At 71.3% G+C, this 57,671-nt stretch carries 44 protein-coding genes and 2 pseudogenes (1 of these 46 only partly in view); 24 read left to right on the top strand and 22 right to left on the bottom strand.

Annotated features, from left to right (window positions below):
• A protein-coding gene (locus BKI49_RS02670; protein WP_179332304.1) for a glycosyltransferase crosses the window boundary here: on the bottom strand, positions 1–1,147 show its 5' portion. 29 nt of this gene lie to the left of the window's left edge; the window shows 1,147 of its 1,176 coding nt (coding positions 1–1,147); its start codon is at positions 1,145–1,147; the stop codon falls past the left edge of the window.
• Positions 1,148–1,201: 54 nt separating this feature from the next.
• Between BKI49_RS02670 and BKI49_RS02665 the strand changes: the two genes are divergently transcribed.
• Positions 1,202–2,011: a glutamate racemase gene (locus tag BKI49_RS02665; protein WP_179332303.1), complete on the top strand. Its 810-nt coding sequence runs from the start codon at positions 1,202–1,204 to the stop codon at positions 2,009–2,011.
• 170 nt (positions 2,012–2,181) lie between these two features.
• Positions 2,182–2,727, top strand: coding sequence for a hypothetical protein (locus BKI49_RS02660; protein WP_095932614.1), 546 nt, complete (start codon positions 2,182–2,184; stop codon positions 2,725–2,727).
• 46 nt (positions 2,728–2,773) lie between these two features.
• Here BKI49_RS02660 and BKI49_RS02655 read toward each other — a convergent pair whose 3' ends face one another.
• Entirely contained in the window at positions 2,774–3,808 is a 1,035-nt protein-coding gene (locus BKI49_RS02655; protein ID WP_095932539.1) for an O-antigen ligase family protein, read from the bottom strand.
• Positions 3,809–4,047: 239 nt separating this feature from the next.
• Between BKI49_RS02655 and lnt the strand changes: the two genes are divergently transcribed.
• The 4 genes from lnt to BKI49_RS02635 all read left to right on the top strand — a co-directional run bounded on the left by lnt (position 4,048) and on the right by BKI49_RS02635 (position 9,206).
• The gene (gene lnt / locus BKI49_RS02650) at positions 4,048–5,661 is read left to right on the top strand and encodes an apolipoprotein N-acyltransferase (protein ID WP_095932538.1); all 1,614 of its coding nucleotides are present in this window, start codon (positions 4,048–4,050) and stop codon (positions 5,659–5,661) included.
• Between the two features lie 36 nt (positions 5,662–5,697).
• Positions 5,698–6,171 carry an NUDIX hydrolase gene (locus BKI49_RS02645; RefSeq protein ID WP_095932537.1) on the top strand — a complete coding sequence of 158 codons (474 nt, stop codon included), beginning with the start codon at positions 5,698–5,700 and terminating at the stop codon, positions 6,169–6,171.
• 60 nt (positions 6,172–6,231) lie between these two features.
• Positions 6,232–7,032, top strand: coding sequence for a 3-hydroxybutyrate dehydrogenase (locus tag BKI49_RS02640; RefSeq protein ID WP_095932536.1), 801 nt, complete (start codon positions 6,232–6,234; stop codon positions 7,030–7,032).
• A 248-nt stretch (positions 7,033–7,280) separates the two neighbouring features.
• Positions 7,281–9,206 (top strand): helix-turn-helix domain-containing protein, encoded by a 1,926-nt coding sequence (locus BKI49_RS02635; protein WP_095932613.1) that lies wholly within the window; start codon positions 7,281–7,283, stop codon positions 9,204–9,206.
• A 75-nt stretch (positions 9,207–9,281) separates the two neighbouring features.
• On the opposite strand, the gene BKI49_RS02630 is transcribed toward BKI49_RS02635, so the two are convergent.
• The 8 genes and pseudogenes from BKI49_RS02630 to BKI49_RS02600 all read right to left on the bottom strand — a co-directional run bounded on the left by BKI49_RS02630 (position 9,282) and on the right by BKI49_RS02600 (position 19,882).
• Entirely contained in the window at positions 9,282–10,682 is a 1,401-nt protein-coding gene (locus BKI49_RS02630; protein WP_095932535.1) for an MFS transporter, read from the bottom strand.
• A gap of 192 nt (positions 10,683–10,874) precedes the next feature.
• Positions 10,875–13,910, bottom strand: coding sequence for a SpoIIE family protein phosphatase (locus tag BKI49_RS02625; protein ID WP_257004587.1), 3,036 nt, complete (start codon positions 13,908–13,910; stop codon positions 10,875–10,877).
• A 375-nt stretch (positions 13,911–14,285) separates the two neighbouring features.
• A complete protein-coding gene (locus tag BKI49_RS02620) occupies positions 14,286–15,176 on the bottom strand; it encodes an MBL fold metallo-hydrolase (RefSeq protein WP_095932534.1) in 891 nt (296 codons plus the stop codon).
• 164 nt (positions 15,177–15,340) lie between these two features.
• Complete coding sequence (locus tag BKI49_RS02615; RefSeq protein WP_095932533.1) at positions 15,341–16,699, bottom strand: diacylglycerol/lipid kinase family protein; 1,359 nt, start codon at positions 16,697–16,699, stop codon at positions 15,341–15,343.
• A 211-nt stretch (positions 16,700–16,910) separates the two neighbouring features.
• Positions 16,911–17,000, bottom strand: a pseudogene (locus tag BKI49_RS36265) (DUF1345 domain-containing protein); the annotation flags it as partial.
• 144 nt (positions 17,001–17,144) lie between these two features.
• Entirely contained in the window at positions 17,145–17,678 is a 534-nt protein-coding gene (locus BKI49_RS02610; RefSeq protein WP_257004586.1) for a hypothetical protein, read from the bottom strand.
• A 154-nt stretch (positions 17,679–17,832) separates the two neighbouring features.
• The gene (locus tag BKI49_RS02605; RefSeq protein ID WP_095932532.1) at positions 17,833–19,410 is read right to left on the bottom strand and encodes a GMC family oxidoreductase; all 1,578 of its coding nucleotides are present in this window, start codon (positions 19,408–19,410) and stop codon (positions 17,833–17,835) included.
• Between the two features lie 28 nt (positions 19,411–19,438).
• A complete protein-coding gene (locus BKI49_RS02600; RefSeq protein WP_179332302.1) occupies positions 19,439–19,882 on the bottom strand; it encodes an alpha/beta fold hydrolase in 444 nt (147 codons plus the stop codon).
• Between the two features lie 430 nt (positions 19,883–20,312).
• Between BKI49_RS02600 and BKI49_RS02595 the strand changes: the two genes are divergently transcribed.
• Positions 20,313–21,962 carry a sigma-70 family RNA polymerase sigma factor gene (locus BKI49_RS02595; protein WP_095932531.1) on the top strand — a complete coding sequence of 550 codons (1,650 nt, stop codon included), beginning with the start codon at positions 20,313–20,315 and terminating at the stop codon, positions 21,960–21,962.
• 73 nt (positions 21,963–22,035) lie between these two features.
• On the opposite strand, the gene BKI49_RS02590 is transcribed toward BKI49_RS02595, so the two are convergent.
• From BKI49_RS02590 to BKI49_RS02560, 7 genes are all read right to left on the bottom strand, one after another.
• Complete coding sequence (locus BKI49_RS02590) at positions 22,036–23,457, bottom strand: aminobutyraldehyde dehydrogenase (RefSeq protein WP_095932530.1); 1,422 nt, start codon at positions 23,455–23,457, stop codon at positions 22,036–22,038.
• A complete protein-coding gene (locus BKI49_RS02585; protein ID WP_095932529.1) occupies positions 23,450–24,769 on the bottom strand; it encodes a flavin monoamine oxidase family protein in 1,320 nt (439 codons plus the stop codon). The genes BKI49_RS02590 and BKI49_RS02585 overlap by 8 nt, the downstream gene beginning before the upstream one ends.
• 44 nt (positions 24,770–24,813) lie before the next feature.
• Positions 24,814–25,884 (bottom strand): ABC transporter ATP-binding protein, encoded by a 1,071-nt coding sequence (locus BKI49_RS02580; RefSeq protein ID WP_095932528.1) that lies wholly within the window; start codon positions 25,882–25,884, stop codon positions 24,814–24,816.
• 4 nt (positions 25,885–25,888) lie between these two features.
• Complete coding sequence (locus tag BKI49_RS02575) at positions 25,889–26,770, bottom strand: ABC transporter permease (protein WP_095932527.1); 882 nt, start codon at positions 26,768–26,770, stop codon at positions 25,889–25,891.
• On the bottom strand, positions 26,767–27,666 hold the full coding sequence (locus tag BKI49_RS02570) for an ABC transporter permease (protein WP_095932526.1): 900 nt from the start codon (positions 27,664–27,666) through the stop codon (positions 26,767–26,769). Before BKI49_RS02570 ends, BKI49_RS02575 begins: the two co-directional genes overlap by 4 nt.
• 1 nt (position 27,667) lies before the next feature.
• Positions 27,668–28,792, bottom strand: coding sequence for a polyamine ABC transporter substrate-binding protein (locus tag BKI49_RS02565; RefSeq protein ID WP_095932525.1), 1,125 nt, complete (start codon positions 28,790–28,792; stop codon positions 27,668–27,670).
• A gap of 188 nt (positions 28,793–28,980) precedes the next feature.
• Positions 28,981–30,237 carry an aromatic ring-hydroxylating oxygenase subunit alpha gene (locus tag BKI49_RS02560; RefSeq protein WP_095932524.1) on the bottom strand — a complete coding sequence of 419 codons (1,257 nt, stop codon included), beginning with the start codon at positions 30,235–30,237 and terminating at the stop codon, positions 28,981–28,983.
• A 522-nt stretch (positions 30,238–30,759) separates the two neighbouring features.
• Here BKI49_RS02560 and BKI49_RS02555 point away from each other — a divergent pair.
• From BKI49_RS02555 to BKI49_RS02515, 9 genes and pseudogenes are all read left to right on the top strand, one after another.
• A complete protein-coding gene (locus BKI49_RS02555; RefSeq protein ID WP_095932523.1) occupies positions 30,760–31,167 on the top strand; it encodes a hypothetical protein in 408 nt (135 codons plus the stop codon).
• Positions 31,164–32,570: an NADH-ubiquinone oxidoreductase-F iron-sulfur binding region domain-containing protein gene (locus BKI49_RS02550; RefSeq protein WP_095932522.1), complete on the top strand. Its 1,407-nt coding sequence runs from the start codon at positions 31,164–31,166 to the stop codon at positions 32,568–32,570. Before BKI49_RS02555 ends, BKI49_RS02550 begins: the two co-directional genes overlap by 4 nt.
• A gap of 72 nt (positions 32,571–32,642) precedes the next feature.
• Complete coding sequence (locus BKI49_RS02545) at positions 32,643–32,834, top strand: ferredoxin (protein ID WP_095932521.1); 192 nt, start codon at positions 32,643–32,645, stop codon at positions 32,832–32,834.
• A gap of 1 nt (position 32,835) precedes the next feature.
• Entirely contained in the window at positions 32,836–34,890 is a 2,055-nt protein-coding gene (locus BKI49_RS02540) for an acetate--CoA ligase family protein (RefSeq protein WP_095932520.1), read from the top strand.
• Positions 34,891–34,948: 58 nt separating this feature from the next.
• Entirely contained in the window at positions 34,949–36,121 is a 1,173-nt protein-coding gene (locus BKI49_RS02535) for an acyl-CoA dehydrogenase family protein (RefSeq protein ID WP_095932519.1), read from the top strand.
• Positions 36,122–36,173: 52 nt separating this feature from the next.
• Positions 36,174–37,346 (top strand): acyl-CoA dehydrogenase family protein, encoded by a 1,173-nt coding sequence (locus tag BKI49_RS02530; protein WP_095932518.1) that lies wholly within the window; start codon positions 36,174–36,176, stop codon positions 37,344–37,346.
• A 137-nt stretch (positions 37,347–37,483) separates the two neighbouring features.
• Positions 37,484–38,383 (top strand): 3-hydroxybutyryl-CoA dehydrogenase, encoded by a 900-nt coding sequence (locus tag BKI49_RS02525; protein WP_095932517.1) that lies wholly within the window; start codon positions 37,484–37,486, stop codon positions 38,381–38,383.
• 47 nt (positions 38,384–38,430) lie between these two features.
• Complete coding sequence (locus tag BKI49_RS02520; protein WP_095932516.1) at positions 38,431–39,042, top strand: TetR/AcrR family transcriptional regulator; 612 nt, start codon at positions 38,431–38,433, stop codon at positions 39,040–39,042.
• A gap of 470 nt (positions 39,043–39,512) precedes the next feature.
• A pseudogene (locus tag BKI49_RS02515) lies at positions 39,513–39,665 on the top strand (steroid C27-monooxygenase); the annotation flags it as partial.
• 4 nt (positions 39,666–39,669) lie between these two features.
• Here BKI49_RS02515 and BKI49_RS02510 read toward each other — a convergent pair.
• Positions 39,670–40,926 carry a hypothetical protein gene (locus BKI49_RS02510; RefSeq protein ID WP_143658360.1) on the bottom strand — a complete coding sequence of 419 codons (1,257 nt, stop codon included), beginning with the start codon at positions 40,924–40,926 and terminating at the stop codon, positions 39,670–39,672.
• A gap of 200 nt (positions 40,927–41,126) precedes the next feature.
• Between BKI49_RS02510 and BKI49_RS02505 the strand changes: the two genes are divergently transcribed.
• The 4 genes from BKI49_RS02505 to BKI49_RS02490 all read left to right on the top strand — a co-directional run bounded on the left by BKI49_RS02505 (position 41,127) and on the right by BKI49_RS02490 (position 44,588).
• Positions 41,127–41,510 (top strand): hypothetical protein, encoded by a 384-nt coding sequence (locus BKI49_RS02505; RefSeq protein ID WP_095932514.1) that lies wholly within the window; start codon positions 41,127–41,129, stop codon positions 41,508–41,510.
• Positions 41,511–42,132: 622 nt separating this feature from the next.
• Positions 42,133–42,408, top strand: a complete 276-nt coding sequence (locus BKI49_RS02500) for a hypothetical protein (protein WP_095932513.1) — start codon at positions 42,133–42,135, stop codon at positions 42,406–42,408.
• 167 nt (positions 42,409–42,575) lie between these two features.
• Positions 42,576–42,959, top strand: coding sequence for a hypothetical protein (locus BKI49_RS02495; protein WP_257004585.1), 384 nt, complete (start codon positions 42,576–42,578; stop codon positions 42,957–42,959).
• A 306-nt stretch (positions 42,960–43,265) separates the two neighbouring features.
• The gene (locus tag BKI49_RS02490) at positions 43,266–44,588 is read left to right on the top strand and encodes a lanthionine synthetase LanC family protein (RefSeq protein ID WP_095932512.1); all 1,323 of its coding nucleotides are present in this window, start codon (positions 43,266–43,268) and stop codon (positions 44,586–44,588) included.
• Between the two features lie 241 nt (positions 44,589–44,829).
• Here the strand turns inward: BKI49_RS02490 and BKI49_RS02485 are convergent, their stop codons facing one another.
• Both BKI49_RS02485 and BKI49_RS02480 read right to left on the bottom strand, forming a co-directional pair.
• Positions 44,830–46,911 (bottom strand): NPCBM/NEW2 domain-containing protein, encoded by a 2,082-nt coding sequence (locus BKI49_RS02485; RefSeq protein WP_095932511.1) that lies wholly within the window; start codon positions 46,909–46,911, stop codon positions 44,830–44,832.
• Between the two features lie 416 nt (positions 46,912–47,327).
• Entirely contained in the window at positions 47,328–48,524 is a 1,197-nt protein-coding gene (locus BKI49_RS02480) for an epoxide hydrolase family protein (protein WP_095932510.1), read from the bottom strand.
• A gap of 356 nt (positions 48,525–48,880) precedes the next feature.
• Between BKI49_RS02480 and BKI49_RS02475 the strand changes: the two genes are divergently transcribed.
• Positions 48,881–51,679, top strand: coding sequence for a helix-turn-helix transcriptional regulator (locus BKI49_RS02475; RefSeq protein ID WP_095932509.1), 2,799 nt, complete (start codon positions 48,881–48,883; stop codon positions 51,677–51,679).
• 207 nt (positions 51,680–51,886) lie between these two features.
• Here the strand turns inward: BKI49_RS02475 and BKI49_RS02470 are convergent, their stop codons facing one another.
• Together BKI49_RS02470 and BKI49_RS02465 are read right to left on the bottom strand one after the other, a co-directional pair.
• Positions 51,887–53,005 carry a fatty acid desaturase family protein gene (locus BKI49_RS02470; RefSeq protein ID WP_095932508.1) on the bottom strand — a complete coding sequence of 373 codons (1,119 nt, stop codon included), beginning with the start codon at positions 53,003–53,005 and terminating at the stop codon, positions 51,887–51,889.
• A gap of 7 nt (positions 53,006–53,012) precedes the next feature.
• The gene (locus BKI49_RS02465; RefSeq protein ID WP_095932507.1) at positions 53,013–54,068 is read right to left on the bottom strand and encodes a ferredoxin reductase; all 1,056 of its coding nucleotides are present in this window, start codon (positions 54,066–54,068) and stop codon (positions 53,013–53,015) included.
• An 87-nt stretch (positions 54,069–54,155) separates the two neighbouring features.
• On the opposite strand from BKI49_RS02465, the gene BKI49_RS02460 reads away from it, so the two are divergent.
• From BKI49_RS02460 to BKI49_RS02450, 3 genes are all read left to right on the top strand, one after another.
• Positions 54,156–55,295: a PucR family transcriptional regulator gene (locus BKI49_RS02460; protein ID WP_095932506.1), complete on the top strand. Its 1,140-nt coding sequence runs from the start codon at positions 54,156–54,158 to the stop codon at positions 55,293–55,295.
• Positions 55,296–55,660: 365 nt separating this feature from the next.
• Positions 55,661–55,999: a thioredoxin family protein gene (locus BKI49_RS02455; protein WP_095932505.1), complete on the top strand. Its 339-nt coding sequence runs from the start codon at positions 55,661–55,663 to the stop codon at positions 55,997–55,999.
• A 178-nt stretch (positions 56,000–56,177) separates the two neighbouring features.
• Positions 56,178–56,903 (top strand): dienelactone hydrolase family protein, encoded by a 726-nt coding sequence (locus BKI49_RS02450; RefSeq protein WP_095932504.1) that lies wholly within the window; start codon positions 56,178–56,180, stop codon positions 56,901–56,903.
• Positions 56,904–57,671: the final 768 nt, after the last annotated feature.

The following is a 57,671-nucleotide window of genomic DNA, read 5'->3' as shown; positions in this document are numbered from 1 at the left end:
GGGCGTAGGTGCGGCCCTTCCAGGCGGCACCGCGCCCCCTGTAGTGCTGCACCGCCGAATCGACCGTCATGAGGAGGTACAGGAAAGCGGTGACCGGCAGCAGCGGGGCCTGCCACGCGGGCTGCCGGTAGTAACGGAGCATCGGTACGTACGTCGCGCCCATCACGATCCACGCGAGCCCCCCGGCCACCGCCGCCCACACGCTCCCGGCGGCGAGGCCGGCCACGAAGGCGATCGGCGGCACCAGGTACACGACGGCGAGGCCCAGGACCGTCCCGGCCAGCAGCAGCGGGCTGTGCCGCAGCTGCGCGTAGGCGCTGCGCGAGACCATGCGCCACAGGTCGTGCAGTCGCGGATAGGGGCGCACACTGTCCACCCGGTCGGCGAGCCCCAGCCAGATGTGACCCCCGCTCCGCTTGACCGCCCGCGCGAGCGCGACGTCGTCGATCACGGCGTGCCGGATGGCGTCCGGGACCTGTGCCCGCTCGGCGGCGTCGGCGCGCAGCAGGACACAGCCGCCCGCCGCGGCCGCCGTGCGCGCCCTCCACACGGAGATCCAGCGGAAGGGATAGAGCTGGGCGAAGAAGTAGACGAACGCGGGCACGACGAGTCGCTCCCAGGTGCTCTCCACGCGCAGGCGCGCCATCTGCGAGACGAGGTCGTACCCCCCGGTGCGGGCCGCCGCCACCAGCTCCCGCAGGCTGTCGGGAGCGTGCGCGATGTCCGCGTCCGTCAGCAGCAGGTACTCGGGTTCACGCGCGCGTGCCAGGGTGATTCCGTGCCGCACGGCCCAGAGCTTGCCCGTCCAGCCCGCGGGCGGCTCCCCGGGAGAGTCCACGGTGAGCGGCAGCCCGCCGTGGCGTTCCGCCAGCTCCCGGGCCAGCTTCCCGGTGCCGTCCGAACTGCCGTCGTCGACGAGGAAGACCTCGGCGCGCCCCGGATAGTCCTGGGCGAGGAGGGACGGCAGGCTCTGGGGGAGGACGGTGGCCTCGTCGCGCGCGGGCACGACGACACAGACGCTCGGCCATTCGTCCGGGTCCCGGCGTGACGGCAGTCGTACATCCGTACGCCAGAAATAGCCCTGGCCGAGCAGCAGCCAGAGCCACGCGATCAGCGATATCACAGCGACAAACACCACGGCGCTCACCCACCGCAGTCTGCCCCACGACGGGTGACGAGGCGGATCGTCTATGGTGACCGGGTGAAGATCGCGCTGATGGACTCCGGAATCGGACTGCTCGCTGCTGCCGCCGCGGTACGCCGACTGCGGCCCGACGCCGATCTCGTGCTCTCCTCGGACCCCGGCTCCATGCCCTGGGGACCCCGCACACCGGAGGACGTCACCGCGCGCGCCCTCGCCGTCGCCGAGGCCGCCGCGCGACACCGTCCCGACGCCCTGATCGTGGCCTGCAACACGGCCTCCGTACGCGCCCTGCCCGCACTGCGGGCGCGCCTGGAGCCGGAGGTGCCCGTCATCGGCACCGTGCCCGCGATCAAGCCGGCCGCCGCCGGCGGCGGCCCCGTCGCGATCTGGGCCACGCCCGCCACGACCGGAAGCCCCTACCAGCGCGGACTCATCGCCGAGTTCGCGGACGGGGTGAGCGTCACCGAGGTGGCCTGCCCGGGGCTCGCCGACGCGGTGGAGCACGCGGACCAGGACGCCATCGACGCCGCGATCGCGGCGGCCGCCGCGCACACTCCCGAGGACGTAAGGGCCGTCGTCCTGGGCTGCACCCATTACGAACTGGTCGCCGAGCGCATCCGCGCCGCCGTGCAGCGGCCCGGACGCCCGCCGCTCGTCCTGCACGGCTCGGCCGGTGCGGTCGCGGCGCAGGCACTGCGCAGGATCGGTGAGGCGCCGAGGCCGCAGGCCCCCGCCGACTCCGTCGTGACGGTGCTCCTCGGCGGCGAAGAAGGGTCGCTGCTCGCGACCGCGCTCAGCTACGAGGAAGGCCGGGTGCTCTCGGCCGTCGGTCCCGCGCTGACCGAAGGTCACCGTCCGACACGCTGAGCAGGGCCGGCCCCGCGACCACTTCCGGTGACGGGCCGGACGCGCTGCGTGCGACGTCCGAGCACTGCCGGTCACGGTGTGAACCCCCTCCGTACGGGGATCGTCCGCCGGGGCCAGTGACGCTCCGCAAGCCCGTGCCCGCGCAGCGGAAGCTGAGTACCCTCGTAGACATGAGGGACCACCCCCACGGCGAAGGCACCCCGCATCCGGAGGTCTGGACCGGGCGTGCGACGAACCGCGTCCAGTGGCTGCCCGCCCTCGGCGGAGCCGCCTGCCTGGCGCTCGGTATCGAGCTGGCCGTCGACTCCGCGTGGACGTCGGGATCGGCCCCGCTCATCATGTCCGTCGTCGGCTGCATCGCCGCCGGACTGCTGATCATCTTCGGCACGCTCGCCTTCCTGCACGTCGCCGTGAAGGTGGACAAGGACTGCCTCGAAGTGCGCTGCGGTCACATCGGACTGCCGCGCCGTCGTATTCCGCTGTCCAGCGTCGTCGGCGCCGAATTCGCGCCCAAGGTCACCCCACGCCAGTGGGGCGGCTTCGGCTACCGCTGGCGGCCCGAGAAGGGGACCGCGGTGATCGTCCGGCGCGGTGAGGGCGTGGTGCTGCGCCTCGGCGACGGACACACCTTCACGATCACGGTGGACAACGCCGAAGCGGCGGTGCGCATCATCCGTGACCACCTGCGGCCCGGCACGCCCGGCACGGTGCACTGACGGTCCCGCCGGTCGGCGCGGCCCTCATCGGCCAAAGGCCGCCGGATCAGCGGATGGTGTCGGGGAGGTCGTCCGGCCCCTCGGCGGCCAGCGGCCGTGCCGTGGCCAGGCCCGCCAGCAGACCCGCACCCGCCGTCACCGTCGTGAAGCTCAGCGCGTTGCCGATCGAGGCGATGGCCGCCAGCGCGGTGAGTGACGCACCGGCCGTCAGCGCGACCGGAGTGGAGCGCGGAGTGCGCCACAGCGCGTACAGCATCCAGCAGAACGCCGCCGCGAGCAGCGCCACGCCGATCACGCCCTGCTCGGCCGCCTGCTGCAGGGGAGCGGAGTGGGGCTTGCCGTCGGGGAGCAGCGACTGCGTGACCGTCGGGCTGAGCTCTCCGTAACGTCCGGGTCCCACGCCCAGGACCAGTTCCTGGTGGGCCAGCCGGAGCGCGTCGTGCCAGAGCAGGACCCGGTGCCGGGTCAGCTGTCCCTCCAGGGAGGCCGTCGGGCCGTCGGGCAGGGCGTCCTCGGCGATCGCCCAGGTCAGTCCCGTCACCAGCGCCGCCGCGCCGGCGAGACCCGCGAGTCCCAGAGCCCGGTGGTGCATCCGGGCGGCGGCGAGCGAGCAGAGCAGGACCCCGGCACAGGTGGCGAAACCGGTGGTCGACCCCAGCACCGCCGCGGCCACGGTGATCCCGGCGGCGAGCAGACGCAGGGCGAGGCGAGGTCCCGGAGTCTGCGCCGCCCAGGCCGCGCAGCAGGCCGCGCCCGTGGCGAGTGTCAGCAGTGCCGCGGTGGCGCCCGAGTGTCCGAGCTGGAGGGTGATCTGCGGGCCGGGAGTGGCGATCGCGAGCCCGAGTCCGGCGAGCGCACCCGCGCACGGGGCGGCGACCGGAAGAAGCACCCCGAAGATCCGCCCCGCCGCGTAACCGGCGGCCACGGCGAGCACCGCCAGCAGGACGCCCTCGGGCCGGCCGCCGTGCGCGGTCGCCGTGACCAGTGACCAGGCGGCGCAGGCCGCGAGCACGACGACGCCCAGGCCGTCCGAAGCGCTGCGTCTTTCGCCCGCGGCGGCGGGATCGGCCGCGGACGCCATCCCGGTGGACCCCACTCCGTCGACCCCCCGACTCTGCCGGGCCCCGGCCGTCGTGACCACATCCGGCCGCACGTCAGAGGCTCGGGCACACCGTAACGGGTGATGCGCAGGTTTGTGGACATGTTGCGCAGAAACGTTGCAGCGCGTGTATGAGGAGAGCCCCGGCGGCCGGCCGGACTCCCGCAGAGCGGACGAGACCGTGCTGTCGGCGCCCTGGTCACGCGCCGTACACTCCCCGAGTGACCGCCACCGCAACCACCGTAGACGAGCCGGATCAGCTCGAACCCCAGGCCGCGCCCGCCTCGCGCGGGGCCGCATGGGTGCGACGCCTCGTCCCGGCCGCCGTAGCGGCGCTCTCCGGAGTGCTGCTGTACGTCAGCTTCCCGCCCCGCACGCTGTGGTGGCTCGCCCTTCCTGCCTTCGCGCTCTTCGCCTGGGTCCTGCGCGGTCGCACCTGGAAGGCGGCACTGGGCCTCGGCTATCTGTTCGGCCTCGGATTCCTGCTGCCGCTGCTCGTCTGGACCGGCGTCGAGGTCGGCCCCGGTCCGTGGCTGGCGCTCGTCGCCGTCGAAGCCGTGTACGTCGCACTCGTCGGCGCGGGCATCACGCTCGTGTCCCGGCTGCCCGCCTGGCCGCTGTGGGCGGCCGCCGTGTGGATCGCGGGAGAGGCGGCACGCGCGCGTGCCCCCTTCGGAGGCTTCCCCTGGGGCAAGATCGCCTTCGGCCAGGCCGACGGAGTCTTCCTGCCGCTCGCGGCGGTGGGCGGTACTCCGGTGCTGAGCTTCGCGGTCGTCCTCTGCGGATTCGGGCTGTACGAGATCGTGCGTCTGGCCGTCGAGGGCCGGCGTACCGGAGCGGTCCGCAAGGGTGCCGCGGCGGTGGCGCTGCTCGGCGTGGCCGTGCCCGTCGTCGGTGCGCTCGCCGCGCGGACGCTCGTCAGCGACAAGGCGGAGAAGGGCACGACGACCGTCGCGGTCATCCAGGGCAACGTGCCGCGCGCGGGACTGGACTTCAACTCCCAGCGGCGTGCCGTTCTCGACCACCACGCGCGGGAGACGGAACGACTCGCCGCCGAGGTCAGGGCCGGCAAGGTCGCGAAGCCCGACATCGTGCTGTGGCCGGAGAACTCCTCCGACATCGACCCGTTCACCAACGCCGACGCGCGCGCCGTGATCGACGGTGCCGCCCGGGCGATCGGTGCCCCCATCTCGGTGGGCGGCGTCGTCGAACGGGACGGCAAGCTCTACAACGAGCAGATCCTGTGGGGCCCCGAGAAGGGCGCCGTCGACACGTACGACAAGCGGCAGGTGCAGCCCTTCGGCGAGTACCTCCCGCTGCGCTCGCTCCTCGGTGCCATCAACAAGAACTGGACGACCATGGTGCGCCAGGACTTCAGCCGCGGCACCGAGCCGGGCGTGTTCACCATGGACGGCGCGAAGGTCGGTCTCGCGACCTGCTACGAGGCGGCCTTCGACTGGGCCGTGCGCGACACCGTCACGGACGGCGCGCAGATGATCTCGGTCCCCAGCAACAACGCGACCTTCGACCGCAGCGAGATGACCTATCAGCAACTCGCCATGTCCCGCATCCGCGCCGTCGAGCACAGCCGCACGGTCACGGTGCCGGTGACGAGCGGCGTCAGCGCCGTGATCATGCCGGACGGCAGGATCACCCAGAGGACCGGGATGTTCGTGGCCGACTCGCTCGTCCAGAAGGTGCCCCTGCGCACCTCCGAGACCCCGGCGACGAAGCTCGGCATCCTTCCCGAGATGGTCCTGGTCGTGCTCGCCGTGGGCGGGCTCGGCTGGGGCGCGGCCACGGCCGTCCGCGGGCGGCGCGGCTCCGACGCCTGACGGGAGGCGGCCGAGCCGGGCCGTTAGGGTCGGGGCATGGCTACTCCCGACTTCATCCGCACGATCCGGGCCTCCGCGGGGCACCAGTTGCTCTGGCTCCCCGGCGTCAGCGCCGTGGTCTTCGACGACGACGGCAGAGTGCTGCTCGGGCAGCGTTCGGACAACCACGAGTGGGCGCTGATCTCCGGGATCCCGGACCCGGGGGAGCAGCCGGCGGCCTGCGCCGTACGCGAGGTCTACGAGGAGACCGCCGTACGCTGCGTGGTCGAGCGCGTCGTCCTGGTCCGGGCCGGGAAGCAGGTCACCTTCGACAACGGCGACATCTGCCAGTTCATGGACACCACGTTCCGGTGCCGTGCGGTCGGCGGTGAGGCCCGGGTCAACGACGACGAATCGCTGGAGGTCGGCTGGTTCGACGTGGATGCCCTGCCGGAGCTCCGGGACACCGCGCTCTTCCGGATCAAGCAGGCCCTGTCCGACGGACCCACATGGTTCGACCCTACGACCTGACACCGAACTGTGTGTGGTGACCACATCGGTCGGCGCGTGGGTGCTGCCTAGGGTCAAGTCATGACCGCGCCCAGCGCCCACCAGGGCCCCCACGCCCCCGCACTCGATCTCGGCGGCCGCACCGCGCTCGTCACCGGCGCCGCGGGCGGCATCGGCCGCGCCTGCGCGCTGCGGCTGGCCGCCGCCGGAGCCAAGGTCAGAGCGGTGGACCGGGACTCCGCGGGCCTGGATGTGCTCGCCGAGCACGCACACGGCCTCGCCGGAACCGTCGAGCCGCACGTCCTCGACCTCACCGACCTCGACGCGGCGGAACAGGCCGCGGCGGGCACCGACGTCCTGGTCAACAACGCCGGACTGCAACTGGTGCGCCCGATCGAGGAGTTTCCGCCCGACGTCTTCCACACCGTGCTCACCGTGATGCTGGAGGCGCCGTTCCGGCTCATCCGCGGCGCCCTGCCCCACATGTACGGGCAGGGCTGGGGCCGCGTCGTCAACGTCTCCTCGGTCCACGGGCTGCGCGCCTCGGCGTTCAAGTCGGCCTATGTGGCCGCGAAGCACGGACTCGAAGGGCTCTCCAAGACCACCGCGCTCGAGGGCGCGCCTCACGGGGTCACCTCGAACTGCGTGAACCCCGCTTACGTGCGGACCCCCTTGGTGGAGAAGCAGCTCGCCGATCAGGCGCGGGCGCACGGGATCCCGCGCGAGCAGGTCCTCAGCGAGGTGCTGCTCCAGGACAGCGCGGTCAAGCGGCTGATCGAACCGGAGGAGGTCGCCGAGGCGGTGGCCTATCTGTGCAGCCCGCAGGCGGCTTTCATCACCGGTACGTCCCTGGTGCTGGACGGGGGCTGGACCGCCCACTGAACCGTGATTCCCGCTCCCGCACGCCGGCCGCACCGCCACCCGTGCCGTCCGACGCAGGCCGGAGCACCGTCCGCACCGCTGTCCGCGCTGCCGGCCGCCTGCCGTAGCGCCCCGCGCGCCGCCGGCCGCCGGTCGCGGGCAGCGACCCGAGCCGAGCCGTGCCGGTCGCGACCGGCCGGTGTCCGGTGCGGGCCGGGAGTTGTCCACAGGCCGGTGGCACCGGCCCCGAGATGCGCAATCCTGTGACCATGTCCCGCGATCACGTCCCCTCCGTCGAGTCCTTCGCCGACAGCGCCGAGGCGCCGTTCCTGGAGCTCCTGGCTCGCGGCGCGTCCGCCGACGCGTACGAGCAGCCGGTGCTGCTCGCCCGCGCCGAGGGCCGGTCCGCCGAGCGCGTCGCCGCGCTCGACCGGGCCCGGCTGCTCGCCCTGCGCGTGCGCTCGGACATGGAGGGCCGGCGCCGACGGGAGGCCGAGCTCTCGGCGCTGTTCGAGACGGCGCACGACCTGGCGGGCCTGCGCGACCTCGATGCCGTGCTGCAGGCGATCGTCCAGCGGGCCCGCTCACTGCTGAGCACCGACGTCGCCTACCTCAGCCTGAACGACTCGGACCGCGGCGACACCTATATGAGAGTCACCGAGGGCTCGGTCGCCGCGCGCTTCCAGCAGCTGCGCCTCGGCATGGGTGAGGGCCTCGGCGGGCTCGTCGCGCAGACCGCCCGTCCCTATGTCACCGACGACTACTTCAAGGACGCGCGCTTCCAGCACACCCACACCATCGACGCGGGCGTGCGGGACGAAGGACTCGTCGCGATCCTCGGTGTGCCGCTGATGATCGGTTCCCAGGTCATCGGCGTCCTGTTCGCCGCGGACCGCCGTGCGCGGGTGTTCGAGCGCGAGCAGATCGCCCTGCTCGGCTCGTTCGCGGCCCTGGCCGCCGCCGCCATCGACACGGCGAACCGGCTCGCGGAGACCCGTTCCGCACTGGACCGCCTCGGCCGCGCCCACGAGATCATCAGGGACCGCAGCGGAGTGATCGAGCGGGCGTCGGACATCCACGACCGGCTCGCCGAGCTCGTGCTGCGCGGTGGCGGAGTGCACGACGTGGCCGCCGCCGTGTCGGAGGTCCTCGACGGTGCCGTCGAGTTCGCCGAGGCGGACGAGGCACCGGCCGCCGCGGTGGAGGCGTCCCGCGCCGACGGCCACGCCGTGCGGCACAAGGACGACTGGGTCGCCGCGGTCGCCGCCGGTGGCGAGCTGCTCGGCGCGCTGGTGCTGCACGGGCATCCGGGCCTGGACCCGGTCGACCAGCGCACCCTGGAGCGCGCGGCGATGGTCACCTCGCTCCTTCTGCTCGCCCGGCGCTCGGCGTCCGACGCCGAGCAGCGCGTCAGGGGCGAGCTGCTGGACGACCTGCTGGACGCGCGTGACCGCGATCCGCGTCTGCTGCGCGAGCGGGCCGCCCGACTCCAGGCCGATCTCGACCGGCCCCATGTCGTGCTGGCCGCCCGGCTGGACACCGCCGCCCTGGACGCCGACCGCGAGGCGGCCGGACGCAGACGCCTGTGGGCGGCCGCCTCCCATCTCGCCACCACCCGGCACGGACTGGCCGCCGCCCGGGACGGCGGCACCGTACTGCTGCTTCCCCTGGAGACCGGTGACACCGCGACGGACCTGGCCCGGCGTACGGCGCGGCACCTCGGCGGCGCGGTGAGCGAAGGGGTCACCGTGGGCGCCTCCGCGCCCGTCGAGCAACTCGCCGCCCGCCCCGAAGCGGTGGCGTCGGCGTACGCGGAGGGGCAGCGCTGTCTGGAGGCCCTGCGGCTGCTCGGCCGCACCGGGGACGGCGCGGCCGCCGAGGACTTCGGCTTCCTGGGACTGCTTCTGGCCGGGGACCGGGACATCTCGGGATTCGTCGAGCGCACCATCGGAAGCGTCGTGGACTACGACGAACGCCGCGGGACCGATCTGCTGCGCACCATGGACGCCTATTTCGCGTGCGGCATGAGCCCGGCCCGCACGAAGGACGACCTGCATGTGCATGTGAACACGGTGGCGCAGCGGCTGGAGCGGGTCGGACGGCTGCTGGGGGACGACTGGCAGAGCCCCGCGCGCGCCCTGGAGATCCAACTCGCCCTGCGGCTGCACCGGTTGTCGACCACCGCACGGCGCTGACCCCCGTGCGCGTCGCGCGCACGGGGGTCAGCGAAGGGTTTCCCTTCGGCGCGGTGCGAGGACCGGGCCGGAGGCTCAGGCGGTGCGGGCGTCCGCCTTCTCCGCCGCGGCGGGACGGTTCTCGACCGGCGCGTCCACATCGGCCAGATCGCGGTGCCTGGTCTCCTTGGCACAGCCCACCGCGACCAGCGTCAGGACGGCCGCCGCGATCACGTACAGGGAGATCATGGTGGAGCCGCCGGTGGAGTCGAGCAGCGCGGTGGCGATGAGGGGCGCGGGCGCACCGGCGGCGACCGAGGCGAACTGCGCGCCGATGGAGGCGCCGGAGTAGCGCATCCGCGTCGCGAACATCTCGGAGAAGAAGGCCGCCTGCGGCGCGTACATCGCGCCGTGCAGCACCAGGCCGACCGTGATGGCGAGGATCAGGTTCCCGAAGCTGCCGGTGTCCACGAGCGAGAAGAAGGGGAAGGCCCACAGCCCGACGCCGGCGGCGCCCAGCAGATAGACGGGCCTGCGGCCGATCCGGTCCGAGAGCGCGCCCCAGGCCGGAATCACCGCGAAGTGCACGGCGGACGCGATGAGTACGGCGTTCAGTGCCGTCTGCTTGGAGACGTCCGCGGCGGTCGTCGCGTACACGAGGACGAAGGCGGTGATCACGTAGTAGCTGATGTTCTCCGCCATCCGGGCGCCCATCGCGATGATCACGTCCCGCCAGTGGTGCCGCAGTACCGCGACCAGCGGCAGCTTCTCCACCTCCGAGTCGTCCGAGGTGGCCGCCTTGCGGGCCTCGGCCTGCGCCAACGCCTGCTTGAACACCGGGGATTCATCGACCGAAAGACGTATCCACAAACCGACCATCACCAGGAGGCCTGAGAGCAGGAACGGGACGCGCCAGCCCCAGGAGCCGAACGCGTCGTCGGACAGGGTGGCGGTGAGCAGCGACAGCACACCGGTGGCCAGGAGCTGCCCCGCCGGCGCGCCGGTCTGCGGCCACGAGGCCCAGAAGCCGCGGCGCTTGGCGTCTCCGTGCTCGGACACCAGCAGGACGGCGCCGCCCCATTCGCCGCCCAGCGCGAATCCCTGCACCAGGCGCAGCGTGGTCAGCAGCACCGGTGCGGCCGAGCCGACCGTGGCGTGCGTGGGCAGCAGTCCGATCGCGAACGTCGCTCCGCCCATCATCAACAGGCTGATCACCAGCAGCTTCTTGCGCCCGAGCCGGTCGCCGTAGTGCCCGAAGACGAGCGCGCCGATGGGCCGGGCCGCGAACCCCACCGCGTACGTCAGGAACGAGAGCAGCGTGCCGACGAGCGGGTCGGAGTCAGGGAAGAAGAGCTTGTTGAACACCAGGGCGGCGGCGGAGCCGTAGAGGAAGAAGTCGTACCACTCGATGGTCGTGCCGATGAGGCTCGCGGCGACGATGCGCTTGAGATTGGCGGGAGTGCCCGGGGATGGGGGAGCGGTTGCTGCGGAGGCCATGTGCGCCACTTCCTCGTGTGCGGTGGGGACGGGTACGTGTCGGCACACGGTAGGAACACGCAGGTCGGGCGCACATGTGGTGGGACAACATACTTCGGGGGCGGTCTGTGCGTGCAACCCCCATGCCGTCTCAGGGAAGGGCGGTTCAGGGCCTCGAAGGTCGACGAAAGGAGCGCCGCCTCGGCGCAATGATCAGGCCGAGGCGCTGGGGAGGGGCTGTTCGGTCCAGATGGACTTGCCGGTGCGGGTGTGGCGGGTGCCCCAGCGCTGGCAGAGCGCGGAGATGAGCTGCAGGCCGCGGCCGCCCTCGTCGGTGGCGGAGGAGTGGCGGATGTGCGGTGTGGTCAGACTGGCGTCGGAGACCTCGCAGATCAGTGCGCGGCTGCGGAGCATACGCAGCCGGATGGGCCCATAGGCGTGCCGGACGACGTTCCCGACCAGCTCGCTGACCAGGAGTTCGGTGGTCATGATCAGGTCCTCGTCGGCGAGGTCCCAGTCGGAGAGCTGGGCGCGGGCCAGGGTGCGGGCCTGGCCCGCAGCGACCGGGTCCTCGGGCAACGTCCACTCGGCGACGTTCTCCGCGTCCAGCGAGTGGGTGCGGACCAGCAGCAGGGCGGCGTCGTCGATCAACGCGCCGTGGGCGGGGAGGAGCGCGGAGGTGAGGGCGGCACACAGGACGTCCAGGTCGGACGCGTCCGCCGTCGAGTCCGGCATGGCCTGCACGGACTCGCGGAGCAGCTCGGCGAGGCGGTTCATGCCGGTGGTGACGTCCCTGTCCTTGCTCTCGACCAGGCCGTCGCTGTAGAGGGCGAGCAGGCTGTCGGCGGGCAGCAGGGTCTCGCGGGTCTCGAAGGGCGGAGCGGCCACGCCCAGCGGTGGGTCGGGGGTCATCGACAAGAAGGTGACGGTGCCGTCGGGGTGGGCCACCGCCGGGGGCGGCTGACCGGCGCTGGCGTACGACAGACACCGGGTCACAGGGTCGTAGATGCCGTACAGACAGGTCACGAAGGCATCGGTGCCCAGTTCGCCGACGATGTCGTTGAGGTGGCCGAGGATCTCGTCGGGCGGCAGCTCCAGCTCGGACAGCGTGCGGACGGCGGTGCGGAGCCTGCCCATGGTGGCGGCCTCGGCCATGCCGTGGCCCATCACGTCGCCGATCACGAGCGCCACCCGGGCCGCGGAGAGCGGGATCACGTCGTACCAGTCGCCACCGACGTCGGCTCCCTGCTTGGCCGACTGATAGCGCGCCGCCGTCGTCACCTCGGGCAGCTCGGGGAGTGCCTGCGGAAGCAGGCTGCGCTGGAGCGTACGGGCCCGGGTCGTCGCGTCGTCGTAGAGCCCGGCCCGCTCAAGGGCCTGTGCGATCAGTCCGCTGAGCGCGGTCAGCAGTGTTTGTTCGTCGTCGTCCAGCACGCGCGGCTCCTGGAAGCCGATCACCGCCGCGCCGATCCCGCGCCCCGATACGGCCAACGGCAGGAAGGCCCACGCCTGCTTGCCGCCCTCCTTGATCAGGATCTCGGTCCCCGGGTACCGCTTCAGGAACTCCTCGGGGGAGGACACACAGAGGGGCGTGCGGGTCCGCAGGGCGTCCACCACCGGGCTCGTGGTGTCCCGCAGCGTCCACTGCCCGTCCAGCAGTCGGGTGAAGTGGTCCGAATACCCCTGGGAGCCGATCACGTCCAGCCGGTCGCCGACCACGCCGAGCATGATGAGTCCGCTGGCCCCGAGGGGGGCCATCACGACGTCGGCCACCGCCGTCATCACGTCCTGGGCCGTGACGGCCTCGGCCAGCTCCCGAGTGATCTGCTGCACCAGGGAAGCGCGCTCCGCGGCCGCCCGCTCCGCGGCGACGCGTTCGGCCTCCCGCAGATGCCGCTCGGTGGTGTCGGTGATGTAGAGCGTGAGGCCTTCCGGCACCGGCACCAGCCGCAGGTGGTACCAGGACGCCCCGTCCGAACCGGGTACGTCGAACCCGGCCGGCCGGCCCTCGGCCGCCGTGGCCCGGCACCGCTGCTCCAGCCCCGGCACGGCACGCACCGCGGGAATGTCCCAGAGCACGGCTCCGGCCACATCTCCCGCGGCGCCCAGGAGCCGTTCGGCGGCCTGATTGAGAAATCCGATGCGCCAGTCCGAGTCCAGGGACACGAAGCCGTCACTCATGTGCCGCAGCGCCCGCCCCACCGACTCGGCGGCGGCATGGGTCTCACTGCTGTCCCGAAGGGTGCCGATCACCTTCACCGGCGTCCCCTCCGCGTCGGTGATCGTCCTGGCTCCGGCTTCGATCCAGATGTATGTGCCGTCCTGGCGACGGATCCGGTACTCGTTCTGGAAGCCGCCGCGCAGCTGGATGCCCGTGTCGAAGCCGGCCACCGCACTCGGCAGGTCGTCCGGGTGGATCAGCTCCGCCCACGCCTCGATGCCGCCGCCCATCACCTCCGGATCGATGCCGGGCAGCACCTCCTCGACGGGCGTGTCGGAGGTCAGCGCACCGGTGCGCAGGTCCCAGGTGTACGTGAGGATGGGCGCCCTTTCCCCGTCGTCCCACGGGGAGGCGGCATCCCGGGGTTCCGGCTCGTTCTCCAGGGCGCGCAGCAGCGTGGGGGACGGGTTGAGGATCCCGGACGACTTGAGCCTCTCGGACATCCAGGCCGCGACCTCGCTCAGAAACGCGCGCTCCGCCGCGCCGACCGTGGCGCCCGGTGCGAAGAGGACGGAGAGCGCACCGCGGCGCGAGCCGCCTCCCGCGATGGGGACGGCCAGGTGACCGATTCCGGCGGTGAGCCGGGCGGGCCACATGGCGGCAGGGTCGCGGCCCGGCACCGGGTCGGGCGGGGCCAGGTCGGGCTGCCAGGCGACGGTGTCGTTGCGGGCTGCCTTGCTGGGCGGCGCCGTGCCCCGTACCGGGATGATGAGCCAGGGCCGGGTCATCGACTCCGGCAGGCCACTGTCGGCGACCAGGTAGAGGATGCCGCTCATGCCGCCGCCCGGGAGATGCACCATGCCGCCCAGGCCGTGCACCTCGGCCACCGCCTGCTGGAGCGCGGTCAGCAGCACGTCGACATCGCGCCGGTCCTCGTCGACGGCATCGAGCAGCAGCATGCGTATGCGGTGTCGGTCCATGGGCAGTACGGCCTGTAGGGTCCGCAGGTCGTGCGTCTGGCGCAGCGGACGGGGGACGTGGGGTATGGACGAGTCGGTGTTCTCCGCGTCGCCGCCTCTAGTGTTCACCACTGTCGACTGTCGCCTCCGCTCACCGCTTGGGTAACCGCTGAGCCGTATGCGATCGGATATGGACCTACAGCGGTCTACATTCATCGCATCCAACCTAATTAGAACAACTTAGGCGATTTCATCCGCTCAGGTGAACCGTCTATGCCCGATCAACCGTATGTGGCGCCGGCTCACGCTGTGTCACCGCCGGGAATTCGTCCGCAGGCTCGGCGTCGCGGCGGTCCCAGTAGGCCCTTGAATCCGGCTGGAGAGCGGGACCGGGTAGGACGGTGAACCCGGTGATGGACGGCGGTGCCCAGAGAGGTGCCGTGTCGCGTGATCGCCGCTTCGATCAGGGCTCGGTGCGGCACGTACGTGCTGCCGCGCAAGGGGTCAGGCCGCCCGGAAGCGCTCGGGCTCCACCTTCTCGACCAGGCCTCGTCCGATCAGCCGGTCCAGGTGCTGGACCGCCGTCCGTCGTTCCACCGGCCGCACGTGCGGTCCCTCGACGTGCGGGCGATAGACGAGCCTGTGCTCCGCGATCTCGTCGACGGTCCGCGGCTCGCCGAGGAACGAGAGCAGCGCCGCCTCCCGCCGCTCGACGACGCCGGCGAACGCGTCCAGGCGCCGTCGGAACTCCGCGGCGCCCTCGATCACGCCCTTCTGGTGAGAGGTGCCGTACCAGCGCGCGTCGATCTCCCGGCAGCGGCGGATCGACGCCTCGAAGGCCTCGACGTCGCTGCCGAGGTCGCCGTAGAACGGGCCGAAGGACGTCAGGTCGATGTCCGCGGTGAAGAGGAAGCCGTCCGGCTCGATCAGGAAGCCGCTGTGGCCCGCCGTGTGACCGGGGAGGTGCACGACGCTCACCGTGCGCCCGCCGAGGTCGAACGTCGCGCCGTCCTCGAACCCCAGCGCGTCCGGACGTCCCTCCACGTGGAACTCGTCGCGCAGCCTCCTGTCGAAGGCCTCGACCGCGTCGGACGGGATGCCGAACCCGGCGACCATGACCTCGCGGGATCGCACCGCGTCGAGGTCACTGAGATGGGTGTGGACCGGCACGTCGTAGCCCGCGAGGCCGGCGATGTGGTCCTCGTGCGCGTGACTCACGAGGACCCCGTCCACGGCCGGCGCGTCCCCGACGAGCGACAGCGAAGGGTCGATGAGCAGTGATGCGGAGGTGCCTCGCACGAGCAGCGAGTTGCCGTACGGGTAGGCGCCCTGCCGGGCGCCCACGAGCACGGTGACCTCACCGTATTCCACCGCCGTGTATCCCCTGGAGTGCATGCTCGCGACCGTCCCGCCCTTCGATCCGGCAATCGTCCGAGCCTCGCGTCCGAGCGGTCTCGAACGTGGTTCGAGACCGTAGCAGCCACAACTGCCGAGCTCCGGCCGGGGCACCGGTGCGCAGCCATGCCCCGGCGGGATCGGCGGCCGGGGCCGAGCTCCGGTCAGGTGCGGGTCGCTCCCGGGGGCCTGCGCTCCGTGGGCGTGAACGCGAGGTCGACGAGCCGCCGCCAGTTCACGGGCGGTGCGGGAACCGCCACACCCGGGCGGTCGCGCGGCACCAGGACCCGCAGGGCGCCGGCGCGCAGCGAGCACACGACCGGCGTGGGCATCCGCAGAGCCTCACCGTCCACCGCCACCGGGATCGTGTCCTCGTCGGAGGTCACCTCGACCCGATGCGCGCTCATGACGGTCAGACCCTCCGCCTGTGTGCCCCGCACGGCCACGTCGGCGGCCTGCGCCGCGCCCTCCACCCGCACTGCCAGTACGCCCAGTTCACCGCCGTCGAGCCGTGCTCTGCGTCCGGCGCCACCGAGTTCCTCGGGGGAGACGTACGGGTTGTTGCTGACGAGCAGCGCCTGCTGGGAGGAGAGCACGGTGTCGTCGACCCGCGCGTCGAGCCTCCGTGCCTGGTCGCCCGCCAGCAGATCCGGCATGAGGTTCAGCGCGGTGGCCGCCTTGGCGTCGCGGTACTCGGGGCTCTGCACGATGTCCGCGTACACACCGAACGACACCGTGTTGACGAAGGCGCGGCCGGCGACGTCGCCCAGGTCGACCCGGATCTCCTCGCCGTCCGTGAGCGCGTCGAGGCAGCGGGCCGGGTCGGACCGGTCGAGGCCGAGGTCCATGGCGAAGTGGTTGCGGGTACCGGCGGAGACGACGAGGAAGGGCAGGTCGTGCTCGGCGGCGACCGCCGCGACCAGCGCCTGGGTGCCGTCGCCGCCCGCGACGCCGAGCAGATCGGCGCCCTCGGCCACGGCCTGACGGGCCAGCGCGGCGACATCGGCCGGGGCGGAGGGGTCGAGCAGGATCACCCGCGCCCCGAGCTCCGCCGCGCGCTCGGCGAGACCGAATCGGCCGACCTTGCCGTCACCGGACTTCGGGTTCATGACGATGACCGCCCGCCTCGGGCGGGGCGCGGGGACGGGGCGCTGCGACCGTGGCGGACGCGCCCTGCGCAGCGCGGACCGGCCGCAGGCCAGGGCCGTGGTCCAGCACAGGGTCGAGGCAAGTGCCGTCAGCCACAGGCCGCCGTGCGCGAACACCACCAGGACGCCGACGGGCGCGGCGACCGCGACGACGGCCCCGAACAGCCGCACCGCGCCCCGGTGCGCCAGGAACCACCAGCCGCCGGCCGCGCAGACGATCAGCCCGAGAAGCCCCGCCCCGACGATGAGCAACCCGCCCGCTCCCAGCGCGACCAGGAGGACCACCGCGGCGGCGACGGCCGCCAGGAGGGCGCACCGGGCGAGCAGCCGTCCGGCCGGCCCGGCGCCCGGGCTCGTCACCCGTGTCCTGCCCATGTCGTCCTCCCGACGTGGTGCCGATCCCGTTCCGGCCCGCGCGTGCGAGCGAGGCCGAGGCCCTGAAGGAAGACAAGGCGCGGTCCGCCACGACCGGCTCGACGTGCCGGAGCAGTCCCCGTCGGGGCCGCCGCCGAAACGTCACCCCCGAAGTCAACCACCACCCAGGGCGGACGACGGAGTCGCCACCGTCACCGTGTCGAACCCTCCCGAGGTGTCCGGGGAGCCACACCACCGCCACCCGCAAGGCGGCCGTCGCGATGAAGATCGACACTCCCGGCCCCGGCGCGGTGCCGGACACATCGGAACGCCCTGCGTGCCGCTGACGGCCGCCGTCGGAATTCACGACTGTCCCAACGGCGGCGTCCTCCGCACTGACCACGCCGGTGGCCCGGGCACCGAGGACACCGTGTCCCCCGCGGATGCGCGGGGGACACGACCCCGGTCAGCCGCGCAGCGCGGACGCGAAGATCGCGGGCAGGGCGGACCAGCCGGGGGCCGCGGCGAAGCCGGTGAGGAGACGGCCCGTGGTGGCGGCAGCGCGATTGCCGACGAACCATGGTGGCTTCGGGGACATGGCCATCTCCCCGTGCAGGATCGACCGGGGCGCGGGACGGAACGGCCCGCGTACGACGGTGCGTTCCGGTCCGTCGAGCAGGAGCGCGTTGTGCACGACGCCGATGCCGCTCTGCACGTCGTCGAGGGTGTGGCCGGGGAAGGCACCCCAGGTCGCGGTCGCGGTCAGGTAGCCGACTCCGGTCCAGGCGTTCAACGCCACTGTGCCGTACCGGAGTTCGGCGACCGCCTCGTCCAGTGCGGGTCCGAGTGCGGCCATGGTGCGCGGGTGCGCGACCAGGTTCACGCCGAGCGTGCCGGTGAATTTCTCGTTCGCGGCGCGGACCGCCTCGTCGAGGAACGTCCGGGGGCCGCTGAGCAGTTCGAGGGCGGCGAGGACCGGGCGAGGGCCGCACGCACCCACGCCTCCGCCTGCTCACCGGTGGCCGCGTGCACCTCTTCCAGCAGTTCGCGACGGCTGGCCAGGTCGCAGGCCGCCCAAGCGGCCTCGCCGCGGGCCAGGTCGTCGACGGCCCGGTCGATCGCCCCTGCCTGGTCGGTCGCCGGCGGGGACGTCGTCATCGTCGGGCTCCCGCTGCGCCGTTGTCCGCCTTGATGAGGTCGGCCGCCTTCTCCGCGGCCATGATCGTCGGGGCGTTGGTGTTGCCCCGTGGCACCGTCGGGAACACCGAGGCGTCGACGACCCGCAGACCGGCCATGTCGAACACCCGCAGTTCGGGGTCGACCACCGAGCCGATGGCACAGGTCGACGTCGGGTGGTACAGCGTCTGCCCGGACCGCCTCGCCCACGCGAGGATGTCCGCGTCGGAATCGGAGTCCGGCCTGTCCCCGTACGGTCCGGTCGCGATGTCGGCCACCGCCCGCTGCGCCGCGATCTCCAGGGCGATCCGGACCCCGGCGACGATGCAGTCCCGGTCCGCTGCCGTCGTCAGGTAGTTGTGCACGATCCGGGGCGCGGCGTCCGGGCGGGGCGAGCGCAGGGTCACCGCGCCGCGGCTGGTCGGGGCGACCACACAGGGGCCGAAGGCGAAACCGTGCTCGGTGGCCGCGCCGAGCCCCTCCTGGTGGAAGAGCACGGGCGCGGCGTGGAACTGCACGTCGGGAGCGGCAAGGCCGTCCCGGCTGCGGAAGAAGCCGCCGGCCTCGCCGATGTTGGAGGTCAGCGGGCCGCGGCCCTCGCTCTGCAGCAGCGCGGTGTTCGCGGCGCTCGCCGCGCCGATCAGCGACTCGACGTCGGTTCGGAAGTTCAGCAGTGTCATGTAGTGGTCCTGCAGACCCTCGCCGACCGGCAGATCGCGTACGACGTCGATGCCGAAGGCGGACAGGGTGGCCGCCGGTCCGATCCCGGACAGCATCAGCAGCTTCGGCGACTCGTAGGCGCCCGCGGACAGGACCACCTCACGCTCGGCGCGGACGATCTCGACGGTGTCGCCCCGCTCCAGCTCCACGCCGGTCGCCCGGCCGTCCTCGATCACGACACGGTGGGCATGGGCCGAGGAGAGCACGGTGAGGTTCGGCCGTTCGAGGGCCGGGTGGAGATAGGCCACGGCGGTGCTGCAGCGCAGGCCCCCGCGCTGCGTCACCTGGTAGCGCCCGACCCCGAACTGCGACTCGCCGTTGAAGTCGTCGTTCGCCTTGTGCCCCGCCTGCTCGGCGGCCCGCACGAAGGCCGAGGAGAGCGGGTGCCCGGACCTGCCGTCGCTCACCGTCAGCGGCCCGCCCACGCCGTGGAACTCGTCCTCGCCGCGCTGGTTGTCCTCGGAGCGCCGGAAGTACGGCAGCACGTCGGCGTAACCCCAGCCCGTGGCCCCGGCCGCGGCCCAGCCGTCGTAGTCGGCGCGATTTCCGCGTATGTAGATCATCGCGTTCATCGAGCTGGAACCGCCGAACATCCTGCCCCGGGGCAGGTAGGCCCGCCTGCCGCCGATCCCGGGTTCCGGGTCGGAGTCGAGGTCCCAGTCGAGGCCGGACTTGAACAATTGAGGGAAGGCGGCGGGCACATGGATCTCCTGCGCGGTGTCGGGGTCGCCCGCCTCGATCACCGCCACCCGGACGTCGGGGTCCTCCGACAGACGTGCGGCCAGGACGCAGCCCGCGGATCCGGCGCCGACGATGACGTAGTCGTACGTGTTCATGCCCATCTCCTCGACGGAAAAGGTGGTTTCAGGGGTGAAGAGGTGCGGTCGGCCCCGCCTCGGGCGCGGAGCCCGGTGCCGTCCGTCCCCGGTGGTGACGGGGGGAACGCGGGCAAGTGAGGACGCTCAGCAGGAAGTTGGCCTGATCGGCAAGCACCCGCTGCTGCCACGGCCACGCGTAGACGCCGAGATGGTCGACGGGGTACTCGCGCAGCTGGGCCCACGGACCTGCCTTCCGAGCCGTCCGGCGCGCCGCGCCGGCAGGCGCGACGCGGTCGTTCGTGCCGACCTGCACCAGGATCGGGCATGCCAGGCGTCCCGCGAAGGTGGTGGGCCGGTTCAGGCCAGCCTTCAGAGCCGCGCGTGCGGGGACCTCGTTGCGGAAGGTGGGCCCGGCGAACGGCGTGCAGATCTCCAAGGCGTCGGGGAGGCTCATCATCGCCGGCGACTCCGGCTCCCCGACAACCGCCATGTGGTGCGGCGCTCGTGCACTGAGGGCGCGAGCCGCGTCACGCAGCCCGTGTCCCGCCAGCCGGCACAGTCGGCCGAACCCGGCACGGGGCCCGGAGCTCGCGACGACCCGGGGGACGGGCCCGCGGCGGCTCGGACGAGGGGCGGAACTCCCGGTGGCCGGTGGCCGCCGCACCGTTGCTCGCCCCGCAGAGCCGGGAGGGCGTCCTTTATCCGCCAAGTCGTAGAAATTCGTCCATCTTTGAGCGCCCGACCGGGACCGGCATTCTCGTCCGCGGAGTGCGCCGATGTGACGTCCTCCATTGCGATTGCCCGCCCGTGCGGACAACCTCTCGGGAAACGAGTGACCGAATAACTGTTATCCGGGGCTCGCCGAGCGGTCTCCCATGTGTCGGACAGCATCGTTCGGAGTCGAGGACGGGGAAGTTTTGATGAGCACACAGCGCACGGCGGCGTCGACGGCACTGGTGACCGCCGCGCGGGAAGGCGACCCGGAAGCCCAGGACGCCTTGGTCAGCGCGTACCTCCCGCTGGTCTACAACATCGTGGGGCGGGCGCTGAACGGCTCGGTCGACGTCGACGACGTGGTGCAGGAGACCATGCTCCGCGCTCTCGACGCGCTCGAGGACCTGCGCACCCCCGAGAGCTTCCGTTCCTGGCTCGTGGCGATCGCGATGAATCAGGTCCGGGCGCACTGGCAGGACCGGCAGGTCGCGCCGGACGCCGTGGAGGACACCAAGGACTTCGCCGACCCGGGCGCCGACTTCGTGGATCTGACGATGGTGCGGCTCCAGCTGTCCGGCCAGCGGCAGGAGACGGCGCGTGCGACACGCTGGCTGGAGCCCGACGACCGCGGACTCCTGTCGCTGTGGTGGCTGGAGTGCGCCGGCGAACTGACCCGCAACGAGGTGGCCGCGGCGCTGGAGCTGTCACCTCAGCACGCGGCGGTCCGCGTTCAGCGGATGAAGGCGCAACTGGAGGCCGCGCGCGTGGTGGTGCGCGCACTCGACGCCCAGCCGCCGTGCGAGGAACTGCGGGGCGAGTTGGCCTCCTGGGACGGCCGGCCCTCGGCCCTGTGGCGCAAGCGAATAGCCCGGCACGCCCGCGGCTGCGTGTACTGCTCCGGACTGTGGAGCGGGCTGATGCCCGCCGAGGGGCTGCTCGCCGGCCTGGCGCTGGTGGCGGCCTCGCCCGCGCTGCTGGAGGGAGTGCGCGCCGCCTGCCGGGAGTTGGAGCCGGTCGGCTCGGCCTCCTCGCTCGGCGCGTCCGGCGGCCACGCCGGGCCGGGTGCCGGGGCGCGCCACCGCGCCGGACGCGGCCGGGGAACCTCCCGCAGCGAGGCCCGTCGGCAGCGGCGTGTCCGGCGCCGGGCCGTCGGCGGAGCGGTGGTGGCTGTCTGCGTCGCGGGCGGTGGTCTCTGGTACTTCGGCACGGACCCGGGGAACGGCGGCGGCTCCGACGAGGCGACCGCCGTGCAGCCCGACGACCAGCACGTGGTGGACCTCTCCGCGTCCGGTCCCGCCGACAGTTCACCGTCGGCCTCCCCGTCGCCGTCCGTATCCGCGTCAGTGTCCGCGTCGAAGAAGCCCAGCCCTTCCAAGACCCCGACCCACGCCAAGGAGAGCGTGTCGACCTCCCGGCAGACGGCGCGGCCGACTCCGACTCCTTCCAGGACGATCGAGGCGCAGTCGGCGCCGACGAACACCGTCACGCAGGTGGTCGCGCTGGTGAACAAGGAACGTGCGGCCGCCGGTTGCGGGCCTCTCACGGAGGACCCGCAACTGGAGGACGCCGCGCAGGCCCACTCCGACGACATGGCGGCCCGCAACTTCTTCGAGCACACCAACCCGGACGGTGCCGACCCCGGCCGGCGCATCACCGCCGCCGGTTACCGCTGGTCCACGTACGGCGAGAACATCGCGCAGGGGCAGCAGACCCCCGAGGCGGTGATGGAGTCCTGGATGAACAGCCCCGGCCACCGCGCCAACATCCTCAACTGCTCGTTCAAGAACATCGGCGTGGGTGTCCACAGGGGGTCCGGCGGCCCGTGGTGGACGCAGGACTTCGGCGCCAAGCTCTGAGAGGACGGGCGCCGCGGGGACGGGCGCCGCGGGGACGGGCGCCGCGGGGACGGGCGCCGCGTGGGCGGCGCCGTCACAGCATGACGTGCTTGACCTGCGTGTAGTCGAGCAGTCCGGTGAGGGAGAGGTCGCTGCCGTGGCCGGAGTGGCGTACACCGCCGTGCGGCATCTCCGACACCGTCGTGCCGTGGGTGTTGACCCAGACGATGCCGGTGTGGAGCGCCCGGCTCGCCCGCATGGCCCGGTCGTGGTCGCGCGTCCAGACGCTCGCGGCGAGGCCCTGGGGCACGTCGTTCGCCCTCCGGAATGCTTCCGCCTCGTCGGCGAAGGGCTGGACGGTGACGACCGGGCCGAACACCTCGCTCTGCACGATCTCGTCCCGCTGACGTGCCCCGGCGATCACCGTGGCCTGGTGGAAGTAGCCGGGCCGGTCCAGGGCGGCGCCGCCGGTGACGATCTCCGCATGGTCCGGCAGTCGGGCCAACAGCCCTTGCACAGACGTGAGTTGAGCTGCGTTGGCGAGCGGCCCGAAATCGGCGTCCTCCTCGTCCGGGGCCCCGGGCCGCAGCCGTGCGGCACGGGCTGCGAACGCCTCCAAGAAGGCGTCGTGGACGCCGCGGTGGACCAGGATCCTGGTCGCCGCCGTGCAGTCCTGCCCCGCGTTGTAGAAGGCGAGCGAGGACAACTGCTCGACGGCGTCGCCGAGATCGGCGTCCTCGTGGATCAGCACCGGCGCGTTGCCGCCCAGTTCCAGGTGGAGCCGCTTGAGGTCGGCGGCCGCGGCCGCGGCGATCTCCCGGCCCGCGCGCACACTGCCCGTGACGGCCACCAGCCGGACCTCGGGGTGGGCGACGAGGGACCGTCCGGTGTCGCGGTCGCCGCACACCACGTTGAGCACCCCGGGCGGCAGGTGCTCGGCGGCCAGCCCGGCGAGGAGCGTGGCGGACGACGGCGTGGTGTCGGACGGTTTGAGGACGACGGTGTTGCCGGCGGCGAGCGCGGGCGCGATCTTCCACACGGCCATCATCAGCGGGTAGTTCCACGGCGTGATCTGGGCGCACACGCCGATCGGCTCGCGCCGCAGCACCGACGTACGGCCCGGTGTGTACTCGGTTGCCGCGGCGCCCGGCAGGTTCCGCGCCGCTCCGGCGAAGTACCGCAACACATCCACGATCGCGGGCAGTTCGTCCGCCAGGAACAGGGCCCGCGGCTTGCCCGTGTCGGTCACCTCGGCGTGCGCCACCACGTCCGCGTGCCGCTCCAGGGCGTCGGCGATGCGCAGCAGCGCTGTCTGCCGTTGTCCCGGAGTCGTGGCCGACCAGCCGGGCAGCGCGTCCCGGGCCGCCCGGCACGCCGCGTCGACGTCCTCGGGGCCGGAGAGCGGGGCGGTGCCGTGGGGGAGTCCGGTGGCCGGATCGACCAGGCGGAGCGTCGCGCCGGAGGCGGCCGGTACGTCCTTGCCGGCCACGTGGTTGAGGCGGTCGGTGTCAGCCACGGCGCAGTGCCTCCTCGGCGGCGGCGCGGCCGGTGCGGACGGCGCCCTCCATGTATCCGGCGACCCACTGGTCGGAGCCGCAGACGTAGAACGGCGGTTCGTGCGTTCCGTGGAGCGGACCGACCGCCATGACCTCGCCCGGCGGCCACTGGGTGACGTAGCCCTGGGTCCACGGGTCGGTGCCCCACAGCCGCAGATGGCAGGCGGCCGGCCGCAGCGCCTCGTCGCCGAACATGACGGCCATCTCGGCGAGCAGCTCGGGAGTGCGCAGATGCGGCGGGGTGCCGAGCAGGACGCCGTAGCGCTCGGGCGGGATCAGGGCCGACAGGACGCCTTCGTTCTGCGGCCAGGTGCTGCCCAGTACGCCCTCCGACTCGGAGAGGCCGTTCAGACCGGCGGCGTGCCAGAAGGGACGATCGTAGACGGCCGCGAACTTGGCGGCCGTCGCGTGGCGTTGCCGGTGCAGGGAGGCGAGGCGGGCCTCGCTCACACCGCTGACGGCCACGTCCCGCAGCGGTCCCACGGGCAGGGCGCTCACCACGGCCGCCGCGGTGAGGACCTCGCCGGTGACCAGGCGCACGGAGCAGCTGCCGGGGCGTATGTCCAGGGCGGCGACGGGGGAGCCGAGCCGGATGCGCGGCCCCAGTTCGCGGGCCATGACCTCGGCGAGCGTCGCCGATCCCTCCGCGAGGCGCAGTCCCTCCCAGTCGTCGTAGTCGTAGTCGCCCGTGCCGGAGCCGGGTACCGCCGCGCTCTTGCGCAGTGCGGCCAGCAGCGAGATCCGCTCGTAGGAGCCACCGGCCAGGGCGAGTTGGCCGATGTCCCACAGACGGACGACCGCCGGTGTGGCCTGCCGGGAACGCAGCCAGCCGGCCACGGACAGCCGGTCCAGGGCGGCGGCGTCCGGATGCGACCAGGGGTCGTCAGGATCCACGCCGGCGGCCAGGGCGGTGAACTCCGCGCCGAGCCGCTCGTGCAGTGCCGCGTCGCCGGGACCGAACCAGTGCGGCGGATCACCGGCCGAGCGGCCCTCCGGCGTGGCCCGGGTGATACGGCCGGGCTCGGCGACATAGCTGGGGACCAGTTCGAGGCCCAGTTCCTTGGCCAGGTGAAGGTAGGCGGTGTGCCCGTGGCCCACCACTTCGCCGCCCAGTTGGACGGTGCGGCCGTCGGGCGTACGGGTCTGCTCGACCCGGCCGCCGACGCGGTCCCGCGCCTCCAGGACGAGTACGTCGGTGCCGGCGGCGGCCAGGTCGCGGGCGGCGGCGAGCCCGGCAAGACCGGCGCCGAGCACGATCACGTCGTGATGCATCAGCTTCGCTTTCCTCGGTGCGGCGGATTCGGGGCGCGGCGGGTTCAGGCCAGCACGAGACAGTGCTCGGGCCGCCAGCCGAACTCCACCGACTCGCCACCGCTCCAGCGGTCCTCCATGCGCGCGCGGGCCGTGTTCTGCTCCAGCACCGACAGCGTGACGCCCGGGGCGAGTTCGATCAGATAGGTGGTGGTCGGGCCGCTGTAGACGGTGTCGCGGAGCACCCCGCGCAGCTTCGACATGCCCGGCTCGAAGTCGGACAGCCAGATCTTCTCGGGGCGCACGGACACGCTGACCGCGGAGCCGTCGGCGATGTCGCTGCGGGGACCGACCGCGAGGGCGGGCCCCTGATCGAGGGCGACCTCACCGCCGCGGTAGGTGCCGGTCATCAGGTTGGAGGTGCCCATGAAGGACGCGACGAAGCGGGTGGCGGGGTGCTCGTAGATGTCCTCGGGGGTGCCGCACTGCTCGATGCGGCCCTTGTTCATCACCGCGATCCGGTCGGACATGGTCAGCGCCTCGTCCTGGTCGTGGGTGACGAAGACGAAGGTGATGCCGACCTCTCGCTGGATCTGCTTCAGCTCCACCTGCATCTGCCGGCGCAGCTTCAGGTCGAGGGCGGCGAGCGGCTCGTCGAGGAGGAGGACGGCCGGACGATTGACGAGCGCGCGGGCGAGGGCGACGCGCTGGCGCTGGCCGCCGGACAGCGTACGGGGCTTGCGGTCGGCCAGCCCGTCGAGCTGGACCAGCTCCAGCATCTCGCCGACGCGCCGGCGGATCTCCGCCTTGGCCACGCCCTTGCGCTTGAGGCCGAAGGCGACGTTGTCGGTGATGCTCAGGTGGTCGAACAGCGCGTAGCTCTGGAAGACGGTGTTGACGTTGCGCTTGTTCGGCGGCAGCGCGGTGACGTCCTCGCCGGCGAGCAGCACCGAGCCCTCGGTGGGGTCGCTGAACCCGCCGATCATGCGCAGCGAGGTGGTCTTGCCGCAGCCGGAGGGGCCGAGCAGGGAGAAGAAGTGGCCGGCCTCGATGTCGAGGTCCAGGTGGTGGACGGCGTAGGAGTCGGCGAACTGCTTGGAGACGCCTTCGAGCCGGACGGCGGGGGTCGCGTCCATGGGGTCACTCTCCGGAGAGGATGTCGAGGCCGCCGCGGCGGCCGAAGAGGCGCGGGATGAACAGGGCCAGGGCGATCAGGCAGATGGATCCCGCGAGCATCAGCGTGCCGACCGCGTTGATCGTGGGCTGCACCCCGAAGCGGATGGCCGAGTAGATCCGCACCGACAGCGGCTGGGGGTCGACGCCGGTGGTGAAGTAGGCGAGGACGAAGTCGTCGAAGACGAGCGCGAAGATCAGCACGGCGGAGGCGAGCACGGCGGGCAACAGGGCCGGCAGGGTGACCAGGCGGACCGCCTGCCAGCGGGTGGCGCCGAGGTCCATCGCGGCCTCCTCCACCTCCGGGTTCAGTGCGGCGACCCGGGAGCGCAGGATGACGGTGACGTAGGAGATCGAGAAGGTGATCTCGGCGAGCATCACCGTGCCGGTGGACAGGGCCACGCCCAGCCCCTTGAACAGCAGCATCGACGCGACGCCCGTGACGATCTCCGGGGTGATCAACGGGACCAGCATGATCAGTCCCGCCAGCGAGCCGAGCCGGGTGCGGCAGCGGACCAGTCCGAGCGCGAGCGCCACTCCGAGGAGGACCGAACCGGCCATCGCCACCAGGGAGATCCGCAGACTGGTGCCCAAGGACGCGATGAGGACGTCGTCGTGGGCGAAGGTGCGGTACCAGCGCAGGCTGAATCCGCCGAACACGGTCAGGGACTTCTTGGAGTTGAAGGAGAACAGGGCCACCACGGCGATGGGCAGGTAGAGCAGGAGGAAGAAGAGGGCGGTGACCGCGATGAGGACGCGGGGCCGGCGGTCGGCACGTCCGCGCCGGGCGCGGGTTCGGGCGGCCGGGCGGGTCGGCGCTTTGGCGGAGGGCAGTTTGAGCAGGGTCATCGGCGGGCCTCCGCCTCGTCCTTGCGGGTGCGCCGCAGGTAGCCGAGCATCCCGATCAGCAGGACCAGCATCAGCAGCATGGTGAGCGCGGATCCGAGGGGCCAGTTCTGGCCCTGGAAGAACTTGTCCTGGATGAGGTTGCCGATCATGATCTGGTCCGGTCCTCCCATGAGCTGTGCGCTGACGAAGTCGCCCATGGCGGGCAGGAAGACCAGCACGAGTCCGGCCGCCGCGCCCTGCCGGGTCGCGGGCAGGGTGACGAAGAAGAACGTCCGGACGGGGCCGCCGTAGAGGTCGCGGCCGGCCTCGATGAGGGAGACGTCCAGCCGTTCCAGCGCCGCGTACAAGGGGATGATCATGAAGACGACGAAGCCGTAGACGAGTCCCGCGACCACGCCGACGCCGGTGTTGAGGATCTTGGTGTCGCCGTCGGCCAGTCCCACCGCGCGCAGCGCCCGCAAGAGGGGACCGTCGTCCGACAGGACGACCGACCAGCCGTACATCCGGACCAGATAGTTGGCGAAGAAGGGCACCACGATCGCGGCGATCAGCGCGTGCTTGTAGCGACCGCCGTGCAGGGCGATGGTGTACGCCACCGGGTAGGCGATCAGCAGGCAGACCGCACAGGTCAGCAGGGCGTAGCCGAGGGAGCGTGCCAGGACCTCGGTGTAGGCGGGGTCGGCGAGGGCGCGTACGCCGGCCAGGTCGAAGCCGAAGCGCGGGTTGCCGAGATCGTCGGTGGTGCCGACCGCGAGGACGGCGACGAGCACCAGCGAGGCGATCAGGAATCCGGTCATCCACAGGGTGCCGGGCAGCATGAACCAGGTCCACATGCGGGTGCCGGTGGCGTCCGGGCCGCGGCGGCGGGAGCGCGAGGAGGGGCGCAGCAGTGCCATGTCAGCCCGCCTTCACATGGGTCCAGGCGGTGTCGCGGGCGTCCTCCGCCGCGCGGCCGCCGTTGCGGAAGAACAGGTCCGCCTTCAGGTCCTCCTCGGTGACGAGGCACTCGGGGAAGGGTTTGACCAGGTCGGCGTAGACCTTCTCGGAGCCGGCCACCGGCATCGGATAGCCGATGTACTCGATGTTCTTCTTCACGTTCTCCGGCCGGAGCATGTAGTCGATGAAGAGCATCGCGGTGCCCGGGTGGGGGGCGTTCCAGGGGATGGCGTAGCAGTCGGAGTTGATCGGCGTGCCCTCCTTGGGGGCCTCGAAGCCGAACACGGAGGGGTCCTTGGCCTGGTTGAGCATGGCGGCCATGTCGCCGCTCCACGCCTGCGTCATGACGGCGTTGCCGTTGAGGAGGTTGTTGTAGCTGTCGCTGGAGAAACCGCGCAGTCGCGGGCGCAGGGTGCCGAGCAGCGAGGTGATGCGGTCGAGGTCGCCGGTGTCTCCGGTGCTGACGTCCAGGCCGAGGGCGAGGGCGCCCATGCCGAGGACCTCGTCGCGGTCGTCCAGCAGGAAGACCTTGCCCCTGGCGCGGTCGTTCCACAGATCCTTCCAGGATCCGCTCAGGTCGCCGATCCGGTCGCGGCGCCAGCCGATGCCGGTCTTGTACGCGGTGAAGGGGACGGTGTGCGCGGAGCCGGGGTCGTACCAGGGGTCGGTGAAGTAGGCGTGCGCGCCGAAGACGGCGTGCGCGTTGGTGAGCTGGGAGTGGTCGATGCGGCGCAGTCTGCCGCCGCGGACCAGGCGCTGGGCCCATTTGGCGGTCGGGAAGACGATGTCGTAGCGGTTGCCGGCGTTGAGCTTGGCGACCATGCCTTCCATCGAGTCGAAGTTCGACTGGACGACCCTGACGCCGTACTCCTTCTCGAAGCCCTTGAACACGGACGGGTCGACGAAGTCGGCCCAGTTGAAGTAGACGAGATCGCCGTCGACGCGCGCCTGGACCGGCGCGAGCTCCTTTGCGTCGGGCTTCTTCGCGGGCATGAACCCGCAGCCGCCGACCGCGGCGCCCAGCAGACCGCAGGCGCCTGCCCGCAGGAGGGCGCGCCGGGTCGGTGGGGGTACCTCGGGGGACATGGAACGTCCTCTCCGTCGAGGAACGGCACAACTCCAGGGCGGGACCGGCTGGTCGGCTCACGGAGGCCCTGACTCCGTAGTGAAGACCGGTCTGGGGAGGGTGCGAGGGTGTCAGCTCACGCGCGGTAAGCCCGACGGGGGGAGTACGGCGTACCGGTGGCGCGGCGCGGCGGCCGTACGGCGGGGCGTCACCGGCCGTCTCCGTGCGGGGCGTGCCCGTCGCGTCCGGCGCGGGGCGGGGTCGGGCCGTTGCGGTCGCGTCCGCCCGGGGGCGCGATGTGGCCCTCCAGGTCGTCCCTGACCCGGCGGGCGAACCACCCGACGGCGGCCTCGCGCTGTGACAGCGGCCCCGGCTCGAACCCGGGCGTGCGCAGTCCGGCCTGCACCCGCTCGACCAGCTCGGCGTCCTCGTCGTTGGTGACCCAGCCGATGTGGATGTTCAGCCGCCGGGCCAGCCTGGTGCGGACGCTCTCCCCGTGCCGGGTGTAGAAGGCACCGGGAATCGCCGCCCGGTCCTGGGCGGTGGGCAGGGCGGTCCACGCGAGCACGTGGTCAGGGTAGAAGTCGATGAGCGTGTTGGGGTAGATCACGGCGTAGCGCCAGACGCGCCGGTCGTCCTCGGAGAGGCCCGGCATGGGGGTCGCGAGGCGCTGGTAGAGCCGCTCCGTCCAGTTCGAGGACGGCTTGTCGCGCAGCGGCGACTCGAACAGGACGTAGTTCTCCTGGACGTCCACCGTGTACGCCTGGTAGTCGAGCAGACGCATCAGCGCGGGGTGGGCCACGGGGACGTGATAGCCCTCCAGGTAGTTGTCGACGATCACCTTCCAGTTGGCGTTCTGCTCCTCGCCGTGCGCCACGTCGTGGATGCGGTGCTTGCCGACGGGCACGAGGCCGTCCCCAGCGTAGCGGCCGACGGCCTCGGCGAGCCCGGCGCAGGTCTCGGCGAGCGGGGTCGCCTCCATGTCGAGATTGACGAAGACGAACCCGAGGAAGGACTCCACGTTGACCGGGTGCAGTCCGAGCCGGGGCTTGTCCAGGCAGGGGATCCGCCGTGCTTCGGGGGCGCCGACGAGCCGGCCGTCCAGTTTGTAGGTCCAGCCGTGGTACGGGCAGCGGATCGCCTTGCCCGACGGCTCGGGAGCGGTGACCAGGCGGGTCCCGCGATGCCGGCACACGTTCAGGTGGGCGGCGAGGCCGCCGTCCTCGGTGCGTACGACCAGCACCTCCCGGCCGGCCGCGGTGGCGGTGAGCCGTGCGCCGGGGCCGGGGAGGTCGGATTCGTGGCAGACGAGCTGCCAGGACCTGGCGAAGATGTGCTCGGTCTCGGCCTCGGCGACGGCCGGGTCGGTGTAGTAGCGCGCGGACAGCGCTTCCCCGGGATGCTCGGGGGGCGGCTCCGCGGGGGCAGGGGAGACGGTGGCTGCCCGTGTGGTCGAGGGGTGCATGAAGTCCTCCTCCGCGCCGCGACGGCGGCGATGGGCGGTGAGGCCGTGCCCGGAAGAGGCGGCAGGTGAAGATCCGGACGAGTTCGTCCTGGAAGCTTCCGGACCTGCCGCGATCCGGCTGACTAATTGGTTAGTCAGAGTGGGACCGCCGGGGAGCGAAGTCAAGACTTGTGGGCTGACTAATTAGTTAGTTAGTGTCGTGGCAGGCGGATGGCCCAGGCCCGCAGACGGCTCCCGGGCACATTCCGCAAGCAAGCGGACCACCGTCCGCATCACACCGGGCGTCCGTGTCGGACACCCCGGTCCCCGGACGACGCACGGCTCGGGCCGCGCGCCACCCAGGTCCGGCCGTGCGGCTCGCACCGGCCCGGACACCCTCGGTCCACGCCGTGCCCGGCCCCGGCCAGGCACCCCGCACCGCTCTCCGCCCCTCTCGTCACGGCGCCGGAGCACCCCCGTCCACGCCATCGCCGCGCCACCCGTCTCCGGACCCCCGGAAACGGCGCGACCCCGGAGGCACGCATGAGCGCTCGCCGAAGTCTCGTATGGCTCGGCCTCACGCCGGAACCCGAACAGGAGCTGCCCGCCGCGGTGGCCGCCCTGCGCGCCCCGGCGGACGGCCGCCCGCGGTCGGCCCTGGTCACCGCCGAGCGGCACCGAGTCGAACGGCTGGTGCTGCGCGGCACACAGCGCGGCTGGCTGCGCTACCTCGCAGAAGTCGCCGACCTGGTCGTCGAGGCGGCGACGGAACCCGCCGGCGCCGACCCACGGCCCGCGCTGGTGGCCGGCGAGGTCGTCCTCGACCACCACCGCATGCTGATCGGCCTGCCCGGGGCCGGCTATGCCCGCACCGCCCCGCAACGGCGGGATCTGGAAGAGGCGCTGGCGCGACTCCGGTCCCGACACTCCGAGCCCAGGAGCACCGCATGACCGGCGTCCTCTCCCTCCTCCCCGACGGACGGCACGGCCTCCTCGGGGCCCCGCTGCCCGGTGCCGGGCTGCCCGGTGTCGTCGAGTCGTCCGACTCCGTCGCTCCCTCCGGCGGCGAGGACCTCGCGCGGTACCTCGCCGAGGGCGGATACGCGCCGCTGCCCGGCGCCGGGCAGCCCGGTGTCCGCGCGCCGTCCGACCCCGTCGCTCCCTCCGGCGGCGAGGACCTTGCCCGGTACCTCGCCGAGGGCGGATACGCGCCGCTGCCGGTGCCCGGCCTGCTCCTGGACCGGATCGCCGCCGCGGGACTCCGCGGCCGGGGCGGAGCCGGGTTCCCCGCCGCCGTCAAGCTCCGTGCCGTACGCGACGCGCCGGGCCGTCCCGTCGTCGTCGCCAACGGCGAGGAGGGCGAGCCGGGCTCGGTCAAGGACCGCTGGCTGCTGCGGCACCGCCCGCACCTGGTCCTGGACGGCCTCAGACTGGCCGCCGCCATGACCGGCGCGGGACGCGGCTGCGTCTACCTCTCCGACGCCGGCGCCGAGCAGGCCGTGCGCCGCGCACTGGCCGAGCGCCCCTGCGACCCGCCCGTCGACGTCGTACGCACCGAGCACACCTACGTCGCGGGCGAGGAGACCGCGGTCGTCCGGCGCATCGACGGCGGCCCGGCCCTGCCCACGGCCAAACCCCCGCGCCCCTTCGAGAGCGGTGTCGGCGGTGCACCCACCCTCGTCGCCAACGTCGAGACGCTCGCCCGCGTCGCACTGATGCACGCACGTCCCGAGTCCGCGGACGCCGTCGCCGGCACCCATCTGGTGACCCTCTCCGGCACCCGGAGCCGTACGGGCGCCGACGCGGCCGCACTCGTCGAGGTGCCCGCCGGCACCCACCTGAAGGTCCTCGCCGACCTGTGCGGCCACGGCAGGGCCGAAGCGGTCCTGCTGGGCGGTCTGTTCGGAGGGCTGCACGGCGCCGGCTGGACGGACCTTCCGCTCGACCACGACCGACTCCGGGCCGCCGGGGGAGCGCTCGGCTGCGGAGCGCTGCACTTCCTGCACCCCGAGGACTGCCCGGTCGCCGCCGCCCACGAGGCCGCCGCCCACCTCGCGGCCCAGAGCGCCCGGCAGTGCGGGGTGTGCGTCTCCGGCACCGGTGCGCTGGCCGGCGCCCTCGCGGCCGTCGCGCGCGGCGAGGCGGACCACGACACCACCGACAGGCTGCGCCGCTGGTCGGAGCAACTGCCCGGGCGTGGCGCCTGCGGTCTGCTCGACGCCGCCGCCCGCATCGCCGGCTCCCTCCTCACTCACTTCTCCGACCGCGTCGACGCCCACCGGGGGACGGTCTGCCCGCCGTGCTGGGCGACGTCGAACGGCGAGGGGCACCGGTTCACGGTCCCGGTGCCCTGACCTACCCCCAGCCTCCCCACCCCACCCCACCCCGCCAGCCGCCCGAACCCGGCGCACCGAAAGGACCGCACCATGAAACTCCTGCTGGACTCCACCCGCTGCCAGGGCTACGGCCTCTGTCAGGAACCCGCGCCCGAGCTGATCGACCTCGACGAGTGGGGCTACGCGCAGCTCCGCGTCGGCGACGTCCCGCCGGGCGACGAGGAAGCCGCCGTGGCCGCGGTCGCCGCCTGCCCCAACTCCGCGCTGCGGCTGGTGAAGTGACATGGGACGTGACCTGTCGGCCCTCTTCGACCCCGTCTCCGTCGCCGTCGTCGGAGCCAGCGACGACCCGGCCAAGTACGGCCATGCCATCGCCGCCCAGGCCATCCGCGCGAACGGCCGCCGCCCCGTCCACCTGGTGAACCGCCGCGGCGGCACCGTGCTCGGCCGCACCGCCGCGCCCAGCCTGAGCGCGATCGGCGAACCCGTCGACCTGGCGGTGGTCTCCGTGCCCGCCGCCGGCTTCGAGGACGCCGTCGACGAGGCCCTGCGCTGCGGGGCCCGGGCGATCGTCGCGATCACCGCCGGCTTCGCCGAGACCGGAGAGGCCGGGCGGACCCGGCAACTCGCCGTCGCCGAGCGGGTCCGTGCCGCGGGAGCCGTGATGGTCGGCCCCAACTGCCTGGGAATCGCCGACAACACCACCGACCTCTTCCTCGCCTCCGACACCTTCACGCCCGGCGGCGTCGCTCTCCTCAGCCAGAGCGGCAACCTCGCCCTCGAACTCCAGCTCCGCTTCCGCCCGCACGGCCTCGGCTTCTCCCGGTTCGTCTCGTTGGGCAACCAGGCCGACGTCACCCTCGTCGACCTGCTCGCCGACTGCGCCCGGCACGAGGGCACCCGCGCCATCGCCGTCTACGCCGAGGACTTCGCCGACGGACGCGCCTTCGCCGAGGCCGCCGCCGACGCCGGCAAACCCGTGGTGCTGCTCACCGCCGGACGCGGCGACGCCTCCGCCCGCAGCGCCCAGTCGCACACCGGTGCGCTCACCACCTCCGCCGACGTGGTGACCGCCGCGTGCCGCGACGCCGGTGTCGAACTGGTCGCCACCCCCCGTGAACTCACAGTCGCCCTCGCCGCGTTGACCGGCGCGCGCCGGCCGGCCGGCCGCCGGGTCGCCGTGCTCACGGACGGCGGCGGCCACGGTGTCGTCGCCGCCGACGCCGTCGAGGCGACCGGCTTCACCGTGCCCGAACTCACCGGGCCGACACGGCAGCACCTGCGCGAGGTCCTGTGGGAACAGTCGGCCGTCGCCAACCCGGTGGACCTCGCCGGGATGGGCGAGCAGGACCCGGCCTCGTACGCGCGGACCGTCGCCGCGCTGCTTGCCGCCGAGGAGGTCGACGCCGTCCTGATGACCGGCTACTTCGGCGGGTACGCGGCCGCCGACGGCGGACTCGGCGGGGGTGGTCTGGTGCTCGCGGAGGGGGAGCGGGAGGCCGCTCGTCTCATCGCCGACCACCACCGCGCCACCGCGAAACCGCTCGTGGTCCAGTCGATGTACCCGGACTCACCCAGCTGCCGCACCCTCGCCGCGGCCGGCATACCGGTCTTCGCCGCCACCGAGGACGCCGCGCGCGCCCTCGCCGCCACGGCACCCGGCCCCCTGCGCACCGGCGTCACACCCCTTCCCCCGGCCGCGGCCCCCCTGCGCGACAGCGGCTACATGGGCACCCGCAGAGCACTCGAAGAAGCCGGACTCGCCTTCCCGGCCGCGCGCGAGATCCACGACGAGACCGAACTGCTCGCCGCGGCCGCCGAGTTCCCCGGACCCTACGTCCTCAAGGCCCTCCATCTGCTCCACAAGTCCGACGCGGGCGGTGTGGCACTAGGGCTCGCCGGACCCGACGAACTGCTCGCCGCTTTCCGCGAGATGCACGCCCGGCTCGGCGCCCCCGCCTACTCCGTGGAGGCCATGGCGGACCTCACCGACGGCATCGAACTGATCGTCGGCGTCAACCGGGACCCGCGATTCGGCCCGGTCGCCATGGTGGGCCTCGGCGGAGTGCTCGCCGAGGCACTGCACGACGTTGCCTTCACGCTGGCACCCGTCTCCGCCGACCGTGCCCTGAGTCTCCTGCGCGGACTGCGCACCGCCGCCCTGCTCGACGGCGTACGCGGCCGCCCGCCCGTCGACGTCGCCGCCGCGGCGGCGGCCGTCGAGGCGATCACCGCGTTCGCCGCCGCCCACCCCGAGATCGCCGAGATCGAGGTCAACCCGCTGCTCGTGAGCCCGCACGGCGCCCTCGCCCTCGACTCCAGGGCCGTCCTCGCCTGACCACCGCCGAAGCCCTGCCCCGAGTCCCGCCCGCCGTCCCCCGACCCAAGAGGCCCCCATGGACATGCGCTACACCCCCGAACAGGCCGACCTGAAGCGCCGCGCCGCCGACTACGCACGGCTGCTCATGCGGTACGAGGACCAGTCCGAACAGGCCGGCGGCCCGCTGCCGCAGGCACTCGTCACCGAACTGACCCGCGCCGCCATGGACGCGGGCGTCTACGCCATCAACATGCCCGCCGAGTGGGGCGGCGCAGGACTCAGCCTCCTCGACCAGGTCGTCGTCGAGGAGGAGTTCGGCAAGGTCACCAACTGCCTGTGGGACATCCCCTGGCGGCCCGCCAACGTCCTGGCGTACGGCGACGAGCGGCAGCGCGAGAAGTACCTGCTCCCGGTGATCCGCGCGGAGAAGTTCGACGCGTTCGCCGTCACCGAGCCGGGCGCGGGCTCGGACCCGTCCTCCGGCACCTCCACGGCCACCCGCACCGACGGCGGCTGGCTGCTCAACGGGGAGAAGTGGTTCGTCACCTGCGGCGACATCGCCGACTTCCTGCTGGTGCAGGCGGACGCGGGACCCGAGCGGCTGCCCACGCTCTTCTTCGTGGACCGGGCCGCGCCGGGCGTGGAGATGACCCGCGTGCCGCACTTCATGCACTCCGCGGTCAACGGGCACCCCGAATTCACCTTCACCGACGTCTTCGTGGCCGACGAGGACGTGCTCGGCGGCGTCGGCAACGGCTACGAACTGACCAAGGAATGGTTCACCGACGAACGCCTGATGATCGCGGCCCGCACTGTCGGCGCGGCCGAACGCGCCCTGCAACTCGCCCGGGACTGGGCCCTGGAGCGCGAGCAGTTCGGCGCCCCGATCGCCTCGTACCAGCTGATCCAGGGCATGCTCGCCGACTGCGCCGTCGACATCGCCGTCAACCGCGCCTACACCCACCAGGTCGCCTGGGAGGCCGACCAGCCGCACACCGACCGCAAGACTCTGCACGCCAAGGCCTCCACCGCCAAGCTCGCCGCCAGCGAGGCCGCCGGCCGGGTCGCCGACCGCTGCCTGCAGATCTTCGGCGGCCGCGGCTACGACCGCACCTACCCCGTCGAGCGCATGTACCGCGAGCTGCGCGTCGACCGGATCTGGGAGGGCACCTCCGAGATCCAGCGCCTCATCATCGCCAACGAGCTGATCAAGCGCGGCACCAGTGCCCTGGCCCTGCCCACGCACTGAAACCGCCCGCCCCGCGCCCCCGTACACCCGTCACCACACAGCAAGGACATCCATGGACTTCCGCCTCACCCCCCGCCAGGCGCAGCTCAAGGCCGACGCGCGCGCCCTCACCGACTTCATCGCCGACTACGAGATCCCGTGCGAGGAGGACAACGGCCTGCCCGCGAGCGCCCACGCCAAGATCCGCGACGCGGTCCTCGACGCCGGCCTCCAGGCCGTCAACATGCCGGCCGAGTGGGGCGGCGCCGGACTCACCATCGCCGAGCAGGTCACCGTGCAGGAGGAGCTCGGCCGGCTCACCGGCGCCCTGTGGGACATGGTGTGGCGGCCCGCCAACGCGCTCCGCTTCTGCACCCCGGAGCAGCGTGAGCGCTTCCTCGTCCCGGTGATCAAGGGCGAGCGGCGCGACTGCTACGCCGTCACCGAGCCCGGCGCGGGCTCGGACCCGCAGAACCTCGCCACCACCGCCACCAAGAACGACCACGGCTGGGTCCTGAACGGCGAGAAGTGGTTCGTGACCGTCGGCGACCACGCCGACTTCATGATCGTCCTCGCCGCGGCGGGCCCGGAGCGCGCTCCCACGCTGTTCCTCGTCGACAAGGACACCCCCGGCATCGAGATGACCCGCGTGCCGCGCTTCATGCACACCTTCGTCTACGAGCACCCCGAGTTCACCTTCACCGACGTGCAGGTCGACGAGGACGCGGTGCTCGGCGGCATCGGCGAGGGGTACGACATCACCCGCTCCTGGTTCACCGAGGAGCGTCTGATGATCGCGGCCCGCACCACCGGCGCGGCCGAACGGGCACTGGAGCTGTCCCGTGACTGGGCGGTGGAGCGCGAGCAGTTCGGGGCGCCGATCGCCTCGTACCAGCTGATCCAGGGCATGCTCGCGGACTGCGCCGTCGACATCGCCGTCAACCGCGCCTACACCCACCAGGTCGCCTGGGAGATCGACCAGGCCTCCGCCGAGGACCGCAAGACACTGCACGCCAAGGCGGCCATCGCCAAACTCTCCGCCAGCGAGGCCTCGGGCCGGGTGATCGACCGCTGCCTCCAGATCCACGGCGGCCGCGGCTACGACCGTACGTACGCCGTCGAGCGGCTCTACCGCGAGCTGCGCGTCGACCGGATCTGGGAGGGCACCTCCGAGATCCAGCGCCTCATCATCGCCAACGAGCTCGTCAAGCGCGGCACGGAGGTCCTGGACCTGCCCGTCGCATGACACGCCCGGGCCGGGGCCGCCCCGTGCCCCGGCCCCGGGCAGCCCCTGGTCGGTCGCTGTCGCGCCCCGGCCCGCGGCGGGCCCTACCCGGCCGGGCGGCACCGGCACAGTTCGCCACACTTCGGAGAGGAAGACGGATGACCGACATCGAACGCGTGGGAGTCGTCGGCTGCGGCCTGATGGGCGCCGGCATCGCCGAGGTCTGCGCACGCGCCGCCGTGCCGGTCACGGTCGTGGAACGCGACGCGGAGGCGGCCCGTGCCGGGCTGCTGCGCATCACCCGCTCGCTCGACCGGGCCACCGCGCACGGCAGGCTCACCGCGCAGGAACGTGACGCCGCCACCGCCCTGATCACCGTGACCGACGATATCGAGGCCCTGCACGACCACGACCTGGTCATCGAGGCCGTGGCGGAGGACGAGGCCCTCAAGCTCGACGTCTTCGCCCGCCTCGACTCCGTGGTCACCGGCGACCGCACCATCCTCGCCACGAACACCTCCTCCATCCCGGTCATCCGGCTCGCCGCCGCGACCGGCCGCCCCGACCGAGTCGTCGGCGTGCACTTCTTCAACCCCGTACCGGTGCTGCGGCTCGTCGAACTCGTCCCGTCGCTGCTCACCTCGCCCACCACCGCGGCACGGGCCGAGGCCTTCGTGACCACGAACCTCGGCAAGGAGGTCGTACGCACCCGGGACAAGGCCGGATTCGTCGTGAACGCGCTGCTGGTGCCGTATCTCCTCGCCGCCGTCCGCATGGTGGAGTCGGGCAGCGCGACCGTCGAGGACGTCGACCGGGGCATGGTCCTCGGCTGCGCCCACCCCCTCGGCCCACTGGCCCTGACCGACCTCATCGGTCTGGACACCACGCGAGCCATCGCCGAGTCTCTGTACGCCGAGTTCCGCGAACCCCAGTACTCACCGCCCCCACTGCTGTCCCGGATGGTGGAGGCCGGCCTGCTGGGGCGGAAGTCGGGACGGGGTTTCCACACCTACGACGAACTGCATCGGGAGGGGGCGACCACGGCGCGGCCGAGTTGAGGGAAAATGGTCTTGGCGTACGACCACCGAACGAGGGGAGCCGCAGGGTGTCCACGAAGGTGCGCACGGCAGACACGCGCGAGCGCATCCTGACCGCGGCGTGCGAGGTCATCGCCGACATCGGCTTCGAGAAGATCCGCATGCGCATGGTCGCCGAGCGGGCCGGAGTGTCGACGGCGCTGCTGCACTACCACTTCGACACACGCGAGAAGCTGTTCACCGAGGCGATGACGCACTCCTTCGCCAACACCGCCGTCGACGTCGAACGCGACGCCGGGTCGGCACCGGCGGCGGTCATCCTGGCCCGCATCGTGCGCAATCTGCTGCCCAGCGATCCCCAGCTCCACCAGGACTGGAAGCTGTGGCAGGAACTGTGGGTCAGGGCACTGCGCGACGAGACCACCCGGGTCTTCGCCGTCGACCTGTACGCCCAGCTGCACTCCTGGGTGTCCGACGCGGTACGGCGCGGCATCGCGACCGGCGAGTTCACCGACACCGACGTGGACGGCCTCAGCACGCTCGTCCTGTCCCTGTGCGACGGCTACGGCATCCGCCTCATGCTGCGCGACCCGACCATCACGCTGGACATGGTGCTCGCCGCCGTCTGGCGCCATGTGTCCACCGCGCTCGGCCTGCCCGACGCAGTACCGACGGAATGAGCTCCCCCGGGGTGCCGGGGGAGCCGTCCGGTCGGTGACCGCGGGGTCAGGACGTCGCGAGGTGCCGACCGACGCCCTCGGGGAGCTTCGGTCAGCACCGGTCGCCCTCGGCGGCCAGATGCTCCCGGAAGAACGGCGTGGCCTCGGCGACCGCACGCTCGACCTACTTCGGCACGTCGTAGAAGTCCATGTGCGGTCCCGCCCTCGGCGACCACGAGCTTCTTCGGGCCGCGCACCCGGGTGCGGGGCACTCCACGACCTCTTCGTCCCGAACGCGATTAGACCCCTCCGTGACCTTGCTTCGGGGTTACTGACCTGCTCGTTCGCCTCCGGGCAGTCCATTACTGTCCGGGACGGTCCTGGCCCGGCTGCACCGTTTGGCCGCCTGTTTGGCCCCCCACGCCTGGCCGCTGGATCTATCCTGACCTGCGCATTCGACGGTCCGCAGGATGGTCAGGCAGTGGCCCGATTGCCTCGGCAAGTCCCTCGCGGTCCTGGAGATCGACCTCATCTTCAACGCCGTGGCCGACGCGATGCCCGGCCTCCGCCTGACCGACCCCCCGCGCCGCCTGCGCTCGGCCTGGATCAACGGGGTGAAGGAACTGCGGGTCAGGGCGGACTGACCGGCTACAGGACCGCCGTCGCCGATCCGGTGCTCAGGTACGAGAAGCCGTACCTGTCCAGTTCCTGCTGCGATTCGGAGTAGGACGGTTCCTTTTCTTCCCCGTCGGACACCAGGGAAGCGGCCAGGGCGTTGACCGGGTTCGTGTTCTCGGTGCCCAGCATCCACCACAGGGTGATGTGCCTGCGCTTCCTCGTGGAGTTCAGGATCTGGTTGCTGTAACTGACCGGGACGCTGTACTTGACGTAGGCGGAATCCGCGGGGATCCCCAGCCACCTCGTCACCCATTCGGGGGCTTTCTCTCCCTTTTCGGCCCAGGAGTGGTATTCCCCCACGGGTGCTTGCTGGAGCATCCTGTCCTTCCTCAGCAGATATGCATCGCTTTGGACCTGGACCGCCCGGTACGCCTGGGTCGGCAGTTCGATGGTCTTCTCCTGCACGTATTTCTCGCCCGGGTCCAGTTTGTAATCGAAGGGCGCCAGGAGCAGTCCGAGGCTGACCGTGAAGGCTTCTGGCTTGTCGGCGAACGCGTTCAGGTCGGTCAGCCCGTCGCTGTCGATGTCCTTCTCCCACTCCTTGAGGCTTCTGAAGGACTGGTACGTCGACTTCCAGTTGACCCCGGTGAGCGAGTAACTCGCCCCCACGACGTAGGCGGCCACCTTCCCGGTGTTCTCCAGCTGGAACGTCAGCGGCACGTACGTGGTCTCCTTGTCCTTGCGGATGCTCCCGATCTTCGCGGAGATGACCACCGTCATGGGTGAGGCGTAGGGCGTGTAGATCTGCGTGTAGACGAAGTTCGCGACGGTGATCAGCGCGGTGAAGGAGGCGATCGCCGCGAAGTTGCGGCGGAAGGTGATCTCCCGCCACGCCCGGCGGCGGTGGAGGAGGTCCCACAGTGCCCAGGCCGACCACGCGATGAGGCCCAACCAGGCCCAGAGCCAGCGCGTGTACTCCTCTATCTGGATCGCCAGCAGCATCAGACCGGCGCCCAGTACGGCCAGCACTCCGAAAAGGGTGATCGCAGTCGTGTATTTCGTTCCGCGCCCCGCGAATCGGTCTACGACGGCGCAGATCGCCCCGGCGAAGGCCGCCAGTCCCGCGACGACGAGGATCCCGCCGGCGAGGCGACCGGCATACGACAGCGCATGACGGGTGTCCGCCTGCCCCAGATAGACGAGCAAGGCGGCAGCCGCGACCAGGCCAGCGGCCGTGAATCCGCCGGATATCCTTCCGCGGCGGAGAACGGGCTGTGTGGGTTCCATGGCGCCATGCTCATGCCGCAGGGTCCGGCAGGCCGCCGGGGGTGCTCCGTTCGGCCGAGCCACTCCCGGCCCGAGTACCTCACGCGCCTCCGAAACAAAGGCTGTGGGGTCTGCTGCACGATCGGGTGACAGCTGGTGGACATGCCGATGGCCACCTTCCATAGGATTGACCCTGGGGCGCGGCCAACGAGGAGGCATGGGTGGGCAATCTGGGGGGATACCAGACGATGACGACGCTGGCGAAGAAGGCGGGTGGCCCCAGGGCGCTGGCCGTCCTCATTGCCGTGAGCGGGTGGGCCATCGGCCGGGGTGCTGAAGCCGGCAGGAAGGCCGCCAAGGCTGCGGCCAAGAAGCGGAACGCCCCGTGCTCGACGAAGGGCCAGGTCTTCGACGTTGTGTCCGACGGCGAGGACGGCAAGGGCCTCGTGTTGCGGGCAGGTGACCAGTACCGGGTCATGGAGTACGACGGGGAAGCGATCCTCATCGAGGTGCTCGGTGGCACGAACAATCCCTACTTCACGTCAGCGCAGTTCCTGGCGTCGGTGTCGGGCTTCCCCACGGCAGAGAAGCCCAATGCTGAGTAGCTCGACTGCGGGTGTGAGTTCTCGAGTCAGCAGCTGACTCGCGCATTACAAGCTGTCCGGGCTTGATCCGTAGCAGTTCGGAGGTATCCGGCAGTGAACTTCCCTCGCAGGTCAGGGGCGATGCTTGACATTCGTGGACGAGTGCAGAGCACGCCGGACTCCACAGCAACCGAGACTAGAACTGGGACTGACCTCAGCCATCACCTGGATGCCCGGCGGGCCGATATCTTGACCTGCGAACCGTACGAGAGTGTGCTCCGGGGGTACTGATGGCTGGTCGCATCCGCAGGAGCTACCGCCGATCAATGAGGATAGGGCGATTCTCTCCGCTCACCTCTCGGCAGGCCTCACAGCGTCGCGAAGGCTCAGACCCGCTCCACTCCAGAGTCGATGTCCGAGGCTCCCCTCAACTCCGGCAGAGGCGTGTGCGATGCAGCCGGGAGCGGGCCGCCGACGGCTCGACGGGCCCATAGCGGTCAGCGCGGCGACCACCTCGTCCTGCACGGGTTGACGCAGTCCAGACCATGATCTTATTGTCCGCCGTGCGCGTGGTTGCGGCCGACGGCAATGAAAGCCCGCCGGATTCTGATTGATGTCGAATTGTGAGTAAGTGAGGGTAGTCGTGGGGGTGCTGCTCTCGTACCTGGTCCTTTTCCTTATTGAATTCGGCTTGATGGCGCTGGAGGTTGTCGGCGCGTTCCTGATCATGTTGAGTTCCGCTCTGTTTATCCGGCGCTTCGCTGTTGCGCGCAAGCGTCGACCTCATGGCCGCTGCCCGAAAGTGACGACAGTTGCCCCGTATGTGCTTGGCGGCATCGGTATTTGCTTGCTGGTTCCTGCTTCGGCAGCGCTCTTCGTCGGGAAGAAGTGGGGCATTTTTGAAACGTGGGCGCTATAGGCCGAGACCTTTGTGGCCTGCGTCGGGCATCGTTGCCGCCGAGCACCTCGCGCCACGCCCTGCCGGCCACCGTTTCAGGAGTTCGATCCGAGTCCGCTTCGGCTGCTGCCAGGGATTGGCGGGACGCTACCGGACGCGGGCGATTACTGGATTGCGGTACTTGGCTGATGTGCCGCAAGATCCAGGTGGGGGTGACCATGGAACGGCATGTGCTGGAGAAGCTGTTGGCCGGTGACGACGAGGCGTCCGTGGCTGCTCTGGCCGCCCTCCGCAGCGGCGCCACCTACCACACGTGGGATACGACGCATCCCTCAGAACGGCATGCCGGGGTCTTTGCACGCCGACTTCGGCGTATGCGGCTGCGCGGAGTCGAACCGCTTGGGCTGGAACGAATGGTGCAGCTCCTCCGCGAGCATGGCCGGCCGGTGTGCGGGGGGATGATCGATTCTGCCGATCAGAAATGGACCTTCCTGTGCTACTTCACCGAGGACAGCAGCGCACTGGTGGCCTGCGCCCGCGTGCAGCGGTGGGTCGCGCCATCACAGGAGTGAGGTTGGGCGATCGTAGAGGCGCCCGCTGATTCTCTGTCTTGGGCAGAATCCGGCCGAAGTCGCTCTGCGCACCCCGGTTCCCCGTGAGACCCCGTCCGTTCTGGCACGAGAGTGGCACGACCTGGAGTGCGTGCCTTGTAACGTCCGGCCCTAGTTCGGAAGACCACGCCCTGGCAGTGGGCCGCCCAGGGCTGTGCCGAACCCTGGACGGACCTCGAACTCCCGCCCCTCGCCGCTGTTTCGGGTCACCTTGTGGAGTACCACCTCCCACTGGGCGGGCCCGGAAGATCATGCGAGAGTGGGCCCGTGACGGCATCAGAAGCCACGGTTGTGGCGGTCGACGAGGTCGAGGGGCTCGCGGTGGAGGGCCTGCGGTGGCTGAGCGAAGCGGCGCGGGAAACCGCCGGCGGAGGCCTCTCCTGGGCGACCAGGCCCTCGGACGACGACCTCAACCCGATGCTCTACTCCGGTACGGCCGGGATCGTCCCCGTACTCCTTGAGGCATGGCGGCACTTCGGCGACGACTCCTACGCCGACACCGCCCTGCGCGCGGCCCGCAGCCTCGCGGACTCCGTCGACGGCATCGACGACGACTCCCTCTACTTCGGTCGCACCGGAATGGCCCTCGTCCTGCGGGCCGTTCACGACGAACTCGGCGACACGGCCGCCGGCGCCGCCGCGGACCGCGCGCTGGAACTCGTGCGGTCACGCTTCGACGGGACGCGCTGGGGCGAGCTGTTCGAGCTGATGGGCGGCAACGCGGGGATCGGCCTCGGCGCGCTAGTGGCCGGCGACGCCGACCTGGCCGTCCTCGCCATGGAGCCGTATCTGCAGACGGTCGAGCAGACCGCGGCGGGCGTTCACTGGGCCCATCGCACGGGCATCGACTCCCGTCTGCACCACATCTCGCACGGCACGCTCGGCATCGTCCTGGCGCTTGCCCGGGTCGGTCGGGCCACCGGCCGTGCGGACCTGGTCGAGCTGGCGCTGGCCGGTGCGGCGGATGTCGTGGCGCGTGACGAAGCGGGGCCGGAGGGCTTCCTGGTGCGGCACTCCACTCCGCAGTACCGCCCCGATGTGATCGAGCCCGTCAGCTACGGCTGGTGCCACGGCCCGGCCGGTGACGCTCAGGTCTTCCGGCTGCTGCGGGACGTCACGGCGGACCCCGTCTGGCCCGCCCTGGCCGACCGCTGCTGGCACACGGTCACCCGGTCAGGCCTGCCCCAGCGGCTGCGCCCCGGCTTCTGGGACAACAACGGGCGCTGCTGCGGCACCGCGGGCGTGCTCGCCCTGGCCTGCGACCGGATCGTCGAACAGCAGGACCCGTACGACTTCGCCGACGGCCTCGTCGCAGATCTCGTCGCCCGCGCGATCCGGGACACCGACGGCGCCCGCTGGTCCAACGTCGACCACCAGGGCACCCCCAGCGACCTCGAACCGTGCACGGGCTGGGCCATGGGCAACGCGGGCATCGTCCGCGAACTCCTGCGCTTCGTACGGGTGAGCCGCGGGGGCGATCCCCAGTACGCGTTCGCCTGGCCGGACCAGCCTCCGGTCGCCGCTCGGGTCACGATCCACCGTTCCGGTACCGACCCCGGCCCGAGAACGGCTGATGTCGACGCCCCGTGACATACCCCTGCTCACGCGGACGTCCGGTGGCGTTGCCGTCAGGCACCGTCGGCCCGGGACGGTCCTGAATACCGTCGTGGCAGCGATGCCACCGTGGGTTCACATCCCACACCCACCCCGCGGATGAACGGCCCCCGACCAGGTAACTCGGTCGGGGGCCGTTCTCGCGACGGATCACCTCATGGGCGTAGGTATGGCCGTGGCCGGAGAGCCGAGGGCGTCCAGCCCCGTGAGAGCCGAATCAGCAGGTGGCGTTCAAACCGGCCCAGTCCGCACGGTCGTTGTAGCCGCCGTCACCGGCGTCGCCGACCACCAGGTCGAGCACCCGGACGCCGGTCAGGTCGATGTCGGCCTGGCGGACGTCGTCGCGGCTCAGCACACCGCTGTCGAACAGCACCCGCCCGTCACCGATGACCTGGAAGGTCGATGTGCCGCCCTCCGGGCCGACGTTGCGCACCGCGTCGTCGATGCCGACGGTCGTGGTCAGCCGGGTGCACCGGTCGCCGAGGTAGTAGCGGACGGTGGAGGGTGAGGCGACTCCGATACCGGTCGGGTGCACCTGGCCGAGCATGCTGATCGGCGTCCAGCCACCGACGCTCCGGTCGACCGTCGGGCTCATCCACCCGCTGGTGGCGCTGATCCAGTCGTGGTGCGACAGGGCGACGTCGCCGTCCGGCGCCGCCGGTGCCACGACCAGCGACGTGGCCGTCTCCTGCCGCAGCCGTCCCTTGCCGGTCACCTCGTACGAGGTGGTGGCCGTCAGCGCGGAGTTGCCCGGCGCGGCGGTGGCCGGCAGGGTCACCGTGAAGGCCAGGGTCGCGGAGCGGTTGGACGGTAGCAGCTTCGGCGCTCTGCCGAGCGGACGGGCTGTCCACCCGGCGGGCACCGCCAGTTCGACCCGCGGCGTGAAGACCGGCTGCGCACCGTCGTTGCGGACGGTGACCTCGACCCGGGCCTGGTCGCCGCCGGCGACCACCGGGGCGACTCCGGCCGGCACCGCGTCGCCATCGACCTCCGTCACCTGGGGCAGGCCGGCGACGACGTGCGGAACACCGGGCTTGCCCGTTGCCCGGCCGACCCGGAACAGGGCCGTGCCGTGGGCCGGGACGGCGGCACTGATGGTGCCGGCGCTCTCGGTGACCTGGTCGGTCCAGGCGTTCTTCAGGGTGAACCGATCCCCGGTCAGCCCGACCGACGACGCCTTCGTGGTCAGGGTCGCAGGGCTGTCGCCCCGGTTCAGCAGCACCACGGCGCGGTCACCGTCGGCCAGCCGCTTCACCCAGGTCTCCGTCGTGCCCGCGGGGCCGACGCGGACGGCCTGGACACCGGCGGGGTCCTGGTTGATCGCGATGACATCGGGGTCGGAGAGAATGCCGAGCGAGGTCTTGCTGAGCTTGCGGATGTCGCTGCCGATCATCAGCGGCGCGGCCGCCGCCGACCAGAGCGTCATCTGGGTACGGAACTCCTCGTCGGTCATCCCCAGTTCGGGTCCGAGGTAGTCCGGGTCGTTGAAGTGCCCGGGCCCGGCGGCCTCGGGGTGCCGCGCGTTCGCGTCGTAGTTCCGCAGCACGTCCTTGTACTTGATCTCGCCGACGAAACCGACATCCGTGTACGTCCGCCAGGACTGCGCGATCGCCGGCGCGTAGGACCAGGAGTGCGTCGACTGCTGCTCCTCCGGGTAGTTGCCCCAGTCCGGGGAAGTGACAGGGTTGCAGAGGTTGAAGATCATGGGGCGCCCGCCGGCGTTGTTCCGCAGCGCCTGCGCGAACTCGGTGTAGACGGTCTTCGGGTCGAGGTCCGCGGCGATCCCGCAGAGGTAGTCCGCCTTGACCGCGTCGAACTCCCAGGCGGCGAACTGGTTCGCGTCGTGCTGGTAGTGGCCGTGGCTGCCGAGTCCGCACTTGCCCGGGATGTACGGGCCGGCGTCGGTGTAGATGCCCGCCTTCAGGCCCTTGGAGTGGATGTAGTCGACCAGCGGCTTCAGCCCGTTCGGGAATTGGTCGAGGTTGGCCACCAGGTCGCCGGCCGAGTTGCGCGGGGTCGGCGCCGCCCAGTTGCCGTCGATCCAGACGTACTCGTAGCCGGCGTCGCGCAGTCCGCTGCTGACCAGGAAGTCGGCTATGGACTTGACTTCTGCCTCGGTCGGATCGCCGCCCAGCGCGTAGTAGGTGTTCCAGCCCATGTAGGGCGTCGGGCTCAGCACCTGCTGGGACGCCGGCGCCGTGACGGCGGCGCTGCCGGCCGGCGGGGCGGCGTGGGCGGGTGCCTGCACGACCAGCAAGCCGGTCAGGAGAGCCAGGAGGACGGTGAGATGTCGTTTCACATCGGATCCTTCGCTGTCCGATCAGGCGTGCCGAACCGTCCCGGTCGTGAGTCTGAGGCACCGCTGCCCGGCAGAAGGTGCGGCGGTCGTTCCTAGGACCAGTCAACGCCCGCTCGCCTACGGGTTGGTTGCCAGGATCTTGCAGCGGTCACCGGCGCGCGTCAATAATAATTCCTAAATTAATAGTTAGTGATGGGTCCTTGCTCGGTACCTCAACTGCCGTCTGCGAGGCGGTGCATGCCCCGGAACGAGCAGCCGCCGCCGGAGCACCGGGCACCGGCAGGCGAGGCGTTCGGGGCCCGTGGTGGCCCGGTCGACCTCCACGAACGCCCCGCGGGGCGGCCAGGCGGACCCGGAGTCGGGTCGCTCGGCCGCCCCGCGGGGCGTGTGCCTGTGCAGGCGTCAGGAACTGTCTATTACCGCAGGCTTCGCAGGCCCGAGCGGATCTCGTTCACGAGGAGCTCCGGCTGCTCCCAGGCGGCGAAGTGGCCGCCCTTGGGAAGCTCGTTGTAGTGGACGAGGTTCGGGTAGGCCTGCTCCGCCCAGCTCTTCGGGGCCCGGTACATCTCGTCGGGGAAGACGCTCACGGCGACCGGGAGGGCGACACCCTTGACCCCGAAGAAGGAGGTCTTGTTCTCGGCGTAGAGGCGAGCCGCGGAGACCGCCGTGTTGGTCAGCCAGAAGAGCGTGATGTTGTCCAGGACGTCGTCCCGGGTCAGGCCCTCCTTCTCGCCGGCGAAGGACCGGGAGATCATGGCCAGGCTGGCCGCGTCGTGGTCGAGCAGGAAGGCCGCCAGACCGACGGGGGAGTCCACCAGCCCGGTCAGCGTCTGCGGACGCGACGCCATCAGGTAGGCGAAGTAGACGTGCCGGTACACGAAGTCCAGCTGCTCCACCGCCGCCTTCTCCTCGTCGGAGAGCGACAGGCCCGCGGGCAGCGGATTGCCCGCGATGAGCGCAGCGTCGATGGCGCTCGGCACGACGCCGGCCATGTTGGTGTGGATGCCGATCAGGCCCTCGGGTGCCTGGACCCCCATGAAGTCGGAGATGATCGCACCCCAGTCGCCGCCCTGGGCCGCGTACTTCGTGTAGCCCAGGCGCTTCATCAGCTCGCCCCAGGCGCGTGCGATGCGCTCGGGGCCCCAGCCGGTGGAGGTGGGCTTGCCCGAGAAGCCGTAGCCGGGCATCGACGGGATGATCACGTGGAAGGCGTCCGACGCGCTCCCGCCGTGGGCGGTGGGGTCGACCAGCGGCTCGATGATCTTCAGCTGCTCGACGATCGAGCCCGGCCAGCCGTGCGTGACGATCAGCGGCAGGGCGTTCTCGTGCTTCGACCGGACGTGGATGAAGTGGATGTCCAGTCCGTCTATCTCGGTGATGAAGTGCGGCAGGGCCTTCAGCTTCGCCTCGACCCTGCGCCAGTCGTACTCCGACGCCCAGTAGCGCGCGAGCTCCTTCATGGTCTCCAGCTGCGTGCCCTGCGACTGGTCCGCGACGGTCTCCTTCTCGGGCCACCGTGCCGCCTCGACGCGTGCACGCAGATCGTCGAGTTCCGCCTGGGGGAACTCGAACGTGAATGGCCGGATCTCGGGAGTGCCGGTAGTGGCGGACATATGAATCTCCTTGCTGTCGCCGGCGACCTCGTGTCGCAGGCTCGTCCACCATTTCCGAGGTCGGGCAGGCATCGCCCCCGGGAAACCCCCGGGGGTTGGTCCCGGGGCCGGACCCGGGGACAGCGCACTCGCGGCGGAGGCGACGCAACCGTGGATCACGTAGGGGCGCTGAGAGTCGCTGCCTGATGAGTCAGAGCACCGGAGACCTTATGCGGGTATAAGTCTGATATCGGAAAAAAGCACTCAAAGTGCACTACGGTGACAAGGGTGATGTCCGAAGGGGCCATGCCGAGCTGACCGGTCCCTTCGGCCGGCCGCGGGGAAACACACCAGGCAGCGGGGTCAGGAGATCGACTATGGGCGTGCCCGGCATCGATGCTCAGGTCGGACTTCTGGGGCGGGAGCGGGAGCTGGCCGCACTGGAGCGGGTACTGGCCACGGCGCAGGCGGGCAGCAGCGCGGTCCTGGTTCTTCGCGGCGAGGCCGGGGTCGGCAAGACCGCCTTGCTGGACTACGCGGCCGACCGGGCCGTCGGGTTCCGAACCGCCGCCATCGCGGGCGTCCAGTCGGAGATGAGACTTCCGTTCGCGGGCCTTCAGCAGCTGTGCACGTTCACCGGCACGCTGGACCGGCTTCAACAACTGCCGGAGCCGCAGCGCGACGCGTTGTCCGTGGCGTTCGGACTACGGGAGGGCAAGGCGCCGAATCGGTACCTGGTGGGCCTCGCCGCGCTCGATCTGCTCGCCGGCGCCGCCGAGGCACAGCCACTGGCCTGCCTCATCGATGATGCGCAGTGGCTGGACGCGGAGTCCATGGAAACGCTGGTGTTCGTCGCCAGACGGTTGATGGCCGAACCGATGGCGTTGATCTTTGCCCTGCGGGAGCCTGACGACCACCGTGAGCTGACCGGCCTGCCGGAACTGATCCTCGACGGCCTCAGCGAGCGCGCCGCACGCACCCTGCTGGCTTCGGCTCTCCGGGTGCCCCTCGACCCGCTGGTACGGGACCGGATCGTCGCCGAGGCCCACGGCAATCCGATGGCCCTGCTGCTGCAGCTGCCGCAAGCGCCCGCGGAGCTGGCGGGCGGATTCCGGCTTCCCGGCGGGCGCCCCGTGGCAGGCCGCATCGAGAACGCCTTCTACCAGCAGTTCCGATCACTTCCGCAGGACGGCCGGCGTCTCCTGCTGATCGCCGCGGCGGAACCGACCGGAGACGCGCGCCTGCTGTGGCGCGCAGCCGGCCTGCAGGAGATACCGCAGGACGCCGCAGTGCCGGCCGAGGCCGCAGGGCTCGTCGAATACGACACCGTGGTCCGGTTCCACCACCCCCTGGTGCGCTCGGCCATCTATCAGCGGGCGTCCGCGCCGGATCGCCGTGCGGCACACCGAGCACTGGCAGAAGCCACCGATCCCCACCTTGATCCTGATCGCAGGGCGTGGCACCACGCCCATGCCGCCGCCCAGCCGGACGAGAGCGTCGCCGTCGACCTGGAGCGCTCGGCCGGCCGGGCCCGAGGCAGGGGAGGAAACGCCGCGGCAGCCTCGTTCCTGCGGCGGGCGGCGGAACTGACGCCCGATCCCGCACGCCGTGTCACCCGCGCACTGGCCGCCGCCCAGGCCGCGATCGACGCCGGCGCGGCCGACCAGGCCTGCACGATGCTGACGGCCGCGGAGGCCGGCCCTCTGGACGACCTGCGACGCGCCCGCATCGAGCGGCTGCGAGCCCGACTGGTGTTCTCCCAGGTGCGAGGTGGCGACGCGCCCCGGCTCCTGCTCGACGCGGCGCATCGGCTGGCGCCTCTCCACGCCGCTCTCGCCCGTGACACCCTCCTGGAAGCGGTCGGCGCGGCGATCTTCGCCGGCCGTCTGAGCGAGGGGCCCGGGCTGCGGGAGGTGGCCGAGGCGGTCCGCGCGGGACCGCCGCCGTCGACGCCACCGCGGACGGTGGACATTCTTCTGGACAGCGTGGTCGACCGGATCCTCGATGGCTACGCCGCCGGCGTCGCCCCTCTCAGGCACGCACTGCACGTCGTCCAGCAGGAGCAGGAGCAGGAGCAGCACCAGGCGTCCGGCGTGACGGATGAGGACCGGCGCTGGCTGTGGCTCGCCTTCCGTCTGATACCCGAGCCTCTCGCGTCCGAGCTGTGGGACGACGACGCGTGGTACCGACTGGCGATCGGCGCCGTCCGCATCGCCCGTGAAGCGGGGGCGCTCACCATCCTTCCGATGGCCCTGACCTACCAGGCGTTCACCCATGTCCATGCCGGCGAGTTCGACACCGCAGCGGCTCTGATCGACGAGGCCACGGCGATCTCGGACGCCGTTGGCGGCGTACCCATGATGTACACGTCACTCGTGCTCGGCGCCTTGCGGGGCCAGGAGCGCCAGGCGAGGGATCTCATCGAGACCACCGTCGAAGAGGTGCGCGCCAGGGGCGAGGGGCGCAGTCTGGGCCTTGCCGAGTACGCGACCGCAGTCCTGTACAACGGCCTCGGCCGCTACGACGCCGCGCTGGCAGCCGCGACGCGCGCATGCCAGTACGAGGATCTGGCCTTCTTCGGGTGGGCACTGTCCGAACTCGTCGAGGCGGCCGTCCGCGACGGGCAGCCGGAGGTCGCGGTGGCGGCACTGGACGACCTCACCGAGCGCACCCGCGCGAGCGGAACCCGGTGGGCCCTGGGGGTAGGGGCCTGCGCGCGTGCCCTGGTGGCCGACGACCAGGCTGCCGACGCGCTCTACCAGGAGGCGATCGAGCACCTCGGAGGCTGTCGCACCGCCGTCCACCTGGCCCGTGCCCGACTGCTGTACGGCGAGTGGCTGCGTCGTCGTAACCGCCGCCAGGACAGCCGTGTTCAGCTACGGTCCGCCTACGAGGCGTTTGATCGGTTCGGAGCCGACGGCTTCGCCGAGCGCGCCCGCAAGGAGCTCTCGGCGACCGGGGAAACCGCACGCAAGCGGACGGACGGCACCGACACCGAGCTCACCGGCCAAGAAGCCCAGATCGCCGGGCTGGCCAGAGACGGGCACACCAACCAGGAGATCGCCGCCCAGTTGTTCATCAGCCCGCGCACGGTGGAATGGCACCTTGGCAACGTTTTCGCGAAGCTCGGAGTCAGCTCTCGAAGGCAGCTTCGCTCAGTGGTGTCTCCTCCGTAACCGGAGCCACCGGCTGGTGTCACCGGCCACCACCGCCGTGCTTGCATAATCTGCCCTTCCACGGCGGCGCGTCCAGCAGCGGGACCTTGATCCCCGGAACGCGCCCGGGACGGATGACCAGGTGTTCTTCAACGAACGGCCTCGCCAATCAAGGCGAGCACGAAGCCACGTGGGCTGGACCGGGGGGAATCTGAACCAATACCGGGATCAGGCCGCGACGAGCTCCTGCTCGCGGTCCGGCGTCTTGACCTTGGGCTGCTTGTTCGGCAGCGAGAGCCGGAAGACCTTGCGCCACGCGGAGAACACCTGCTTGGGCAGCGGCCCGGTGACGTACTCCAGCTCGTACTTCTCGAACAGCGCGCGCACCTTCACCGCGACCTCGGCGTACCGGTTGCTCGGCAGGTCCGGGAACAGGTGGTGCTCGATCTGGTGCGACAGGTTGCCGGTCATGAAGTGCATGGCCCTGCTGCCGCTGATGTTCGCCGAGCCCATCATCTGGCGCAGGTACCACTGGCCGCGCGTCTCGCCCTCGATCGACCGGCGCTCGAAGACCTGCACGCCCTCGGGGAAGTGCCCGCACATGATCACCGAGTGGGACCAGATGTTGCGGACCAGGTTCGCGGTGAACGTGGCGGCGAGCGTGGTGAGGAACGACGGGCCCGACAGCAGCGGGTGGATCACGTAGTCCTTGAGCACCTGCTTGCGGATCTTGCGGCCCACGGCCTTGGCCCGCGCGCGGAACTCCGGGTCCTTGCGGCGGCGCTTGTGCAGGTTCTTGCCGAGTTCCAGGTCGTACGCTGCGATGCCGTACTCGAAGAAACAGGCGTTGATGAAGTTCCACAGCGGCTGGCCGAGGTGGATCGGGTGCCACTCCTGGTCCTCGTCGACGCGCATGATGCCGTAGCCGAGGTCGTTGTCCTTGCCGATCACGTTGGTGTACGTGTGGTGCAGCTCGTTGTGCGAGTGCTTCCACTGCTCGGACGGCGAGACGTGATCCCACTCCCAGGTGGTGGAGTGAATCTTCGGGTCTCGCATCCAGTCCCACTGGCCGTGCAGGACGTTGTGGCCGATCTCCATGTTGTCCATGATCTTCGCCACGGACAGGCCGGCGGTGCCGAGCAGCCACGCGGGCGGGAAGATCGAGAACAGCAGCACGCCCCTGCTGACCAGCTCGAGCTTGCGCTGCGCCGAGATGACTTTACGGATGTAGGCGGCGTCTTTCTCGCCGCGGCCGGCGATCACCTCGTCGCGGATCGCGTCCAGCTCGCGGCCGAGCTCCTCGATCTGCTCCGCGGTCAGGTGCGCTGTGGGGTCGATGGCGGTCAAGGCGTTCCTACCGTTCGATGTCGCAGGGGCCCGCCGCGGCGGACACGCAGGTCTGGATGAGGACGCCCGGCTCGGCCTCGGTGATCTCGCCGGTGCGCAGGTCGCGGACGGCGCCCGCCTTGAGTGGCGTGACGCAGCCGAAGCAGATGCCCATGCGGCACCCGGAGGGCATGAGCACACCGGCCTCCTCGCCGATGTCCAGCAACGGCGTGGCGCCGTCGGCGTCGACGGTCTTTCCGGTGGCACTGAACGTGACCTCACCGCCGTCGCCGGCGGCGATGATGCTGGGGCGGAAGCGTTCGGTGTGCAGGCGCTCTTGTACGCCGTGCTCGCTCCAGTGCTCTTCGGCGGCGTCGAGCAGTCCCGCGGGCCCGCAAGCCCAGGTCTCGCGTTCGGTCCAGTCGGGCACGAGTTCGTCGAGACGGGCGATGTCGAGCATGCCGTCCGTGTCGGTGTGCACCTCGGTGAGCCGCAGCTTCTTGTCGGCGACCAGGTCGTGCAGTTCGTTGCGGAAGATCACGTCTTGCGGCTGCGGCGCGCAGTGGACCATGACGGCGTCGTCGAACTCGATGTCGCGCAGCATGCCCATCACGGGCGTGATGCCGCTGCCGGCCGTCAGGTAGAGCACCTTGGCGGGCTTGGCCTGTGGCAGCACGAAGTCACCGGTCGGCTGGTCGAGTTGGACCAGCGTGCCCGGTTTCGCCCTGCGGACCAGGTGGTTGCTGACCTTGCCGTCCGGGATCGCCTTCACGGTGATCGTGACGCGGCCGTCCTGGCGGTTTGTCGGCGAGGTGATGGAGTAGGCCCGCCACAGGCGCACCCCGTCGACGTCGACCCCGATCCGCACGTACTGACCGGCTGTGTGGCCGCGCCAGCCCCGTCCCGGCCTGATCACGACAGTCGCGGCGTCACCCGTCTCGGGGTGTACGGCCTCGATGCGCCCACGCAAGTCAGCGCCGGCGCGCAGCGGGCTGACCAGGTCGAGGTAGTCCGACGGCAGCAGCGGCGTCGTGACCATCTCCAGCAGTTTCCACGCCCTGCTGCGGAGGGCTGCACTCGTCATGACTCCAGCTTGCTGCGCCTCAAGGCGTAAAGTCCTGACCGCAGGACGTAAATCTGGTCGGCTGAATTGTTCGCAGGGAACAAAAACGTGAACCATGCAATCCGGAGGGCCAGCGAACTGGCCCTGGATGAGACGACGGTCACCGTACTTCGGGCCGCGCTGAAGGCCACCGCCGACGAGATCGTCCAGGCGATCATCGACGAGGTCCCTCCCTACGCCAACGCCCTTTCGGGCCGTATGGGCGGCACCATCCGCCGAGCCGTCCGCACCGCCTTGGGGCACTACCTGGACCTCGCGAGCGGGAACGCCACAGGCGGCGACGGCGGTGACGCAGCCTACGAGCTGGGCCGCGGCGAGGTGCGCGACGGCCGTTCGATGGACGCCCTACTCAGCGCCTACCGCGTCGGCGCCCGCGTGGCCTGGCGATGCCTGGCAGCGGGTGCCGTACCCGCAGGTCTGCCCGCCGCCGAGGTCGCCAAGTTCGCCGAGCTGACCTTCGCCTACATCGACGAGCTCTCCGCCGCGAGCGCCGCGGGCCACGCCGACGAACTGGCCGCACGGGGCAGGGCCCACGAGCGCCACCTGGAACACCTGGCCCGCGACCTCCTCGCCGACGCGAGCCCGGACGTGCTGCTGGCCTCTGTTCAACGGGCCGGGTGGCAGCCTCCGGTTTCGCTGACCGCGGTCCTGCTGCCCGCCGGCCAGGCCCGGCCCGCCTACCGTGCGCTCGACCCGAGCACCCTCGTCCTCGACGATCTACCGGACGCCACTGGTGTGTTGCTCGTCCCCGATGTCGACCGAACACATCTCTTGAGGCAGCTGACCGACCGCACCGCCGTCGTCGGCCCGGCCCGGCCGTGGACTCGTGCGTCCGCCTCGTACGCACGAGCCGTACGCGCGCGCTCCCTCTCCTCTGATATTCGCGACACCGAGGACCACCTGCCCGAGCTGGTGCTCAGCGCTGACGCGGACGCGTTCGCAGACCTGCGTGCCCGAGCCCTCGCACCGTTGCGGACCTTGCCTGTCGCGACCGCACGGCGGCTGGAGGAGACGTTGCGGGCGTGGCTGCTGCACCAGGGCAGGCGGGACGAGGTGGCGGCGGCGTTGTTCGTCCATCCCCAGACGGTCCGGTACCGGATGTCGCAGCTGCGGGAGCTGTTTCCGGATCTCGCATCGCCACAGCGGGTCCTTGAACTGACGCTGGCGGTCGGTCTTGGGGTCAGCTGACGCGTACTTCGACCGTCCACGACTGTGTCCGCTAGCGGTCCAGGAATTGTGCCTCGTTCTCGGTGCCATCAGCTGGCTCATGCGGCCCGGGGAGGAGCGGTATTGGTCAGCTGAGACCGGGGGTTGATGTGAAGACCAGACAAGGCCTCGGGAAGCCCGTCGGGGGGGCTGTCTCTGACGGCCAGGCCGGGTCACCAGGGGCGAGGGGAGGGGGCCGGGCCGCTCGCGCCGGAGACCACCGTAGTTCTGCGACGGCCCCGTGCCTCCCTTCCGACAGGTCAACCGGACGACCGACCGGGCCGGCCTGGCACACCGCGCGAGGGATGATAGGGATGGAATGACGGAACGTGAGGTCAGGAGCGGCCATGGCGAAGCGGGTTCACCGACCCCGTGAGGACGCGGAGTTCAATTTCATCCTCGGGATGAGCGGAGTTCCGGTCCTCGCATACTTCACCGGGACATGGCCCAAGGCAATCGAGCCCTGCCGGGTGATGGACCTCGTAGTAGGTGGCATCGCCGACGACTACACGGGCCGCCTGACGGTCGTCCGCGCCGACATCACGCGTTGTCCGGCCGCAACCGAGCGATACGGGATCACCGGAGCCCCGTCCTACGTCCTGCTGAAGGAGGGAGAGGCGGTGGCGCATGGCACGGGGCCTGTGACCATCGCCGAGGTACGGAAGTTCCTGGACGGCCACCTCTGAGCGGCCGCTGCGGCACGTGGCCGCGACGCCCGTCACGTCTCGTCCAGGGGAGCTGCGCTGCCTGAGACACCTTGGGGCTGAGACACCCCCCACAGGTCACATAACACCGTCCAGCGCTGTTCTGCCGGCGGCAGAACACCGGCGCGCCCGGACTCGACGATCACTACTGTCCGGTCTCATGACGACGATTACGACGCGTACGGTCCGGTACCCGGCCGACGGTTTGACGATGATCGGGCACCTCGCGCTCCCGGCCGGTAGCGACCGCCGGCCCGCAGTGCTGCTTGGCCCGGAGGGCACGGGGCTCAGCGACGTCGAGCGCCGTCGGGCCGACACCCTCGCCGAACTGGGGTACGTGGCGCTCGCCTTCGACATCCACGGCGGACGCTATTTGGGCGACCCCGAGGAGATGCTGGCCCGGTGCCTGCCGCTGCTCGACGACCCCGACCGGATGCGGGGCATCGGCCACGCGGCGCTCGACGTGCTGCGCGCCGAACCGCGGAGCGACCCAGACCGGATCGCCGCCGTCGGCTACGGCACCGGCGGCGCGATCGCGCTGGAACTCGGGCGCGACGGCGTCGACCTGCGCGCGATCGGGACCGTCAACGCACTGACCACCGGCCGACCGGGCGAGGCTGCGCGCATCCGCTGCCCGGTGTGGGCCGGGGTCGGATCGGAAGACCCGATCATGCCGCCCGCACAACGGGACGCATTCACAGCCGAGATGCAGGCCGCGGGCGTCGACTGGCGCCTCGTGGTCTACGGCGGCGCCTTGCACGCCTTCCACCACCCGCCGGTCGACCACACCGTGCGCCCCGGCGTCGGATACCACCCACGGCATGCGCAGCGCGCCTGGCACGACGTCGTCGACCTGCTCGCCGAGTGTCTGCCCGTGACGGAGTGATCTGGTCAGTCCAAACTCGGGCACCCGCTGACCAGCGCTTACCGGGCAGCAGAAGTTAGTCACAGCCCTTGTTGATCTCGTGCGCATACCGGGGGCTGGTACGTCAGGATCTCCGTCTGGGTGGGGTCCTCATCCCGGGGCCCTGCGAGGAAGATGAAGCCCAGCCGTGTGCGCGCGGGCCTCGTGCACACCTGGCACCGCAGGGCCTGCATCGTCATCATCTGGCGGTGCGGGTGCATGAATCCCCATCGGGCTTCCCCGGTGGGCATGCTGTGTTCATCGACCGGGTTCCATTCGCACCGTGCGTACAGAACCCCACGGGGATCGCGGTCTCGCGGGTCTTCGTCCTGGTGGTGCAGCCGGTACTGGCCGGGTGCGTGCTCCAGAATGATCAAATTGTCGGGGGCGCTGCGGCGGTTGGGCGTAGTGGCGAGCGCTGGCGAGGACGAGTTCTCAGCCGTGGGGTTGGACGAGCATCGACACGTCGACGCATGGGTTGCCTGACGGGCGACTTCTCAATTCCCGTACTCACGGGCGGGTTCCTTGCTCCGCTTGCGGGATCTTCCTGTGAGCGGGAATCGCGTGCGCTCGCCGAATCGTCCGGTACAGGGCGCTCACCTGCGTACTTGTGCTGATGCGACCGACGTACGTCACGCGGAACCTGCGCGAACCTCCAGTTGTGCTGCAGCGGGCGGGTGCGGTCGGGCCGGCCGTGCGCCCGCGGCCGGGGCGGCGGGCAGCACCAGGGCCGCGAGGCCGGGGCGTATG

Origin of the sequence: Streptomyces sp. Tue6028 (genome assembly GCF_002300165.1) — a bacterium.
Lineage (GTDB): Bacteria > Actinomycetota > Actinomycetes > Streptomycetales > Streptomycetaceae > Streptomyces > Streptomyces siamensis.
Note: the sequence above shows the minus strand (reverse complement) of the source record. Positions and strands in the feature narration are given on the sequence as shown.

Excerpts from the sequence above, each read along its gene's own strand:
- BKI49_RS02525 (WP_095932517.1), top strand. The coding sequence starts at position 37,484 with ATGACCGACATCGAACGCGTGGGAGTCGTCGGCTGCGGCCTGATGGGC.
- BKI49_RS02630 (WP_095932535.1), bottom strand. The coding sequence starts at position 10,682 with ATGGCCTCCGCAGCAACCGCTCCCCCATCCCCGGGCACTCCCGCCAAT.
- BKI49_RS02660 (WP_095932614.1), top strand. The coding sequence starts at position 2,182 with ATGAGGGACCACCCCCACGGCGAAGGCACCCCGCATCCGGAGGTCTGG.
- BKI49_RS02465 (WP_095932507.1), bottom strand. The coding sequence starts at position 54,068 with ATGACGAGTGCAGCCCTCCGCAGCAGGGCGTGGAAACTGCTGGAGATG.
- BKI49_RS02640 (WP_095932536.1), top strand. The coding sequence starts at position 6,232 with ATGACCGCGCCCAGCGCCCACCAGGGCCCCCACGCCCCCGCACTCGAT.
- BKI49_RS02495 (WP_257004585.1), top strand. The coding sequence starts at position 42,576 with ATGTGCCGCAAGATCCAGGTGGGGGTGACCATGGAACGGCATGTGCTG.
- BKI49_RS02635 (WP_095932613.1), top strand. The coding sequence starts at position 7,281 with ATGTCCCGCGATCACGTCCCCTCCGTCGAGTCCTTCGCCGACAGCGCC.
- BKI49_RS02510 (WP_143658360.1), bottom strand. The coding sequence starts at position 40,926 with ATGGAACCCACACAGCCCGTTCTCCGCCGCGGAAGGATATCCGGCGGA.
- BKI49_RS02615 (WP_095932533.1), bottom strand. The coding sequence starts at position 16,699 with ATGGGCAGGACACGGGTGACGAGCCCGGGCGCCGGGCCGGCCGGACGG.
- BKI49_RS02545 (WP_095932521.1), top strand. The coding sequence starts at position 32,643 with ATGAAACTCCTGCTGGACTCCACCCGCTGCCAGGGCTACGGCCTCTGT.
- BKI49_RS02475 (WP_095932509.1), top strand. The coding sequence starts at position 48,881 with ATGGGCGTGCCCGGCATCGATGCTCAGGTCGGACTTCTGGGGCGGGAG.
- BKI49_RS02585 (WP_095932529.1), bottom strand. The coding sequence starts at position 24,769 with ATGCATCACGACGTGATCGTGCTCGGCGCCGGTCTTGCCGGGCTCGCC.
- BKI49_RS02580 (WP_095932528.1), bottom strand. The coding sequence starts at position 25,884 with ATGGACGCGACCCCCGCCGTCCGGCTCGAAGGCGTCTCCAAGCAGTTC.
- BKI49_RS02570 (WP_095932526.1), bottom strand. The coding sequence starts at position 27,666 with ATGGCACTGCTGCGCCCCTCCTCGCGCTCCCGCCGCCGCGGCCCGGAC.
- BKI49_RS02645 (WP_095932537.1), top strand. The coding sequence starts at position 5,698 with ATGGCTACTCCCGACTTCATCCGCACGATCCGGGCCTCCGCGGGGCAC.
- BKI49_RS02560 (WP_095932524.1), bottom strand. The coding sequence starts at position 30,237 with ATGCACCCCTCGACCACACGGGCAGCCACCGTCTCCCCTGCCCCCGCG.
- BKI49_RS02550 (WP_095932522.1), top strand. The coding sequence starts at position 31,164 with ATGACCGGCGTCCTCTCCCTCCTCCCCGACGGACGGCACGGCCTCCTC.
- BKI49_RS02655 (WP_095932539.1), bottom strand. The coding sequence starts at position 3,808 with ATGGCGTCCGCGGCCGATCCCGCCGCCGCGGGCGAAAGACGCAGCGCT.
- BKI49_RS02595 (WP_095932531.1), top strand. The coding sequence starts at position 20,313 with ATGAGCACACAGCGCACGGCGGCGTCGACGGCACTGGTGACCGCCGCG.
- BKI49_RS02450 (WP_095932504.1), top strand. The coding sequence starts at position 56,178 with ATGACGACGATTACGACGCGTACGGTCCGGTACCCGGCCGACGGTTTG.
- BKI49_RS02455 (WP_095932505.1), top strand. The coding sequence starts at position 55,661 with ATGGCGAAGCGGGTTCACCGACCCCGTGAGGACGCGGAGTTCAATTTC.
- BKI49_RS02600 (WP_179332302.1), bottom strand. The coding sequence starts at position 19,882 with ATGGCGGTTGTCGGGGAGCCGGAGTCGCCGGCGATGATGAGCCTCCCC.
- BKI49_RS02605 (WP_095932532.1), bottom strand. The coding sequence starts at position 19,410 with ATGAACACGTACGACTACGTCATCGTCGGCGCCGGATCCGCGGGCTGC.
- BKI49_RS02575 (WP_095932527.1), bottom strand. The coding sequence starts at position 26,770 with ATGACCCTGCTCAAACTGCCCTCCGCCAAAGCGCCGACCCGCCCGGCC.
- BKI49_RS02540 (WP_095932520.1), top strand. The coding sequence starts at position 32,836 with ATGGGACGTGACCTGTCGGCCCTCTTCGACCCCGTCTCCGTCGCCGTC.
- BKI49_RS02565 (WP_095932525.1), bottom strand. The coding sequence starts at position 28,792 with ATGTCCCCCGAGGTACCCCCACCGACCCGGCGCGCCCTCCTGCGGGCA.
- BKI49_RS02480 (WP_095932510.1), bottom strand. The coding sequence starts at position 48,524 with ATGTCCGCCACTACCGGCACTCCCGAGATCCGGCCATTCACGTTCGAG.
- BKI49_RS02530 (WP_095932518.1), top strand. The coding sequence starts at position 36,174 with ATGGACTTCCGCCTCACCCCCCGCCAGGCGCAGCTCAAGGCCGACGCG.
- BKI49_RS02555 (WP_095932523.1), top strand. The coding sequence starts at position 30,760 with ATGAGCGCTCGCCGAAGTCTCGTATGGCTCGGCCTCACGCCGGAACCC.
- BKI49_RS02620 (WP_095932534.1), bottom strand. The coding sequence starts at position 15,176 with ATGCACTCCAGGGGATACACGGCGGTGGAATACGGTGAGGTCACCGTG.
- BKI49_RS02535 (WP_095932519.1), top strand. The coding sequence starts at position 34,949 with ATGGACATGCGCTACACCCCCGAACAGGCCGACCTGAAGCGCCGCGCC.